The following is a 54,577-nucleotide window of genomic DNA, read 5'->3' as shown; positions in this document are numbered from 1 at the left end:
AACTGTTCGTTGATGGACACCAGCGAGTGGTCTTCGCTCTCGTCCGCGTAGACGATGTACTCGCCGTAGGCCATCGATCCTCCGTCATGTCACGTACCGGTTCGGCGTCGACCCTACAGTCGCAGGGGGCCGCGGAAGAGCAGACTGTCGGCATGTGCGGTCGCTACGTCGTTGCCCGGGCCACGTCCGATCTGCTGCCGAGCCTGCTCGACGGCCTGGGGCCCCTGCCCGACGACTTCAACGTCGCGCCGACGACCGTCGTGCCGGTCGTCCGGGAGCGGCACGGCGAGAGGCAGCTGCCCGGTGCCCGGTGGGGGTTCGTGCCGTCGTGGTACCCCGACCTGAAGAAGCGTCCGCAGCCGATCAACGCCCGCATCGAGACCGTGGCGACCAGCGGCATGTTCCGTCGGGCATTCGCGACCAGCCGGTGCATCGTGCCCGCACAGGGGTACTACGAGTGGGTCGTGACCGAGACCGGCAAGCAGCCGCACTACGTGCACCAGCCCGACGCCGGGCTCGCCATGGCCGGCCTCGTCACCGCGTGGCCCGATTCCGCGAAGGACGAGGACGACCCCGACCGTTGGGTGCTCTCGACGACGATCATCACGCGCGACGCCCACGTGGCACCGGGCGAGGTGCACGACCGGATGCCGGCCTGCCTCACCCCCGACTCGTACGACGACTGGCTGGGCGACGGCCTCGACGCCGACGAGCTGCTCTCGCTGCTCGACCGGGACTCGTTCGAGGTCGCCCACGACCTCGTGCAGCACGAGGTGAGCCGCGAGGCGAACGACGTCCGCAACAACGGCCCGCACCTCATCGAGCCCCTGCGCTGACGCCCCTCGGACGAGGAGGCGCGGCTCGCGTCCCGGCCGGAGGCGCGACTCGCGTCCCGGCCGGAGGCGCGGTCCGGCGCCTCAGCGCGCGTCGCGGTGGCTCGCCAGCCGTTCGCGCAGGTACGACACGAGTTCGCCCTGGGCCCGTCGGGACTCCCGCGTCAGCCGGTTGAGCGGTACGCGCCCGCCCGCCGCGAGGGCGGGGTCGCGCGGGACGACGACGAGCGATCGACGGCCGAACTCGTTCTGCAGCGCCTCGCTCGAGCGCGTGGTCCGGTGCTCGCCGAAGACGCCGACGACCACGAGCATCACCCGGCGCAGGCCGCCGACCCCGTGCCGCTCGCGGATGCGGGCGAGGACCCGTTGTGCGTCGGCGAAGCCGACCGGGGTCGTCGGGGCCACGACGACCCCGAAGACGCTCGTGTCGTCGAGCAGGTCGAGGAGGGCGCCGTCGGCGTGGGCGCCGAGGTCGTGCAGGGTCAGCTCGTGGTCGACCCGCGCCGCGTCGTCGCCCCCGGTCAGCCGGGTCCCGAGGTCCCCGCCCGAGTGGTCGATCAGCCGGGGCACCGACTCCCCCGAGAGCTGGGTGAAGAGCAGGGCCGTGACCGTCGTGGTCCCGACGCCCCCGGCGACGCCCGCGACGACGACCGTCCGGCCGGTCACGAGCCCGCTCCGGCGACGTCGGCTCGTCCGTCGGCCTCGAACCGGGCCACCTGGACGATGCGCGGCGCCTGGCCGCGACGGACCAGGCGGCCTCGACCGGCGGTCATCTGCTCGGCGTAGACCTGCGGCACGATCGGTCCCTCGCTGCGTTCGCCCGACATGATGAACGACGACCCGCCCGTGTCGCGCAGCGTCTGCAGCGCCGGGTCGTAGAGCGCCCGCGCCGAGCCGGCGACCGGCCTGCTGATCAACACGTGCAGCCGGAGGTCGCGGGCCGAGGGCAGGAAGGGCAACAGCGGCTTGAGCGGCTCGGTGCCCCCCGAGGCGACGATGTCGTAGTCGTCGATCACCACCACGATGCGCGGACCGGCGTCGCGGTCGCCGGCCTGGCGCTTGGCGAGCTCGTCGGCCACGGCGACGGCGAGCGCGCGGGCGTCCGTGCTGGTCGAGGCATGACCGCCGAGGTAGTCGTCGGGCACCTCGGCGACCAGGTCGCCGCGGAGGTCCATCAGGGCCACGACGAGCTCGTCCGGGGTCGCCCGGTCGACGAAGCCGCGCACCAGTCCGCGCAGCAGGGTCGACTTGCCGGCCTTCGAGTCGCCGAACACGAGCAGGTGCTGGTCGGCACCCGGATCGAGGGCGACCGGCTGCATCGTGTCCTGCCGCAGGCCGAACGGGATCGCCTCGGGCTCGTCCAGCGCGTCGGGCAGCTCGTCCGGCGAGAGCTCGGTGGGCAGGAGGCGGATCGGTGCCGCCGCGGGGCCGTTCCAGCTCGACGCCGACCGGCGGGCTAGGGCCTCGAGGGCGTCGCCGACCTCGTCGTCGTCCGTGTCGTCCAGCACCGGCAGCGCCACCTGGGCGAACAGGTTGTCGTCGGTCAGGGCCCGACCGGCCTGGTCGGCCCGGATGGTCTGGGCCAGCTTGCGACCGATCACCGAGTCCGCGGGATCGTTCAGGTGCAGCTCGACCCGGGTGCCGACCAGCGGTTGCTGCGCCATCCGCAGTTCGTTCCACCGCGTCATCCCGAGCACGACGTGCAGTCCGTAGCTGCCGCCGCGCAGCAGCAGGTCGCCGAACGCCGTCTCGAGCTCGACGAAGTCCCCGCGCAGCTGGCCGGTGCCGTCGACGACGAGCACCACGTCGGCCGAGATCAGCTCGGGCACCTCGCCCGCGGCGTGCAACCGACGCAGCATGGCCAGCGAGTCGATGCCGTGGTCGCGGAACACGCGCTCCCGGGTCGTCAGCATGGCCGCCAGTTCTTCGAGCAGGCGCAGGAGGCGGTCCTTGCTCGCCCGCGTGGCCACGCCACCGACGTGCGGGAACCCCTCGATCCGGCCGAGCCCCCCGCCCGTGAGGTCCATGCCGTAGATGCCGACCTCCTGCGGGGTGTGCGTCAGGGCCAGCGAGGCGACGAGGGTGCGGAGGAACGTGCTGCGTCCGGTCTGCGGCGCCCCGATCACGGCGACGTGCCCGCCGGCCCGGGCGAGGTCGAGCAGCCACGGGTCCTGCCGCTGCCGCGCCGGGTCGTCGAGCAGTCCCATCGGCACCCGCAGGCCGCCGGCCTGGTCCGCTCCGACCACCCGCGAGAGCGCGAGACGGTCGGGCAGGGGCGGCAACCAGACCGGGTCGACGTCGGTGCCGCCGCCCATCAGGCGGTCGACGGCCTCGTCGATGACGGCGCGACCGACGTCGGGCCGCGAGAGCTCGTCCTCGCCGCCGTCGTCGTCGCCGCCCGCGATGCCGTTGAAGGTCGGCAGCAGGAGCGCGGTCGGCCGCACGTCGTCGCCCGCCAGCGAGCGGGCGGCCTCGGTCGGCAGGGGGCCCGACACGTAACCCGCGCGGAACCTCCGGTACACCGAGGTGTCGACCTTGAGGAAGCCGAACCCCGGGACCGCGGGGAGGTGGAACGCGTCCGGCCGGTCGAGCACGATCGAGCTCTCGGCCTCGGAGAAGGTCCGCAAGCCGATCCGGTACGAGAGGTAGGTGTCGAGGCCCCGCAGCTTGCCCGCCTCGATGCGCTGGCTCGAGAGCAGCAGGTGCACGCCGATCGACCGCCCGATCCGACCGATGGTGAGCAGCAGGTCGACGAACTCGGGCTCCGCCGTGAGCAGCTCGCCGAACTCGTCGATGACGACGAACAGGTGCGGCATCGGCGGCAGCTCCGGGCGACCGACGCGCATCTCGCGGTAGTGGCTGATGGACGACGCGCCCCCGGCGTCGCGCAGTTGCTCCTGACGCCGGACGACCTCGCCCTGGATGCTGACGCGGGCACGTTCGGTGAGCTGCGCGTCGTCGGCCAGGTTGTCGATCAGCCCGGCGACGTGCGGCAACCCCGCGAACGGAGCGAATGCCGCGCCTCCTTTGTAGTCGACGAGGACCATGCTGAGGTCGTCGGGCGAGTGCGACAGGGCGAGGCCGAGCACGAGCGTGCGCAGCAGCTCGCTCTTGCCCGAACCGGTCGCGCCGATGCAGATGCCGTGCGGGCCCATGCCGAGCTGCGCGGACTCCTTGAGGTCGAGCAGGACCGGCGCCCCGAAGTCGTCGATGCCGATCGGCACGCGCAGGAAGTCCCGCGGCGAGCGCGGCGTCCACGCGGTCGCCGGCGTCAGCGTCGTCACGTCGTCGATGCCGAGCAGGTCGGTGATCTCGACGGCCTGGGCCGAGTCGACCTCGTCCTGCCTGCTGAGGCTCAGCCGCAGGGGGGTGAGCGTGCGGGCGACGGCCTCGAACAGCTGCGGGGTCGTGGCGTCGATCGTCGCCGTCTGCACGCGGACCTGGCCGTCGTCCTCGACGCGGGCGTCCGTCACGACCGCCTCGTCGCCCTCGACGGTGATGCGCAGGGTGACGTCGGACGGTTCGTGCAGGCGGTCGCTCAGCAGGTGGACGGTCGTGACGCCGAGGTCGGTCAGCGAGAGGTCGGCGTCGGGCACCGGGATGCTCGAGGCGACGTGCCCCCAGTCGTCGACGAAGACGACGAGGCGCGATCCCTCGGTGCGCGCCGTGGTGCCGATCGAGCGCTTCGTCGTGGCGGCCTCCTGCGCCCGGTCGCCCAGTTCGCCGCCGATGACCGAGAGCAACGAGGAGGCACTGGTCGCGACCCGTCGCGCCGGCACCGGTCCGTCGTAGAGCGAGTCGTCCACGGCGTGCGGGACGAGGTCGAAGCCGCGCCAGTCGTCGGCCGCGCTCTCGGGGAACGCCGCGGCCAGGTGCACGTCGTCGGGTGAGTGCAGGGCGGCGAGCTGCAGGATCATCGAGCGGGCGACCCGCAGCGCGGACTCGCGGTCGCCCAGCACGGCGACCGATCCGGCTCGGTCGAGGTCGACCGTGATGGGCATGCCCCGCACGGTCGAGAGGTGCTCGACCACGGACTCGGCCTCGCTGGCCATGATCGGGTCGAACGGCTGCACGGGGTTCGGGTCCTCGGGGACGGACATCGGGAACCAGGTCAGGTCGCCCTCGCCGATCCGCACCGAGAGGAAGTCGTCGTGCTGGCGGCGGCGTTCCCAGAGTCGCGCGGGGTCGCGCACCAGCTCGAGCAGGGCGGCGGGTTCGGGGTCGAGCACGGCCGCCGTCGCCCGGACGGCCCGGGCCTTCGTGCGCATCCGCGAGCGCAGCCGCTCGAGGAAGTCGAGGTAGCGCTCGCGCTGCAGGCGCCGCTGCCGCGCCGCGTTGCCCCGCTGGCTCAGGGTGACCGCGAGTCCGCCGACCAGGGCGACGATGAGCAGCACGGCGCCGACCAGCAGGAAGAGCGGGTTCGAACTGCCGCGGTAGACGACGATCATCACGACGCTCGAGAGGGCGCCCACGACGGGGAGCAGGGCCTGCACGGGCACGCCGCCGACCTTGCCGTCGGCCAGCTGGGGTGGTGGGGTGATGTCCTCGTGCTCGGCGGGCTGGACGGGTCGCGTGATGCGCGTGGGCCGGTGGACGAGCTTGACGGTCATCGTCGCGCCTCCTGGTCGTCGGCGATCGCCGGGCGGGCGTCCCGCCCGCGGGCCTGGCGGCGTTCCGAGGGGCGACGTTCCGACGGGCCGGGATCGGCCGCCGACGGGGCCGGGCCGGGATCCCCGACGGGCGGGGCGCCCCTCGGGACCGACGGAGCGTCGAGGGGCAGCAGGGCGGCGGCGAGGCGGGCGTAGGCGATGCGGGTGCGCGTGCCCAGTGCGGCGCTCGACACCGGCCGACCGCCGGAACGGGCCGCGTCGTAGGGCACGCGCACGACGGGCACGGTGGGGTCGTCGCCGACCGTGACGGGGGCCGCGCGACCGGCGTCGCCGACGTCGACCAGGGCGATGACCACGTCCGGCCGGTCGGGGTGGTCCTTGATCGCGGGCACGAGGGCAGCGGCCTCCTCGGCGGCGTGGCGGTCGGCGCGGGCCACGATGCAGACCGTCCGGCTGGCCGACACCACGTCGGTGAGGTCGGCACGCCAGTCGCGCACTCCCCAGTCGGTCACGACCAGGTCGAAGAAGCGGCTGATCGGGGTGACCTCGTCGAACCAGCCCGCCGCGGCGGCCACGGCACGGGACTCGCCCCGGGGGTCGAGCGAGAGGGCGTAGAGGCCCGAGGGCGTGCGGGGCAGACCGTCGACGGCGTCGACCGACCGGCGTGCCGTGCGCCTCCGCGAGCTCGGTGCCGCGCTCGAACCGACCGGCGCGCCGGCCTGCCACAGCATGCCGCGGGGGCCGCGCGACGCGTCCACGCCGAGGACGAGCCCGGGACGGCGACGGGCGAGCAGGGCGGCGACGTAACCGGCGGTCGAACTCGCCCCGGCTCCGCCCCGTGCCTGCACGAAGCCGATGCGGCGCGACACCGGCAGCGGCCGCCGGACGATCTCGTCGACCGTCGTCACCTCGTGCACCCGGGCGCTCACGCTGCCGAGCAGGGCCAGCGGCGCCGACCGGACGAACGCGTCGAACGCGCTCACGAGAAGGCCCCGAGCAGGTCGGCGTAGACGCCGAACACCCCGAGCAGGACGGGAAGCAGGGCCACGACGCCGAGGGCCTCGACGGCGTTGCCCACGCGGCGCAGCGAGGCGCGTTGGTGGGCGACCGGGTCGACGCCGCCGGCCACGACCGCGACCACGACCCCGGCCGCGAACAGGACGACCACGAGCCACCCGGGAGCGAGCGGTTGGACGAGCAGGCCCCCGAGCAGGCCGATCAGGGCGGCGGCCCAGAGCACCCAGCCCTGGGCGGCGATCGGCAGGGCCCGGGTGCGGGCCGCGACGACGAGCACCACGGCGACCCCGAGACCGACCTGCCAGAGATCGGCCGACCCGACGGACGAGACGGCCGTGACGGCCACGGGCCCCGCCACCGCGAAGGTCGACCAGGTCAGGGTGCGGTAGGCGTCGCCGACCGTCAGCAGCACCTCGTCACGGCGACCCCGACGTCCGTCGACCACCTGGTCGTCGAGACCGGTCAGGCCGGAGGCGCTCATGGCGAACCAGGGCAGCAGGCCGCAGACGACGACGGCGAGCACGGCGCCGACGCCCACGGCCCCCGCGTCCTGGACGCCGAGGGACCGCAGCACGATCGGCACGGCCCCGAGCACGACGCCGAGGACGCCGCCCCACCACGCCGACCGGGAGCCGAGACCGGCGCCCGCTCCGAGCGCCAGCGCGATCCAGGCGAGCACGATCACGGCGAGCGCCACGTCGACCGGCGGCAGTTCGAGGGCCGGGACGGCCCCGAGCACGACCGCCAAGGGGGCCGCGCACCCCAGGGCGACCGAGGTCGCGGAGACGGCGAGCCAGCGGCCGCCGAAACGACCGGAGACGAGGGCGACCACGACCGCCAAGCCATAGACGGTCGCGAGCGTGCCGACGGGCTCGACGTCGGACGCCCTGGCCAGCACCGTCGAGAGCGCCAGCGAGAGCAGTCCGATCGCGACGGCCGCCGTCGCCGTGCGCGACCGTCGCGTCCACAGGCCCGGTCGGCTGGCGAGCGACTCGGCCAGCACGTCGGTGACGTCCGCGACCTCGGGCGGCGGGGGCGCGGCGTCCTCGCGCAGCAGCCGGAGCAGCTCTCCGTCGACGATGCGCTGTTCGGCGACCGACAGGGAGGTGTCGAGCTGCTCCCCCGTCGAGCGGACGAGGGTCAGCGGGCGCGACACGGCACCGGGACGCTCGTCGAGGAGCTCCATGAGGCGCGGGATCAGACCACCGATCGGCTCGTCGGCGGGCACGACCATCTCGGCCTTGCGCGCCGTGCCGACGATGGTCAGCCGGGTGTAGTCGGTCATCGGGGCTCCGTCGTGGGGGTGGGGTCGGGGACGTCGGTCGACGCGGGAGAGGGCGACGGCGAGCCGGTGACCGGCACCGCGCCTCCTGACCCTCCGGTGGTCTGCGACTGGGTCGCACGCTGGTCGGCCAGCACCGAGAGCACGAAGGACGTGCCGGCGCAGCCCGCGCAGGCGACCGCAGCGATGACCAGGCTGACGATCAGCCGACGGACGTTGTCGTTGACGAGCCGACGCTCGTCGAGTTCGCCGAACAGGAGGGCCGAGACCAGGCGGGCGCGGTGCGTCTTGACGGTCTCGAGCAGGACGACGTCGCGGTCCCCGCTCATGCGTCCACCACCCCGGACGGCTGCACGGTGAGGGTCCGTTCGCCGAGCTCGACGACGTATCCCGGTGCGGCCGGCCCGCGCAGGCCCGCCACGAGCGGCTGCCGCGTCCCGTCGGGCGCGACGAGCGAGGACCCGTTCGTCGACCCGAGGTCGGTCACCCACAGCACGGCCCCCTCCCACGCGAAGAGGGCGTGGGTCTTGGTGAGGCTGCGGGCGAGGTCCGCCCAGGCGAAGACCGGGTGCTCCTCGCCCTCGCGGTTGACCGGGGCGCGGCCGATCAGCAGGGTCGACTCGAGGTCGAGGCGTTCGCCGCTGTCGAGCTCGAGGACGATCGACGGCGCGGTGGTCGTGGGTCGGCCCTGGCCCGTGCGCCCGAAGGTGTTCTCGTCGGGTCGTCCCGCGGCGTCGAGCGGGTCGGTCGGGTGAGGCAGCAGCGGGGCGGAGGCCGCGGCGGGCAGGGCCGGCCTCTGAACGAGCGGTGGCGACGACGTCATGGGGTCCCGGCCACGCCGCAGGTCGACCGTCACCGCCTGACGACGGATGCTGAAGCGCCCGCGGCGGTCGACCCTCAGCACGGCCGGCGGGCGACCGGTCAGGTCGTCCACCGTGCGCAGGGACAGGACCAACCGGCCCACCGAGCGCCCTCCGCGCACGTAGAGCACCACGTCGAGCAGCACGAAGACCAGGGCGACCACCACCACCGCGATCTCGACGGGCACGGGGACGAGCGCCGCGCCGGCCGTGGCGGACGAGGCGCCCGTGGCCACGCCGACGACGAGGACGCCGAACAGGACGAGGGGCACGCCCCAGTCGATGGCGACCGCACCGCGGCGCCGCGACGGGGTCGCCGTCTGCACGCCCGCGAGCAGTCCCGAGTAGGTGCCGATGGCGCTGCCGGTCGCCGCCGAGACGATCCGCACACCGCACCAGAAGCACCAGGTCGCGCCCGCACCGAGCGGTTGTCCGCAGCGTCCGCAGCTTCGCGCGCCGACCAGTGCGCCCACGGTTCCGCCTCTCGCCTGCGGGGTGCCGGACCAGGTCGTCGAGACCGACGAGGAGCGACCGCCCGCGTCCCCGGAGCGCACGATCGGCCCCAGGCTAGCCGACCCCACGTCCCCCGGTGAGACACCCGTTCCGGGGCCGTCACCCACCCGTCCCCCGCCTCGGTCCCCCGACATGTACCCCGCAGACGGGTGGCGATCGAGACGGAATCGTGATTTCCTCATGAGTCGACCCGTGACGGGTCGCCATCAGATCGAAGCAAGGGGAGAACGACATGATGAAGTTCGCCATGGGGAGCGAGACCCTCACGCAACTGAGCCAGAAGACGAGTGGGGCCGGCGACGACCTCGGCGCTCTGGTCCGCCAGCTCGCCGACGCGGCCGCGCCGCTCGAAGGCCGCTTCAACGGAGCCGGCCGCGCCGCCTTCGACCGGTTCAAGGGCGAGGTCGACGGCATCTCCGTCGAGCTCAACGCCGCCCTGTCCTCGGTGCTGACCGGCATCACGGGCCAGAACCGTGCCTTCGTCGAGGGTGAACAGCAGATCGCCGACGAGACCACCTCGGCCCAGTCCGGTGCCGGATTCGAGAGCGCCCGCTTCGGCGGATCGCGCGCATAAGGGGGAACGACCATGGCCAACGCAACCGACCGCCGCGACTTCGACCTCGGAGCCTCCGGCAACGCCCAGGACAACTTCAACGCCGTCGCCAGCCGCCTCGAGGCGCTCATCACGCAGCGCGACTCCGACGTCAAGACCGCCATGGCGGACTACCAGGCCGACGGCTCCAGCGAGGAGTACGCGGGCAAGGAGCAGCGCTGGAACCGCGTCGCCACCGAGGTGCGCACGATCATCAACACGCTCCGCCAGTCGCTCGCGTCGAACGACGAGTCGGCCCAGACCGCCATGCAGCGGGCCAAGGCCGCCGTCGACGGCATCTAGGCCCGGCCCGTGAGCGACTCACGGGCGACGACCCTGCCCCACCCGCTCGCCGACGCGAGCGGGCCGGGGTGGATCGCGACGATCAGCACCGCCCCCGTCGTCGGCCTGACCTCGGGGCGGCAGGCCCTGCTCACCGACGCGACCCGCGCCGGCGTCCGCGTCGTCGTCGTCACCCACGACGACGCCCGGCTCAGCTGGGCGCTGTACCAGGCCCTGCGCCTCGTCGCCGGGGCCTGGCTGGTGCGGGACGCCGACGGCCACCTGCGCCACGCCATCGGCGGTGCCCGGGTGGCGTCGTACGACGAGGCCCTGCTCGATCCCCTCGGCGACCCGGTCGACGGATCGGCGCGGGCGACCGCGCCCGCCGACGAGTTCGCCCTCCTGCCCCAGCCGGCGGTCGAGACCACGCGCCCGTGGCTGCAGTTCTCCGTGGCCGTGCACCACGCGGCGAGGGCCGAGGCCCTGACCGGCACGACGACGGAGGCGCTGGTCACCGCCGTCGCGGGCGTCCCGCCCACCGTGTGGGGCACCTCCGAACCCCCCGCCACCGTCTGGGACCGCGGTCGCATCACGGCCCTGGCCCGGGCCCGCATGCCGCGGGACTCCCGGGTGCACGTCGCGGGCTCCGCGCCCGACGGCACGGTCTGGACCGGCACGATCCGCATCGCGCGCAGCGAGACCGGCCTGACCGAGGAGACCCGGCTGCTGTTCGCGCTGCCCGAGGCGACCGGCGGCGACGACGCGACCCGCGCCTCCTCGGCTCTGCGCAGCCTGTCCGAGAAGCAGCAGGTGCTGCTGGCGACGGCGTGGAGCCTGCGTGGCGCGGCCGACGCGACCATCACGCCCTACCGGCCGACGACGCCGCAGCCCCTCGCCGCGGTGGTCGGCGCGCGGGCCGTGCGGCGCCTGGGGCTCGACGCGGCCTCCTTCGCCGCCGAGCACGGCGGGACCACGACCGGCAACGCCCGCACCCCCTCGCTCGTCGTGCCGTTCGGTGCCGACGCGACCCGGTGGCAGCGCTTCGCGGCGGCCCTCGACGCGATCGGCCCGGGTGTCGTCGCCGACGCCCTCCTCCCCCCGGCGGTGCGCCGTGCCCCGTGAGTTCGTGATCCTCTCCGCCGAGCCCGTGACGGCCGTCGAGGTCGTGACCGCGGCCGCGGCCGTCGACGGCGGCCTCGGTGCCGGGCGCCTCTGGCAGGGCGGCGGCATCCAGATCGCGTCGGAGGACGGCCTGGTCCTGGCCGTGCTTCGCAGCACGCAGCTCGAGGACGCCCGGGAGGCGCGGCGCGGCCTGGGACTGCCGGTCACCGACCCGGCGTCCCCCGACCGGCCCACGGACCGAACCACCGACGGCCCGGCCACCGACCGCTGGTGGACCGAGGCCTACGGCCCCTTCGACGGGCCGCTCACCCAGGCGCTGGCCCGGCGCCTGGCCGACGACGTGCAGGGCACCCTCGTGACGACAGGAGACGACCGATGAGCTCGTGGAGCATCGAACCCGACGGCGTGGTGGCCGTCCTCACCAAGGTGCAGGGCTCGGCCGAGACGTTCGCGGCGACCTTCACCGGCGTCGAGACGGCCCAGGCCGAGCTGAACGCCGGCGTGGGCGGCGACATCCTCGTGTCGTCTGCCGTGGCGGTCGTCGACCTGATCTCGTCCGAGACGAACCGCGTGCAGGGCATCAACGCGCGCATCCTCGCCTGTGCGACCGGGGCGGGCGACGCGACGCTGGCCTACGTGAACGGCGACGAGGAGATGGCCGCGCAGACGCAGTCCGCCGCCGTGCAGGCCGCCGAGTCGGGCGACCTCAGCTTCTTCGAGGGGGCCCGCTGATGGCCACGAAGGGGTCGCTGATCGAACCGGCCGAGTTCTTCGGACTCGACATCGTGCCCGAGTCGATCGCCTCGGCGGCGGCGGGCTACAAGACCACGTCGACCGCGGTCACGACGAACGCCGAGGCCGTGATGACCGACTGGTCGGGGCTGTCCGCGTCGTACACCGCACCCGAGGGGCCGCAGTTGTTCGCCTCGATGGACCCGGTGCGCACCGACGCCGAGGCCGTCGCCGGCAAGCTCTCGACGGTGGCCGACCTCCTCGAGACGCTCGCCGAGTCGGTCACGGCACCGGTCGCGCGCATCAAAGAGCTCGTGACCGAGGCGAACGCCTTCCGCGCGTCGGTGGCCGGCGGCGTGACCCTCGACTTCTACGACCCCGACAACCCGCTCTTCCAGGCCAGCCAGATGAGCGGCGGCGGGGTGCCGATCGTGCCCGAGGGCCAGGGCGAGACGACCATCCCGTGGAACGAGCACACACCGTCGGTCGAGCGCAACAACGAGCTGCAGTCGCAGTACAACGCCGAGATCGCGAAGATCGACGCGGCCCGGGTCGAGTTCGAGAACGGCGTCAACGCCCTGCGTGACGACCTCTGCGTGGCTCCGCAGACCGCCGTGACGGGTGAGCAGCTCGACCTCGCCGAGGACAACCCGTGGGGTGCCCAGGGCAAGGGCGAGCGGTCGTGCCAGGAGTCGGTCGGCGACGGACTCGTCGAGTTCGGCACCAGCTTCGTCGAGGGCACCGTGTCGCTCGTCGGCTTCGACGCCGCGAACGGCTGGAAGCACGACTGGTCGTTCGCCGGCGAGGCGTGGACCGGCATGCTGACCGGTCTCGGCGCCCTCGCCATCACGGTGGCCTTCCCGGTGGCGCCCGCCCTCGCGAACCTGCCCGACTCGGCCGTACCGGAATCGCTGCGCGGCCTCCGCGACAACTACAAGCAGACGATGGACGGCATGGTCGGCGGAATCGTCGGCACGCCCGAGCAGTGGGAAGAGGACCCGGTCGCCGCCGGCACCTTCGCGGTGGCGAACGTCGCCTCGTTCTTCATCCCGGGTGCGGGCCAGGTCGGAGCGGGCCTCAAGGTCGGGTCGGGCGCGGCCCGGGCGGCGACCCTCACCGGCCGGCTGGCCGAGGTGGCGGAGGACGCGTCGCACCTGCCGAAGGGCCTGTCACGGGTCGAGGACCTCGTCGCGGAGTTCGGCGAGCACGCCGGCGGCCTGTCGAAACTCGACGACCTCGACGGTCTGACCGACACGATGGCCGCCCTCGAGCGCATGACCGACGTCGAGTTCTCCGGTCTCACCGGCGCCCTGAAGGCGGGCGAGACCGTCGACTTCGGCTCGCTGTCGAAGCTCGAGGACTTCGCCGACTACGGCGACCTCGGTCGAACAGCCGAGGAGGCGCGAGCCGCGTCCGCCACGCACGCCGACGCGTCCGCTCACGCGGGTGGTGGCACCGGCTCCGACCCGGCCGCCGGTGCCGCCCGCGCCGCCGACCCCGGATCAGGCGGCACGACGCTGCTCGAACGTGGCGACGGCGGCGGGGCGTCCGATGCCGGTCGGGCCGACGGTGCCGGATCGAGCGATGCAGGTCGGGCCGACGGCCCTGGGACGAGCGACGCAGGTCGCGCGGACGGCCCTGGGACGGACGAGCCCGGTCGGGCCGACGGTCCCGTCGACGGCGCGGGTGCAACCCCTGACCGGTCAGCCGGTGGCGGCCATGACACGGACATCGGGGAGCTCGACCTGTCGGGCCCTGACCGGACGCCCACCCCGACCGAACCGACGCCGCACGCCACACCGGCCGTCGAGCACCACGTGACGGTCTCGGGCTCCGACCTGCCGACGAAGGAGAAGCCGTTCGCCCACGGTCAGGTCCTCGCCCCGGACACGGCGTACACGGTGCCTGGCCGGGGTGTGTTCTCGACCGACGCGACAGGTCGCATCGTCCACGTCGAGACCGAGTACGGCGGCAAGGGCAACCTGAACTACGACCTCATGCAGCCCGCCGCGGACACGACCTACGTCGTCGGTGGCAAGCACGTCTACGTCACGGACCACGCCAGCCGCACGGTGCTCGCCGAGTTCGACGACCTCCAACTCGGCGATGCCGACCGGTCCGAGTCGGTGCAGAAGCGCATCGGCAAGGAGGGCGGTGTCGGGTACGAGGGAGGCCACCTCCTGGCCAACATGTTCGGCGGCGGCGGCGAGAAGATCAACATCGTGCCGATGCTCCGAGAGGTCAATCGCGGCCGGGGCCACTCCTTCGGTAACCTCGAACGCGAACTCCGGCAAGCCCTGACCGCGTCCGACGGAGGCGCCGCCGACCTCAAAGTGCTTCCGGAGTACGAGGGCACGAACACAGTCCCGACCGGTGTCCAAGTCAAGATCCAGGCTCACGGTCAACCGCTACGACAGGAGTTCTACGACAATGTCCGGTGACGACAAGGTGAAGTCGGGTCTCGAAGCAGAACGTGATGCACTGAGAGAACTGGGTTCGCAGCTCCTTGCACTGATTCCTTCGGGTTCCGACCGCATCCGCATGCAGACAAGCATGGCTCGGGGTGTGATGGCCGGCGAGACGTTGCTCTTCGCAGCCGACGGCTCCCAGGAGTCGGCTGCTCCCGCGCGACGCACGTTCGAAGCGGCTCGTCGACTGAGGCGCCTGATGTACAAGCCAGGGGCAGGCACGTGGTTCACCGCCGTCTTCACCGTGACGGCCGCCGGAAAACTCAGCGCACAGTACGACTACGACAACGAACCCGAACTAGGTCACTTCGGTGCCGAGGAATATCGTGCCGACTTCGAGGATTTTCCCCGGACTGCCGAGAACACGCCCGAGTGGCTCGCCGCGATCCTCGCGGGTGCGCCCACCCGGCACGACCTCGTCGGCCGTGACGAGGGTCCCGTCTGAGAGTCGAGACATGGACTCGCGCAACAGGGCTGGAGTCACGTGACGCAGCCGTTGATGCCAGGGCCTCCACTGTCCTCCGCCAGCCTCGACGCCGCTGTCGAGCGTCTTCCCGACGACGTCGTGGCCCTGTGGCGTGACCACGGGCTGGGCGCGACGGCTGACGGGTACCTGCGCATCGTCGACCCCACCGCGTGGCAGGACGTCCTCGCCGAGGTCGCACCTCGATTCGCGGCGGCCACGCCCCTGATGTCGTCCGCCCTCGGAGACCTGGTCGTCTGGCTCGACGGCCGAGCGCACCTCCTCGAATTTCGACGGGGCACGAGCCGGATCATCGCCAACAGGCTCTCGACGCTCCTCGTCATCCTCGGCTACGAGTCGTTCCTGGCCGACCCCGACTACTTCGACTGGAGCCCCTTCCCGGAGGCGCGGGAGCGTCTCGGGGTGCCCCGCTCCGACGAATGCTTCGGTTTCAGCCCGCTGCTCGCCCTCGGAGGCCGACGATCTGCTGCGTCCCTCGAGGTCGTCGACATGCGCGAGCACGTCCTCCTGATCTCCTCCGTCGCGGGCCCACTGCCGTGACTCACGCCAGCGGCACAGACGCCGCATGCTCGCATCCACTTGCACGTGAGGTGGGGCTGTCGGTCGCGACCGCGCAGTCGACGACGGGCGGGACCCTGATCCTCGTCGGAGGCGGCACATCGCCCGATGCCTACCTCGAGGCATGCCTCACGACCTCGAGAGAACTGGCGGACTCAGGAGTACTCGGGCCCGTGCCGTCCGCTCACGACTCGGAGCCCCACGGCATGCCTGCCGAGAGGGACGCACTCCGCATCCTCGGCAAAGCGCTCCATGCCGTCATCCCGCGCGACCACGATCGAGTGATCGCCCGGATCAGCGTGGTCGGCGGAGTGACAGCCGGCACGATCGAGCTGCATGCCGCAAACGGCAGCTCGACCTCTCTCTCGTCCGGTCGTGGCGTCTTCCGGGCGGCCCGCGATCTCCGGAGGGTCATGAGCAAACCCGAAGCCGGGACGTGGTTCACGGGCGTGTTCACCGTCACCGCCGGGGGGAAGCTCAGTGCGAGGTACGACTACGACCACGAGCCCGAGCTCGGGTCTTTCGCCGCCGAGGCGTACCGCGCCGACTTCGACGAGTTCCCCCGCACGCCGAAGAACACCCCCGACTGGCTGGCCGCCATCCTCGCCGGTGCCCCGACCCGCCACGACCTCGTCGGCAGGGGTGGCACACATGAGCCGAAGGGAGAACCCGAGTCATGACACGACATGATAACCCACCCGGACTCGAGCAAGGGCGCTCTGCGCTGAGAGGGGTCGGTCTGGCTCTTCATGGCGAGATCGCAGCGGGCTTCGATCGCATCGAGGCCGAGATCAGCATCGTCGGTGGTGTCTCCTCCGGAAAGAAGCGCCTCTACCGCCCGGACGGGACGGACGACTCCATCATGGGCACGAGGGACTCCACCCTCCGTGCTCGTGAACTCAGAGAGGCCATGTACAGGCCGGGGGCCGGAACATGGTTCACCGCCTGGTTCACGGTAACGGCGGAAGGGAAGCTCCGCACGCGATTCGACTACGACAACGAACCCGAACTGGGCCACTTCGCCGCCGAGGCCTACCGAGCCGACTTCGATGAGTTCCCCCGCACCCCCGAGAACACCCCCGACTGGCTCGCCGCCATCCTCGCCGGTGCCCCGACCCGCCACGACCTCGTTCGCCTCGGACACGATGACCGGCGCTGAGGAGAGCCGCTCTGCTTCACGTGACGGGCAGCCGGCGGGACTCGAAGCCGAACGCGTCCAACTGCGCGCCATCGGTCGTCTGCTGTATCCGACTCTGAACTCAGAACACGATCGTGTCGAGATGCAGGTCAGCGTGGCGGGCGGCGTCCTCGCCGGCCGGACCCGTGTCCATCGACTCGACGGTTCGCTCGAATCGATCATCGGGCCTGTCGATGCGTTCGAGGCGGCCGAAGTCCTCCGCGGCGCCATGCACCGTCGAGATGCGGGGACCTGGTTCACCGCGGTGTTCACGGTCACGGCGGCCGGCAAGATGAGCGCGTCGTACGACTACGACCACGAGCCCGAGTTGGGCCACTTCTCCGCGGATGCCTACAGGGCCGATCTGGCTCGATTTCCCCGCACCCCCGAGAACACCCCGCATTGGCTGGCTGCCATCCTCGCCGGCGCCCCGACCCGCCACGACCGCAAGTGATCGATGACCGAAGGGATACACGCATGTCCGACGGCCCACCGACGACCGGCATCGAGGCCGAGCGCACGATCCTCCGAGACATCGGCCGGCAGCTGTACGGCCTGCTCCCGACCGGCTTCGACCGGATCGTCATGAAGACCAGCATCGCTGGGGGCGTCATGGCCGGTGAGACGGTCCTGCCCCGCATCGACGGGAGCGAGGACCACGCGCTGCCCGACGAGACGACCTTCCGGGCGGCACGCGACCTCCGGAAGGCGATGTACCGACCCGGTTCGGGTACCTGGTTCACCGCGGTGTTCACGGTCACGGCGACCGGCAAGATGAGCGCGTCGTACGACTACGACAACGAACCCGAGCTGGGCCACTTCGCCGCCGAGGCCTACCGAGCCGACTTCGACGAGTTCCCCCGCACCCCCGAGAACACCCCCGACTGGCTCGCCGCCATCCTCGCCGGCGCCCCGACCCGCCACGACCTGGCCGGCCGAGCCGGCGGTGGCGGCGGGGCCGAGCGATGAGCGAACACGACGACGGCGGTGGCCGCGTGCCGACCGAACGTGATGCCCTCCGTCGGGTGGGTCTCGCCGTCCACCGCATGATGCCTCGAGGCTCCGTCCGGGCGGAGTTCGACTTCTCCGAGGTCGGAGGCGTCCGGGTGGCATCCGTGGGTTTCTTCGACGAAGCCGGCCACGAGTCGTCCACTCCCGACACGGACGAGGCGGGCGCCGCCGCCTCCGACCTCCGACGGCTCATGTACCGAGCCGACGTCGGATCGTGGTTCAGCGCCCGCTTCCGGGTCACCGCCGCTGGCAAGCTCGGCACCTCGTTCGACTTCGACCACCGCGCTCCTCACACCTGGATCGACGACCAGGCCTACCTCGACGATCTCGAGTCGTACCCACGGCCCGCCGAGGCGATCCCTGGCTGGCTCGCCGCCGTCGTCGCCTCGCGATCGGCCGGAGGCTCTCCGTGACCGGCCTCACGGGCTGATCGGGTCGAGACGCCTCAGAGCGGCAGCACGGCCTCGAGGGCGAGCGGGTCGCCGTCGATCGCGATGTCGTTGAGCTGCCGGCCGACGAACTCCGCGGCCTCGACCGTGTCCGTCTCGATCCGGTGCCCCGTGCCCTCGACGACGAGCGCCCAGGTGACCGGCCCCCCGGAGGCGCGGGTCACCTCGAGACGGCAGCGCGTCAGTTCGCGGTCCTGTCCGAATCGCATGTCCGACAGGTCGGCGATGACCATGCACTCGAGGTCGTCGAGGAACCCGTGGAGGGTGGCGTCCCTCGCGATCTCGAGCCGCGCCTCCTCGTCGAGGTCGTCGGCGGACGAGGTGAACCGCGTGCCCTCGACGGTCCGGACGATCCACGCGACCTGGTCACCGACGGTGACGAAGGACTGCATGCTGCTGATCCTCGGCCCGATGTCGGCGTGTGCGTACACCGGGGGCAGGTCGGTGACGCTGACCACGACGCCGTCGCGGCGACCCACCACGCGGCGGTCGGAGTCGACGACGATGCGCTGGTTGCGGGGCACCCACGGGGCCTTCGGGAACTCGTCGAAGAGCACCTCGTCGAACTCGAACACGACCGCGCCCTGCTGGCTCATCGCACCAGACAACCACTGCACGGGCCGACGGCGACGGGTGGGACCAGAGCCGGGAAAGAGAGAAGGCCCACCCGGAGGTGAGCCTTCACGTTCGTGCGCGAGGGGGGACTTGAACCCCCACGCCCTTTCGAGCACTGGCACCTGAAGCCAGCGCGTCTGCCAATTCCGCCACTCGCGCGAACTCGTAGACTTTAGCACGCGTCAGAGGCCCGGAAGAGCAGCGGTGAGTACCTTTCACTCGTTCGGGCTAAGATCGGGCGACCAGAGACCCCGAACCTGGAGACCCATGGGACTGCTCGACAATTTCGAACGCGGGTTGGAGCGTGCCGTCAACGGTGCCTTCGCCAAGACGTTCCGTTCGGGCGTGCAACCACTCGAGATCACGAACGCGCTGCGCCGCGAGCTCGACACCAAGGCCGCGGTGGTCTCGCGTGACCGCATCCTCGTGCCCAACGAGCTCCAGGTGCGCCTCGCCCCCATCGACTACGAGAAGATGTCCGGCATCGGTCCGGCCCTGATCGACGAGCTCACGCAGCTCACGCAGCGTCATGCCACCGCCCAGGGGTACCAGTTCGCCGGGCCCCTCGGCATCCGCCTCCGCCAGGACGACTCGCTGAGCGTCGGCATCATGTCGGTCGACTCTCGCAACCTGCGCGGCGAGGTGCAGTGGAAGCCGTTCGTCGAGATCGACGGCAAGCGCCGTGAGCTCAGCGGTGCCCGCACGATCATCGGCCGCGGCAGCGACGCCGACATCACCGTTCAAGACACCGGTACCTCCCGTCAGCACGTCGAGATCCTGTGGGACGGGTCACGCGCCCAGGTCCGCGACCTCGGCTCGACGAACGGCTCGAAGCTCAACGGCAACCCCCTCACCAAGGCGCCGCTGCAGCCCGATTCGGTGATCCAGATCGGTCGTACGCGTATCGTGTTCCGCGTGCTCCCCCAGTCATCGACGCCCGACCCCTTCGACGGGCCCGACTCCACGGGTGGCCGACGATGACCTCAGCCCTCACCCTGCTGGTGCTCCACTTCGGCTTCCTGGCCGTCCTGTGGCTGTTCGTCTTCGTGATCGTGTTCGCGCTGCGGAGCGACCTCTTCGGGCAGCGGGCGCGCAAGATGCCCGCCGACGCCACACCCGGCAAGGCGAGCTCGACCGCCACCGCGCCTCCTGCCCCCGCCCCGCGTCCCGCGCCCGCCGCGCCGGCACCGACGCCGCAGGGTGACGGGCGCGCCACGCGCCTGGTCATCACCAAGGGCGCCAAGGCCGGCCTCGAGATGCCCCTCGGCGACGGGCCGCTCACCATCGGGCGGTCCCAAGAGAGCAACCTCGTGATCCGCGACGACTACACCTCGACCCACCACGCGCGCCTCATGCTCTGGAACGGCCGCTGGGTCGTGCAAGACCTCGACTCCACCAACGGCACGTTCCTCGCCGGTGAGCGCGTGTCGGTCCCCACCCCCGTGCCCACGGGCGCGACCGTGACGATCGGGCAGACGAGCTTCGAGCTCCGGCGGTAGGCCCTCATGACGACGCACGCCAAGAGTGCCGCTCTGTCCAACGTGGGCAAGATCCGGTCCAACAACCAAGACAGCGGCTACGCCGGCACGCAACTCTTCGTCGTCGCCGACGGCATGGGCGGGCACGCGGGCGGCGACGTGGCCTCGGCCATCGCGATCCGACGGATCCGCGAGACCGACCGCGTCTACACCTCGCCGGGTGACGCCGAGTTCGCGCTGCAGTCGTCGTTGATCGCCGCGAACCAGTTGCTGGCCGAGACCGTCTTCGAACACCAAGAGCTCACCGGCATGGGCACCACCGTCAGCGCCATGCTGCGCGTCGGTGACAGCATGGCGATCGCCCACATCGGCGACTCGCGCATCTACCTGTTCCGCGAGGGCGAGCTCAGCCAGATCACCGCCGACCACACCTTCGTGCAGCGCCTGGTCGACAGCGGTCGCATCACGCCCGAAGAAGCGGCGGTCCACCCCCGACGCAGCGTGCTGATGCGCGTGCTCGGCGACGTCGACGCGGCACCCGAGATCGACACGGCGACCCTCGGCACGCAGCCCGGCGACCGCTGGCTAATCTGCTCGGACGGCCTCAGCAGCTACCTCGCCGAGGAGCGCATCAAGAAGGCCATGGCCATGGGTCTCGACGCCGAGCAGACGGCCCGGCGTCTCGTGAAGGAGACCCTCGACCACGGCGCCCCCGACAACGTGACCGTCGTCATCGTCGACGTCGACGAGTCGGGCGACTCGGCACTCGACGAACCCGTCACGGTCGGGTCGGCCGCCTCACCCCTCAGCTTCGACAGCGATGCCGGGCGCAAGCAGCTCCGTCTGCCGACGATCCTGCTGCACCCGCTCAAGGTCGCCACGACGCCGGAAGACAGCCACTTCGAGCCCGAGAGCGACGAGTACCTCGCCGAGCTCATCGCCGAAGACAAACGTCGCCGTCGCCGTCGCCGCATCACCTGGCTGACCGCCCTCGTCGTCGCGATCGCCGCGCTCGTCGCCGGGCTCGTGCTGACCTACCAGTGGACGCAAGACCACTACTACGTGGGCGAAGAGCGGGGCACGGTCGTCATCTACAAGGGCGTGCAACAGAGCCTCGGGCCCATCGGCCTCTCGAGCGTCTACGAGACCACCGACGTCCAGGTCGACGACCTGCCGAACTACACGCAGACCACCGTCGAAGACACCATCAACGCCGGTTCCCTCGCGGACGCCAGGGCCATCGTCGAGAGGTTGGCCGATGCCAGCAACCCCTGACGCACCCGGTGGTGACGCGACCGAGGTCATCGGTCGCGTAGGAGGCGCGCGCAAGCCGTCCGCGAAGGCCTCGCGTCCCACGAACATGACGCAGGCGATCTCGCTGCGCCTGCGCGAACCCGCGCGCCTGCGCAACCTCGAACTGCTCATGCTGCTGATCGCCTGCGGCGTCGCCGCCGGAGCGATGGTGCTGGTCCAGCTCGGTGCGACCGGCGAGGTCGACCCGACCGTGCTGATCGCCGGCTCGATGGTGCTGGGCCTGGCCCTGATCTTCCACGTCGTCCTGCGGGTCGTCGCCCGCGAGGCCGACCCGTTCGTCATGCCGATCGCCGTCACTCTGAACGGCATCGGCATCGCGATGATCTACCGCCTCGACCTGGCCGAGGGGCGTGAGGGCTGGGGCGCGCTGGGCATCAAGCAGATGGTCTGGACCGTCCTCGCGATGGTGATCGCCCTCGCCGTGCTGCTCGTGATCCGCAACTACCGGGTGCTGTCGCGGTACCGCTACATCGCGATGTTCGTGTCGATCGTGCTGCTGCTGCTGCCCCTCCTGCCGGGCATCGGCCGCGAGGGGCTGAACGCCCGCGTGTGGATCGACATCGGACCGTTCTCGTTCCAGCCGGGCGAGATCGCCAAGATCACGCTGGCCATCTTCTTCGCCGGCTACCTCGTCACCGCCCGCGACAACCTCTCGCTCATGGGGCCGAAGATCCTGGGCATGCGGTTCCCGCGACCACGCGACCTCGGGCCGATCCTCATCGTCTGGCTCGTCGCCATGGGCGTCCTGATCTTCCAGCGCGACCTCGGCACCTCGTTGCTCTACTTCGGGCTGTTCCTCGTCATGATCTACGTGGGCACGGGGCGCGCGAGCTGGATCGTGCTCGGCGTCGGCCTGTTCCTCGGAGGGGCCCTGATCGCCAGCACCTTCCTGGGGTACGTGCAGGGCCGTTTCGCCGCCTGGCTCAACCCCTTCGCCCAGTCCGAGTACGACGCCGTCGGCGGGTCCTTCCAGCTCGTGCAGGGTCTGTTCGGCTTGGCGAACGGCGGACTGATCGGCACGGGGCTCGGTCAGGGCCGTCCGCAGACCACCCCGCTCGCCGAGAGCGACTACATCTTCGCGTCGCTCGGCGAAGAACTCGGCCTCACCGGGCTCTTCGCCATCCTGGCGCTCTACCTCCTGCTCGTCTCTCGCGGGTTCCGCATCGGCTTCGTGGGTCAGGACGACTTCGGTCGCATGCTCGGGGTCGGCGTCGCCTTCGTCGTGGCCCTGCAGGTCTTCGTGGTCATGGGTGGCGTGACGAGGGTGATCCCGCTCACGGGCCTCACCGCTCCCTTCCTCGCCGCGGGCGGCTCGTCGCTCGTGGCCAACTGGATCATCGTGGCCCTGCTGCTGCGACTGTCCGACTCCGTGCGCAACCAACCGAGGCTGGTGATCGGCTGATGAACAAAGAACTCCGACGCGTGAGCTACGTGGTGCTCGCCATGTTCGTCGCGCTCTTCCTCTCGACGACCTACATCACGGCGTTCCAGGCCGACGCGCTGAACGCCGACGCCCGCAACTCGCGGGCCCTGCTCGCCAGCTACTCGGCGCAACGCGGTCCCATCCTGGTCGGCGGTCAGGCGATCGCGCAGTCGACCCCCGTCGACGACCAGTACGAGTTCCAGCGCACCTACTCGCAGCCCGACCTCTACGCACCCGTCGCCGGCTACTACACGCTGGGTCAGGGATCCCGAGGCATCGAGGACGCCATGAACCGGTACCTCACGGGCAACGCGAACTCGCAGTTCTTCGACCAGGTCAACTCGCTGCTCACGGGTCAGGACCCCGAGGGGGCCACGGTCAACCTCACCCTCGACCCCACCGTCCAGCAGGCGGCCTACGACGCCCTCGGCTCGAACTCGGGCTCGGTCGTCGCGATGGACCCGAAGACCGGCAAGATCCTCGCGATGGTCTCGAAGCCCAGCTACGACCCCAACCCGCTCGCCAGCCACGACCGTCAGACCGTCACCGACGCCTACGACTCGCTGATCGCCGACCCCTCGGCTCCGCTGCAGAACCGGGCGATCCAGGGCGACCTGTACGCACCGGGCTCGACCTTCAAGCTGATCACGACGGCGGCTGCGCTCGAGAGCGGCGACTACACGCCCGACAGCGCCTTCCCCAACCCGTCGACCCTGACGCTGCCCGGCACCAGCACGAACATCAACAACGCCGAGGGCGGGAGCTGCGGCGGCGGCGAGACGGCCACCATCGCCACCGCCCTCCGCCTGTCGTGCAACATCCCCATGGCGCAGCTCGGCCAGGCCCTCGGTGCGAAGGCCCTCCAGGATCAGGCCGAGAAGTTCGGCTTCGGCGACGACTCCATCGGCGTCCCCCAGGCCGTCACGCCGAGCCAGTTCCCCATCGAGGACTCCAAGGGCCAGGCCATCAACGATGCCACCCTCATGCTGCAGTCCTTCGGGCAGGGCTCCGACCGCGTGACGCCCCTGCAGATGGCCATGGTCTCGTCCGCCATCGCCAACGGCGGCACCGAGATGAACCCGACCCTGATCGAGAGCGTCCTGAACCCCGACCTGAGCCCCGTCGAGGATTTCTCGCCCTCCGAGTACGGCAAGCCCATCAGCTCCCAGACTGCGGCCACGATGACCGACATGATGGTGCAGGACGTCGCGAACGGTGCGGCGAGCAATGCAAGAATTGACGGCGTCGACGTCGCGGGCAAGACAGGAACGGCCGAGAACGGCCCCGGCGAGCCGTACACCCTCTGGTTCACCGGGTTCGCGCCTGCTGCTGACCCCGAGGTCGCGGTCGCGGTCGTCGTCGAGAACGGCGGCGGACAGGGCCAGTCCGCATTCGGCAACAGTGTCGCGTCACCGATCGCGAAGAAAGTACTAGAGGCGGTGCTGAACAAATGAGACCATCCGGCGGAGTCACCTTCGGTGGGCGTTACCAGCTGTCGACCCGAGTCGCCATCGGCGGCATGGGCGAGGTCTGGGAAGCCACCGACCTCGTCATCGGCCGCACGGTCGCCATCAAGATCCTCAAGGACGAGTACCTGGGCGATCCCGGATTCCTCGAGCGCTTCCGCGCCGAGGCCCGTCACGCGGCCCTGGTCAACCACGAGGGCATCGCGAACGTCTTCGACTACGGCGAAGAAGAGGGCAGCGCCTACCTGGTGATGGAGCTCGTCCCCGGCGAGGCCATGTCGACGGTCCTCGAGCGCGACCGCGTCCTGCCGACCGACAAGGTCCTCGACATCGTCGCGCAGACCGCCTCGGCCCTCCAGGCCGCCCACGCCGCAGGTCTCGTGCACCGCGACATCAAGCCCGGCAACCTGCTCGTCACCCCGGACGGCCGGGTGAAGATCACCGACTTCGGCATCGCACGCATCGCCGACCAGGTTCCGCTGACGGCCACGGGCCAGGTCATGGGCACCGTGCAGTACCTCTCGCCCGAGCAGGCGAGCGGCCACCCGGCGTCCCCCAGCACCGACATCTACTCGCTCGGCATCGTGGCCTACGAGGCCCTGGCCGGTCGTCGACCCTTCACGGGCGAGTCCCAGGTCGCCATCGCGATGGCACAGATCAACGAGCAGCCGCCCGACCTCCCGTCGACGGTCTCCGAACCCGTGCGTCGTCTCGTCCTGTCCTGCATCGCCAAGAAGCCGGGCGAACGGCCGGCGACGGCCTCGGCCCTCGCCCAGGCCGCTCGGGCCCTCCGCCGCGGCGACGTGGCCGCGGCGACCGTCGCCGTCCCGGCGATCGGCGCCGTCGCCGCCACGCCCGCCGACACGGCGACCCAGGCCTTCAACGCCCAGGACGCCACGACGCAACTGTTCGATCCGATGGCCACCCGTGCCCAGAGCGCCGCCGGCGGTGCTGCCGCGGGCTACGTGGCCGGTTCGGCCGATCCCGACGCCCTGCGCGACGGCGACGACGAACCCGACGAGAAGAAGCGCAGTCCGTGGTTCTGGCCGCTGATGGTCCTCGCCGTCCTGGCCGTCATCGCCCTCGTCGTCGGCATCGTCTTCGCGGTCGGCAACACCGACGATCCCGCGCCCGCGCCGACGACCTCGAGCAGCACGCCGACGCCGACCCGGACGACTCCGACGCCCACCCCGACCCCGACGTCCGTGACGGTGTCCTCGGGCGACTACGTGGGGCTGACCGAGGCCGCTGCCCGCGCCTCCCTCGAAGAACTCGGCCTGCAGGTCGACTCGGCCGACGCCGGGTCGAGCGCGCCGAGCCCCGACCAGGTCGGCACCGTCGCCAGCATCGACCCGACGGGTGCCCTCGAGAAGGGCTCGTCGGTGACGATCTACATCTACCGCGCGGCCCCGACCCCTGCCCAGCCCTCGACGCCCACCGCCACCCCGGGCCAGGTCGAGGCCGGCGACACCGCCACCATCAACTGGCCCGCCTACACGGGGTGCCCGACCGGTTACTCGCTGACGGGCTACTCGTACACGATCACCGGCGGGACCGACACCTCGGGTCAGTCGGCCGGGGGCCTCGGTGCCAACGCGACGTCCCTCACGGTGACCGCCTCGGCTGCCGGCAACCTCACGGTCAGCTACGTGGCCAACTGCGGTCAGATCGCGTCCGAGCCGTCGCCGGGAGTCACCATCACGGTGACGGCCCCGGCCACGTCACCGGCCCCGAGCCCCTCGGAGGGCACCGACCCTCAGTAGGTCCGATCGTGACCCCGGTCGTGCAGACGACCGGGGTCACGAAGCCCTGACAATCATCCCTTCGGCCTAGGTCCGTACCCAGTCCGGGGGCTACCGCCCCGGTACACTGGCTCCGACCGTGTCGCCAGACAGGGGTGGGTCGTTGGGAGAACAGGCGTGGCTGAAGGTGTGAGAGAGAGCATCCATCTCCTCGCCAACCGGTACCAGATCGGTGACCTGATCGGCCGCGGTGGCATGGCCGACGTCCACGTCGGCACCGACGCCCGACTCGGCCGCAAGATCGCCGTCAAGCTGATGAAGCCCAGCCTCGCGACCGATCCGGCCTTCCGGTCGAGGTTCCGCCAAGAGGCCCAGGCCGCCGCCCGCATGGCCCACCCGACCATCGTCCGGGTCTTCGACGCCGGCGAAGAGGTCGTCCGCGACCGCCGCGGGCTCGACGTGGTCGTCCCCTTCATCGTCATGGAGTACGTCGAGGGGCGTCTGCTCAAGGACATCGTCGCCGAAGGCCCACTCGACCCCGACGAGGCCGTGCGGGTCACCTCGGGCGTGCTGACGGCCCTCGAGTACTCGCACCGGGCGGGCGTGGTCCACCGCGACATCAAGCCCGGCAACGTCATGTTGACCAACTCGGGCCAGGTCAAGGTGATGGACTTCGGCATCGCCCGCGCCATCAGCGACTCGGCGGCCACCGTCGCGCAGACGACGGCCATCCTCGGCACCGCGCAGTACTTCAGCCCCGAGCAGGCGCGCGGCGAGACCGTCGACGCCCGCACCGACCTCTACTCGACCGGCGTCATGCTCTTCGAGTTGCTCACGGGCAAGCCGCCCTTCACCGGCGACAGCGCCGTCGCGGTCGCCTACCGTCACGTCAGCGAGCCTCCCGTCCCCCCGAGCACGCTCGAGCGACAGGTCAGTCCGGCGCTCGACGCCGTCGTCCTGCACGCGCTCACCAAAGACCGCTTCGACCGCTTCCAGAGCGCCGCCGAGTTCCGCGACGACCTCGAAGCCGCGGGCGCCGGTCGTGCTCCGGCCCGCCGGCCGCACGCGGTCGACGCCGGCTCCACGCTCTTCGGCGTCAACCCGCACGCGAATGCGGGCAGCGAGGCCGCGCTGAAAGAGCTGCAATCGGACGACACCGGACGGCCCCAACGAACGCAGACCCGGCCGCCCGTCGCCTGGATCTGGGCGGGCATCGTGCTCGTGGCCGTCGTCATCGTCGCCGTCGTCTTCTGGGTGGTCAACCTGACGCCTCCCACCGTCGACAACGCTCAGTCGTCCCGCATCCCCGACCTCGTCGGGGTCAGCTTCGAGACCGGATCCGCCCGCCTCGACGACCTGGGCCTGACGGTCGTCCGTGCCGACGCCACCAGCCCGACGATCGACGCCGGCGACATCGTGTCGACCGATCCGGAGCCCGGCACGTCCGTCCCGAAAGAATTCGCCGTCACGGTGACCGTCTCGTCGGGGCCCCAACTCGTCGCCATGCCGTCGGTCACCGGTCAGACCGTCGACGCCGCTTGGCAGGCCATCACCGATGCTGGTCTCGAACGGGGCCAGCAGAGCTCCGACTACTCGCCCACCGTTCCCGAGGGGTCCGTCCTCTCGTCCGATCCGGCAGCGGCTGCGCAGGTCGCTCTCGGCTCGGGTGTCGACATCGTGGTGTCCAACGGTCTCGTGCAGCTTCCCGACGTCACCCGCCAGCCCTCAGAAGAAGCCATCACGACCCTGCGCGACCAGCTCGGTCTGGCGGTCACCCCGCAGGCCGACCCCGGCTGCACCGGTGAGACGGTGTCGGGCATGAGCGTCCCGCCCGGCGACGTGGCTCAGGGCTCGGCGGTCACCCTGCGCATCTGCACCGGCTGAGCCCTCGCAGAAGCCACGGAGCGACGCCGAGGTCCGACGAAGCCAGTTCGACGCTCGGAGCGAGACGCCGAGAGCACGACTCTCGGACTTCGACGTCCGGACGACGGGCTCGGACGTTCAGCCCAGGTCGACGAGCGGGTCGAGCCCCCGGGCCGTCACGGCTGCCCCCGGCAAGCCGGCGACCGACAACCAGTTGCCGATCATCTGGTAACCGCCCTGGGTCAGCACCGACTCGGGGTGGAACTGCACGCCGTAGACCGGCGCGGAACGGTGCTGCAGGCCCATGATGACGCCGCCCGTGGTGCGCGAGGTCACCTCGAGCGTCTCGGGCACCGTCTCGTCCACCACGGCGAGCGAGTGGTACCGCGTCGCGGTGAACGGCTGCGGGACCCCGTCGTAGAACGCGCTGTCGTCGTGTTCGACCTTCGACGTCTTGCCGTGCATCAGTTCGTCGGCGTGCGTCACGGTGGCCCCCAGCGCCTCGGCGATGGCCTGGTGCCCGAGGCAGACGCCCAGCAGCGGCTTGTCGGCCGCCAGGGCGGCGTGCACGACGTCGATGGAGACGCCGGCGGCAGCGGGGGTCCCCGGGCCGGGCGACAGCAGCACGGCGTCGTACTCGGCGATGCGGTCGGCGGTGTCGGCCGCGTCGAACGCGTCGTTGCGGACGACGTCCGTCTCGGCGCCCAACTGTTGGAGGTACCCGTTCAGCGTGTAGACGAAGCTGTCGTAGTTGTCGAGGACGAGGATGCGCGTCATGGTTGCTCCACGGTGACGTCGGGGGTGGGCAGGAGTTCGTTGACGTAGGGGAAGACCCACTCGACGAGGGCGAACAGCACGGCGGCGACCAGGACGAGCACGAGCACGAGCCTGACCCACCAGGGTCCGGGCAGGATGCGCCAGAGGGCGGCGTACACGGTCAGCCTCCGATTCCGGCAGCGGCGAGCTCGGCGGGTGCGCCGGCCGACAGCGGCTGCCACGAGTCGAACACACCGTAGGCGACGATGCGTTCTTGGGCGGTGAACATCGGATTGCAGCTCGTCAGGGTGATCAGGCGGTCGCCCGAGGTCGCCGACACGTCGGGAGCGTCGGGCACCTGCTGCAGCACCGAGACCTGCGTGGCCTGGACGTACTGCAGGTTGCGGAACGAGTACGTGAACCAACCGTCCTGGGTCTGGACGTACATCTTGTCGCCCTCTTGCAGGTCGGCGATCTCGTTGAACGGCGCCCCGTAGGTGGTCCGGTGGGCGGCGATGCCGAAGTTGCCGACCTGGCCGGGCATCTGCGTCTCGTCGTAGTGGCCGATGCCGATCTTGTTGAGTGTTCGCACGGTGCTCGTCCCCCCGGCGATCGGGACCGCGTAGTCGGCGCCGAACCGTGGGACGTAGAAGTTGGCGAACTCCTCGGCCTCGCCGGGCGCCGCCCCCACGGGCGGCTCACCGTACGAGCCGTCGGACGACGGCTCGGGGGCCGCAGTCGCCGCCTGGTCGAACTGCTCGCTCAGCCGTGCCGCCTCGCCCTTGTGGGCGTCGGCGACGACGAGGTCGTTGAACCACTGCTGCCACCCGATGAAGAGCAGCACCAGGACGCCGGCCGTGATGAGCAGTTCTCCGAGGACGCTGACGAAGGAGGCGCGGGATCGACGGCGACGCTTCGTGCGTCTCGAGAACTGGGCCTCGCCCCCGTGGTCCGTCATGACTCGATTCTAGGCGGGCTCCGCTCCCGCGGAGACTGTGGGGACCACCGGTGGACAACGTGTGGAGAGCATGTGGAGAACGCGGGCGTACCCGGGGACGGACGTGGCGACCCTCCCAGGACCGAAAAGGGCCTCACGGTACACTGTGCGCCATGGCCAAAGACACGAACCGCAGCACGAAGCCCGCCCGCACCGCAGAGGACGCGCCGAACCCCGTGTGGTTCAAGCCGGTCATGTTCGGCTTCATGCTCGTCGGTCTCGCCTGGATCGTGGTGTTCTACGTCAGCCAGAGCACCCTCCCGGTGGCTTCGCTCGGCTCGTGGAACATCTTGGTCGGCTTCGGGATCATGTTCATCGGGTTCTTGATGACCACCCGGTGGCGCTAGAACGCACCTTCGAACTTACACGCCTGTAACTATCCCCATTGTGGGAAACCCTGTGGATAACTTTCCTGTGGATAACTCGGGCGGATGAGATCGCGTCGGCCGACGAGAAGAGGCGGCTCCCCGATGGGGAGCCGCCTCTCGTCGTTCACCGTCCGCGTGGTCTAGAACAGCCCGACCAGCTGGGCCGATCTGGCCAGGAGCACCGCGACGACGATCACTCCGATCGCGACGAGAACCGCGATCTGCACGGCGTGCTTCGACCGGTGACGGGTCTTCGAGAACAGGAACGCTATCGCCCCGCCCACGACGATGCCCCCGAGGTGGGCCTGCCACGCGATGCCGGGCACGATGAACCCGATCGCGAGGTTGATGCCGACCAGCACCAGGAGCTGGATGCTGCGACCACCGAGGCTGCGGGCGATGACGAAGAACGCCGCCATGAGGCCGAAGATGGCCCCGGAGGCACCGACCACGAAGCTTCCCGGTGCCAGGAGGGCGACAGCGGCCGAGCCGCCGATCCCCGAGAGGAAGTAGAGGGCGGCGAACCGACCTCGCCCCAACTGACGTTCGAGTTCTGCCCCGAAGATGTACAGCGAGTACATGTTGAAGAGGATGTGCAGGATGCTCCCGTGAACGAACATCGTCGTGACGGCGCGCCAGGGCTGCACGATCTCGAGCGGCGGGTAGAACGCCAGGGCCCGGGTGACCACGCCGTTGCCCGTACCGGTCACGAGCTGCAAGAGGAACACCGCGACGGTCACGCCGATGATGCCGTAGGTGACGACGGGGGCGCCTCGCCGAGACGCACTACGGACCCGACCGACCACCTGCGGTTGGAGGCGCGGTGCGTTGCCCCGCGCCTCCTTCACGCACTCCGGGCAGTGGACCCCCACCGCGGCGGGCGTCTGGCACTCGCCACAGATGGTGCGACCGCACCTCTGGCAGAGGACGAAGCTCTGCCGGTCGGGGTGCCGGTAGCAGAAGTTCGAGCGGTCGTGCGGATCGGTCACCTAGACCTCGTCGATGGTGACGCTCTCGAGCACCACGTCCTCGAGGGGCTTGTCACGGGCGTCGGTCTTGACGGCCTCGATCGCGTCGACGACCTTCTTGGACTCGTCGTCGGCGACCTCGCCGAAGATGGTGTGCTTGCCCTGCAGCCACGGGGTCGGAACCGTCGTGATGAAGAACTGCGAACCGTTGGTGCCCTTGCCGCCGCGCGAGCCGGCGTTGGCCATCGCGAAGATGTAGGGGGCGTTGAAGTTCAGCTCGGGGTGGATCTCGTCGTCGAACTGGTAGCCGGGCCCGCCGACGCCCTGGCCGAGCGGGTCGCCGCCCTGCAGCATGAAGTCCTTGATGATGCGGTGGAAGACGACGCCGTCGTAGAGCTTGTCGGTGCTGACCTTGCCGGTGGCCGGGTGGGTCCACTCTTTGGTGCCGGTGGCGAGACCGACGAAGTTGGCGACGGTCTTCGGGGCGTGGTCGCCGAAGAGGTTCACCTTGATGGTGCCGTGGTTGGTGGTGAGGGTGGCGACAGCGGTGTGCGTTGACATGTCGTCATTCTTCCACAGCCACCTCTGCGCACCAGCGACTCCCCAGTCACCGTTCCGTGACCTGTCAGGAACCTCCGTGCCACACTGGGACGGGCCAGCAACTCTGGCTCCACTGCCTACTCGTTGGAGGAACGTTCATGGCCCTGTCACGCAAGCAGAAGAAAGAACTCAAGAAGTTCAAGAAGCACGCTGTGGCGGTGTGGGGTGAGCAGCGCGGCGTGATCGACCACGCCGGCAAGGTCATCGGCGGCTACCGCGACGACGCCGTCAAGATCGCGAACAAGAAGGTCGTCCCCCAGATCAAGCACGCGGTGGACTCGAACGTCCGCCCCGTGGTCTCGCAGGGCCTCTCGACCGGGTCGCACTACGCGTCGGTCGCTCAGGACCGCCTGAAGCACGACGTCTACCCGGCGTTCTCGTCGGCTCTCGGCAACCTCGACCTCGCGAACGACCCGAAGGTCGCGAAGGCCGTGAAGAACGCCAAGAAGCAGGGCAAGAAGGCCGCGGCCAAGTACGTGCCGCGCCAGCAGAAGTCCGGCCCCGCCGTCGGCGGCATCCTGCTGATCGGCGTGGGCGTCATCGCTCTCGGTGCCCTCGTGTTCGCGGCCGTGCAGACGCTCCGCGCCGACGACGAGCTCTGGGTCGCCGACGACGACGCCGACACCAAGGCGTAGTCCCCCACACCCCCACGAAGGGCCCGCCTCCCCGGAGGCGGGCCCTTCGTCGTCCCTGCCCCCGACGACTGCAGCATTCGACGCTGATCCGGCCCTAGCCCCAGCACCAGCACCAGCACCAGCACAGACACTGCCTAAGGCCCAACGTTGCACGCACGTCGGCGAAGCCGACACGGGCCCGGAGGGCCCCCAGACCAGCACAAGAGAATTGCCCCTGTCCGCTGACGGAGTCAGCGGACAGGGGCAAGGCAATCCAGTGGAGCCTGGGAGAATCGAACTCCCGACATCCTGCTTGCAAAGCAGGCGCTCTACCAACTGAGCTAAGGCCCCGACCCCCCGGTCACCGGGGGAACGAGCACGATCTCACCACCCTGCGCGTCAGGAGACGAGCGTGATGTGAGACCGGTACTGCGTGGGGCTAATAGGACTTGAACCTATGACCTCTTCGTTATCAGCGAAGCGCTCTAACCGCCTGAGCTATAGCCCCCGGACCGTCGTAAAGCCTACAGCACCACGACGGCGAACTCGAATCGGCGGGTTCAACCGACTCGAATGGTGGATCAGTTGTTGGTGAATCCGACGAGGAGACCGCCGGTGATGCGCACGCTCAGGTTGTAGAGGACGGCGACGATGGCCCCGAGGACCGTGCCGACGACCACGTTGAGGATGGCCACCACGATCGAGAAGAGCATGATCTGGCCGACGTTGAAGGTGTCCTGGATCGAGAAGCTCGAGTCGCCGAGGATGTCCCGCAGCAGGGCGTCGAGGTCGTCGAAGATGCCGGTCTGGTTCAGGATCGCCCAGATGAGGAAGGTGGCGACGACCGTGATGATGCCGATCGCGACCGAGATCAGGAAGGCCAGCTTCACGACCGACCAGAAGTCGATGTAGACCAGCTTGAGGCGGACCTGCTTGGTGCCGGACGGTCGTTTCGCCTTCTTCTGCAGTCTCTCGGCGACACTACTCATTGTTCGTTTCCTCTCCGGCGGTTCCGGGGGCCTCGTCGTCGGTCGACTCGGCATCGACCGACGTGACGTCGGTCGTGGGGATCTCGGTGTCGGCGTCGACGGACTCGACGGACTCGACAGACACTACGGCCTCGGCCACGGCGTCCGCACTCTCGTCGACCTCGGCCGCGAGATTGCGCTCACTGTTGCGGGCCACGGCGATGATGCGATCGTCGCTCGCGAAGCGGGCGAAGACGACGCCCATCGTGTCACGGCCCTTGGCCGGCACCTCGGAGACGGCGGAGCGGACCACCTTGCCGCCGGACAGCACCACGAGCACCTCGTCGTCCTCGCCGACGATCAGGGCACCGGCGAGGTCTCCCCGCGCCTCCGCGAGCTTCGCCACCTTGATGCCGAGACCGCCACGGTTCTGGACGCGGTACTGGTCGGCGGCCGTGCGCTTGGCGTAGCCGCCCTCGGTGACGACGAAGACGTAGCCCTCTTCACCGACGACGGAGGCGCTGAGCAGCGTGTCGTCGTCACGGAAGGTCATGCCCTTCACGCCCGAGGTCGACCTGCCCATGGGGCGCAGCGACTCGTTGGTGGCCGTGAAACGCAGCGACATGCCGTGACGCGAGACGAGCAACAGGTCGTCGTGCTCGTCCACCAGCAGAGCCGAGACGAGTTCGTCGTCGTCGCGCAGGTTGATCGCGATGATGCCGCCGGTGCGGTTCGTGTCGTACTCGGTCAGCGAGGTCTTCTTGATCAAGCCGTCGCGGGTGGCGAGCACGAGGTAGTCCGCGACCTCGTAGTCGCGGATGTCGAGCACCTGCGAGATCTGTTCGTCGGGCTGCATGGCGAGCAGGTTGGCCACGTGCTGGCCCTTGGCGTCGCGGCCGGCCTCCTGCAGCTCGTAGGTCTTGGCGCGGTAGACCCGACCCTTGTTCGTGAGGAACAGCAGCCAGTGGTGGGTGGTCGTGACGAAGAAGTGGTCCACGACGTCGTCGGCTCGCAGCTGTGCTCCGCGGACGCCCTTGCCGCCCCGGTGCTGGCTGCGGTAGTTGTCGCTGCGGGTGCGCTTGACGTAGCCACCCCGGGTGATGGTGACGACCATCTCTTCTTCGGGGATGAGGTCTTCGACGCTCATGTCGCCGTCGAAGCCGAACATGATCTCGGTGCGACGGTCGTCGCCGTACTTGTCGGTGATCTCGGCGAGCTCGTCGCTGACGATGGTGCGCTGACGCTCCGGCTTGGCCAGGATGTCCTGGTAGTCGGCGATCTCGCGCTCGAGCTTGTCGGCGTCGTCCTGGATCTTCTGACGCTCGAGGGCGGCCAGGCGACGCAGCTGCAGGTTGAGGATGGCCGAGGCCTGGACCTCGTCGACGTCGAGGAGGTCCATGAGACCCGCGCGCGCCTCCTCGACGGTCGGCGACCGGCGGATGAGCGCGATGACCTCGTCGAGGGCGTCGAGCGCCTTGAGGTAGCCGCGCAGGATGTGCGCGTCGGCTTCGGCCTTCTTCAGACGGAAACGCGTGCGGCGCTGGATGACGTCGATCTGGTGGTCGACCCACGCCGAGATGAAGCCGTCGAGCGCGAGCGTGCGGGGAACGCCGTCGACGATCGCGAGCATGTTCGCGCCGAAGTTCTCTTGCAGGCTCGTGTGCTTGTAGAGGTTGTTCAGCACGACCTTGGCGACGGCGTCGCGCTTGAGCACGATGACCAGGCGCTGACCCGTGCGACCGGAGGTCTCGTCGCGGATGTCGGCGATCCCGCCGATGCGGCCGTCCTTGACCAGCTCGGCGATCTTGATCGCGAGGTTGTCGGGGTTGACCTGGTAGGGCAGCTCGGTGACGACGAGGCAGGTACGACCCTGGATCTCCTCGACGTTGACGACGGCACGCATCGTGATCGAACCGCGGCCCGTGCGGTAGGCGTCCTGGATGCCCCGGACCCCGAGGATCTGTGCCCCCGTCGGGAAGTCGGGGCCCTTGACACGCTGCATGAGCGCCTCGAGCAGCTCTTCACGCGTCGCGGTGGGGTTCTCGAGGTACCACTGTGCGCCCGAGGCGACCTCACGGAGGTTGTGCGGCGGGATGTTGGTCGCCATGCCGACGGCGATGCCGACCGAGCCGTTGACCAGCAGGTTGGGGAACCGGCTGGGCAGGATGGCCGGCTCGCGGGTGCGACCGTCGTAGTTGTCCTGGAAGTCGACGGTGTCCTCGTCGATGTCGCGCACCATCTCGAGCGCGAGCGGGGCCATCTTGGTCTCGGTGTACCGCGGGGCGGCGGCGCCGTCGTTGCCGGGCGAGCCGAAGTTGCCCTGGCCGAGCGCCAGCGGGTAGCGCAGGCTCCACGGCTGGACGAGACGCACCAGCGCGTCGTAGATCGCCGTGTCACCGTGGGGGTGGAACTGGCCCATGACGTCGCCGACCACGCGCGAGCACTTCGAGAACGCGCGATCGGGGCGGTAGCCACCGTCGTACATCGCGTAGATGACGCGGCGGTGCACGGGCTTGAGGCCGTCACGCACCTCGGGCAGGGCCCGGCCGACGATGACGCTCATCGCGTAGTCGAGGTACGAACGCTGCATCTCGAGCTGCAGGTCGACCTGCTCGATGCTGTCGCGCTTCGGTGCCTCGGCGAAGGTCTGGGCACCCTCGGCGTCGGTGCCCTCGGGGGTGTCTGTCGGCTCGTCGGCCATGATTCTCCGTTTGTCGTGGTCTGCCCCGTGGTGCTCGTCGGGGCGCGGGCGTGCTCCGGATCAGCCGGAGGCGCGCATCAGATGTCGAGGAAGCGGACGTCTTTCGCGTTCTGCTGGATGAAGTTGCGGCGCGACTCGACGTTCTCGCCCATCAGGGTGTCGAAGATGGTGTCCGCGGCCACGGCGTCCTCGAGCGTCACCTGCAGCAGCGTGCGGGTGTCGGGGTCCATCGTGGTCTCCCACAGCTCTTTGTAATCCATCTCGCCGAGGCCCTTGTAACGCTGGATCGCGTTCTCCTTCGGGATGCGCTTGCCGGCCGCGCGACCCGACACGAGCACCGCGTCGCGCTCGGCGTCGCTGTACACGTACTCGTGGCTGGCGTTGCTCCACTTGAGCTTGTAGAGCGGCGGCTGCGCCAGGTAGACGTAGCCGAGGTCGATCAGCGGCCGCATGTAGCGGAAGAGCAGGGTGAGCAACAGCGTCGTGATGTGCTGGCCGTCGACGTCGGCGTCGGCCATCAGGACGATCTTGTGGTACCTCGCCTTCTCGGGATCGAAGTCTTCTCCGATGTCGGCGCCGAAGGCCTTGATCATGGCCTGCACCTCGTTGTTGCCGAGGGCACGGTCGAGCCGGGCCTTCTCGACGTTGAGGATCTTGCCCCGCAGGGGGAGGATCGCCTGGGTCTCGGGGTTGCGGCCCTGGACGGCCGAGCCACCGGCCGAGTCGCCCTCGACGATGAAGATCTCGCTGCGCGAGGGGTCCTTGCTCTGGCAGTCCTTGAGCTTGCCGGGCATGCCGTTCGACTCGAGCACGCCCTTGCGGCGGGTCTGCTCACGGGCCTTGCGCGCGGCCAGACGGGCCTGCGACGCGAGGATGCCCTTGCGGACGATCTCGGCGGCCTGCTTGGGGTTGCGGTCGAACCAGTCGTTCAGCTGCGACCCGGCGACCTTCTGCACGAACGACTTGGCCTCGGTGTTGCCGAGCTTGGTCTTCGTCTGGCCCTCGAACTGCGGCTCGCCGAGCTTGATCGAGATGACGGCCGTCAGGCCCTCGCGGACGTCGTCGCCCGAGAGGTTGTCGTCCTTCTCCTTGAGGAAGTTCTTCTCGCGCGCGTAACGGTTGATCAGCGTGGTCAGCGCTGCACGGAAGCCCTCTTCGTGCGTGCCGCCCTCGTGGGTGTTGATCGTGTTCGCGTAGGTGTGGACGCTCTCTTGGTACGAGGTGTTCCACTGCATCGCGACCTCGAGCGAGATCTTCTTCTCGGTGTCTTCCTGCTCGAAGGCGATGATGTCGTCGTGGACGGTCTCGACCTTCTTGGTCGTGTTCAGGTACTCGACGTAGTCGACGAGGCCCTTCTCGTAGTGGAAGACGTCGTGGCGGGGCTCGGCGTCGTCCTCTTGAACGCGCTCGTCGCTGAGCTCGATGCGGAGGCCCTTGTTGAGGAACGCCATCTGCTGGAACCGGGTGCGCAGCGTCTCGTAGTCGAACTCGACGGTCTCGAAGATCTCGGAGTTGGGCCAGAACGTGATCGTCGTGCCGGTGGTGTCGTCCTCTTCGCCCTTGGCCAGCGGCGCGACGGGCACGCCGTCGGTGAAGCTCTGGCGGTAGACGTTGCCCTGTCGGCGGACCTCGACGTCGAGTTCGCTGGACAGGGCGTTGACGACCGAGCTGCCGACGCCGTGCAGGCCGCCCGACACGGCGTAACCGCCACCGCCGAACTTGCCGCCGGCGTGCAGCACGGTGAGGACGACCTCGACGGTCGACCGACCCTCGACGGGGTGGACGTCCACCGGGATGCCGCGACCGTTGTCGACGACGCGGACGCCGCCGTCCTCGCGCATGGTGATCTCGATGTGGTCGCAGTGGCCGGCGAGGGCCTCGTCGACGGAGTTGTCGACGATCTCGTAGACCAGGTGGTGCAGACCACGGGGCCCCGTCGAGCCGATGTACATGCCGGGACGCTTGCGCACGGCCTCGAGACCCTCGAGGACCTGGATCGCACTGGCGCCGTAGGTGTCGTCGGGCTGGGCGTCGGTGGGATCAGCTGACATGTGCGTGGGGGCTCCTGCCGGACGGGACGAAGATGTGCCGACCGGTCGCGACCGCTGTCTGGGCGGCCCTCGGACGACCTTCCGAGTCTACCGCAGGCCTGTCCACCGCGGGGCGAAATCCGCCCTCAGACGGATTTTCCCACCGCACTTGGACGATTCACCCTCGTCAACCATAAGTATCGCGAGGGCCCCGCCCTGGAACCGATCTGGGGCCGCGTTTCCAGGTCGGGGCGTTGGGTGCCAGGAAACGCACCGACTGGATGCCCGCGTCCGGGTACCTCTTCACGATGGTCGTCGTGACCTGCGTGCGCATCAGCCGCAGTTGCGTCGCCCACGCCGTCGAGTCGCACTGGACGGTCAACGTGCCGTCGTCGATCGAGACCGGATCCGAGTGCGCGGCCAGCTCCGCCCCCACCATGTCGGGCCAGGCGGTCATCAGCTCGGACTGGGCCAAGGGGCTGTTCCAGCCGAGTTCGTTGGTGACGGCCGAGAGGACGTCGGCGATGCCCCGGGGCTCGCGTCCCGTGCCGAACGGCTGGCTCGGGGAGCCCAACTTGATCGACTTGCGCTTCCGGGCGTCGCGCGACCGCGAGTTGGGGTCGCCGAACACCCGGCGGAACCGCAGATAGACCCGTTGGGCCTCGCTGTCGGGCTGCGCCTCGGGCTCAGGAGGCGCGGGTGGCGTGGACGCCGGAGGCTGCGGTGCGTCGTCGACGCTCACCGCGCCTCCTCGGCGCCGGCGTCGCCGGGCCCCTCGTCGCCGGCCCCCTCGTCGCCGGGCCCCTGATCGCCGGCCACCCTGGTGACGACCGCCTCGTCGCCCGGACCGTCGACGGCGGGGGCGTCGTCGAGGATCGTCCCCTTGGCGATGCGGACCGTGTGGGCCTTGAGTCGTGAGGGGACGTCGCCCTCGACCGCCGCTGTGATGAGGACCTGCTCGTAGTCGGCGACGGCATCCGCCAGACGTTCACGACGGGATACGTCGAGTTCGGCGAAGACGTCGTCGAGAACGATCACCGGGTCGCCCGTCGGCGAGTCGACCCGCACCACGGCGGCCGAGGCCAGCTTCAGCGCGAGGGCGAACGACCAGGACTCGCCGTGGCTGGCGTAGCCGCGCGCGGGGAGCCCGTTGAGCGAGAGGAAGAGGTCGTCGCGGTGCGGCCCGACGAGCGTCAGTCCCCGCTCGAGCTCGGTCGGTCGGACACGGGCCAGCGCCTGACGGAAGACGTCGGGCACCTGGTCGGCGGGGATGGACTCGGTCGGCCCCTCGGCCGCGGTCGTCTCGTCGTCGGGTGTCGCGCCCCGGATGCTCAGCACCGTCGAGAGGTGTGCGGCGTGGTCCGCGCCCGCCACCGCCGCGTAGGCACGGGCCACCTCGGGGGCCAGGTCGGCCGCGAGCCGGTCACGCGCGACGACGAGTTCGCTGCCGAGGGCCACGAGACGTTCGTCCCAGATGTCGAGCGTGCCGAGCTGGCCAGCCTTCACCCCGGAGGCGCGGGCCGACTTCAGGAGCGTGTTGCGTTGTCTGAGCACCCGGTCGTAGTCGGTCTGCACGCCGGCGAACCGGGGCGACCGAGCCACCAGGAGTTCGTCGAGGAAACGACGACGACCGGACGGCTCGCCCCGGACGAGCGCGAGGTCCTCGGGAGCGAAGAGGACGCTCGTGAAGTAGCGCGGAAGCTCGCGAGGCTTGATGGCCCCCCGGTTGACCTGCGCCCGGTTCGGCGACGACCGGTTGATCTGCACCTCGGCCAGCAGTTCGCGCTCGTCGGCGAGTAGTCGCGCCCGCACGACGGCCGAATCGCGTCCCTGGCGGATGAGAGCCGAATCCGACGACACCCGGTGGGATCCGAGACTCGACAGGTAGCCGAGGGACTCGACCAGGTTGGTCTTCCCCTGGCCGTTGCTGCCGACGAAGAGGTTCGGCCCGCGCGCGAGGCTGACTTCGGCAGACGTGTAGTTGCGGAAGTCCGTCAGGCTGAGATGCAGTACTCGCACGCGGGCCGGTGGAGGCGCTAGGCCTTCTTGACGGCGTGGCCGCCGAACTGGTTGCGCAGTGCGGCGACGGCCTTCATGGTCGGCGAACCCTCGCCCTGACGCGAGACGAAGCGCGCGAAGATCGACGCGCTGATCGTCGGCATCGGCACGGCGTGGTTGATGGCTTCTTCGAGGGTCCAGCGGCCCTCGCCGCTGTCCTCGACGTAACCCGAGATCTCGGCGAGCTTGGGGTCGGCTTCGAGGGCGAGGACCATGAGCTCGAGCAGCCAGGAACGTACGACGGTGCCGCGCTGCCAGGCCTTGAAGGTGCCGGTGACGTCCTTGATGAGGTCACTTCGGGCCTCGAGCAGCTCGTAGCCTTCGCCGTAGGCCTGCATGATCGCGTACTCGATGCCGTTGTGGACCATCTTCGCGTAGTGACCCGCGCCGGTGTCGCCCGCGTGGACGAAGCCCTCTTCGCGAGGACCCTCGGGACGCAGGGCGTCGAAGATCGGCTGCGCCAGGGCGACGTTCTCGGCGGAACCACCCACCATGAGGCCGTAGCCGTTGTCCTTGCCCCAGACGCCGCCCGAGACACCGGCGTCGACGTACTTGATGCCCTTGCCGCCGAGGAGCTTCTCGTTGGCGAAGTCGCTGGTGAACTTCGAGTTGCCGCCGTCGATGACCAGGTCGCCTTCGGAGAGTTCGTTCGAGAGCTCTTCGATGACGCCGGCGGTGATGTCGCCCGCGGGAACCATGACCCAGACGATGCGGGGGGCGGGGAGCGTGGTGGCGAGCTCGGCGAGGCTGGCGACGTCGGAGACGGCGGGGTTAGCGTCGTAACCGGTCACCTCGATGCCGCTGTCGCGCAGGCGAGCGCGCATGTTGTTGCCCATTTTGCCGAGACCGACGAGGCCGATGTGCATGAGGTTCCTTTGTTCGTGGCGGTGGGGCCCGGAGGCGGCACCGTTGCTGGCAGAGCGCTCTTAGCGCAGGAGGAGGTTGGGCTGCAGCAGGTACTTGTAGCTGTCAGCACCGGCCTGGTCTTTCGAGGACTGACTGGTGATCAGCACGGGACCGGGCTTGTTCGGGTTCTCCGTCTTGGTGAAGGAGATGCGGACGAACTCGGAATGAACTGCTCCGAGACCGTCGAGGAGGAACTGCGGTTTCAACGAGACCACCGTGTCCTCTCCCGTCAACAACGCATCGATCGACTCTGACGCCTGCGCTTGTTCGCTTCCGATGGCCTCGAGGGTGAGGCCGTCGATCGTGAACGTGAACCTGAGGGCCGCCTCGCGCTCGAGGACGAGCGAGACGCGGCGGACCGACTCGACGAGCTCGGCCGTGTTGATCACGGCGTAGTTCTCGACGGTGTCGGGGAAGAGACGCTTCACCGGAGGGAAGTTCCCCTTGATGAGCAACGAGGTGACGGTCTTGTTGTCCGCCTGGAACGCGATGAGCTCGCGCTCGTCGGATCCGGTGATCGAGACCGAGACGGTGCCGGCGTTGCCGAAGGTCTTGCCGACCTCTTGCAGCGTGCGTGCCGGGACGAGTGCCGTCGTCGTGGTCGTGCTCGCCACGGTGCCGGGATCGAATTCGATGCCTCGGACGGCGACGCGGTAACGATCGGTGGCGACGAGCGAGAGGGCGTTCTCGGTGACCTCGAGCTGGACGCCGGTGATGACCGGGGTGACGTCGTCGCGGGATGCCGCCACCGCGACCTGGGAGACGGCGAGGGCGAAGGAGTCGCCGGGCACGACGCCCGAACGGTCGCCGACTGTCGGCAGGGTCGGGTACTCCTCGACCGGCATGCTCAGCAGGGAGAAGTTCGCGGATCCGCAGCTGACCGAGATGCGGTTCTCCTCGGTGGAGAAGGTGACCGGCGCGTTCGGCAGACGGCTGGCGATGTCGGCGAGCAGTCGGCCGGAGACCAGGATCGTGCCCGGTTCGTCGATCTCGGCGGGGATGCTCGTCTGGGCCGAGACCTCGTAGTCGAAGGACGACAGGGTGAGCCCGTCGGCGTCGGCCTCGATCAGGACACCGCTGAGGATCGGCAAGGTGGTGCGCTGGGGCAGCAGCTTGACGGCGAAGGAGACCGCATCGCTGAAGACGTCACGGTTGACCTGGAACTTCACGCGGGGACCCCTATCGACTTCGCTCTCGTGGATGGCCGGTTAATAGTGGCACAGCATCGGGGTCCGCCCTTCCGGGAGGCGAAAGCCGGAGCTCCGGGCCCGGATCGATCCACAAGGTTGTCTCTCCATCAATTTCTTGTAACCAGGATTAACAGTCTTAACCGTTGTGCACAGTGTGGATAACCTGTTTAAAACCCCGGGGCTCGGCGGAACTACACGCGTGTGACTTGTGGACGGCGTGTGGAACCGAATGACAAGAATGCTCGGGGTCTGCCGGTCGCTCCGAGTGGGATCCCACAGGTCCCCCGGATCCGTGAACAAGGTCGACACGGTTATCCACGAGTTTCCACAAGTTATCCACACTGTGTGGAACGTGACGCCCCAGGGCCCCCTCAGACCCGTCGAGCGCCCCCTGGAACGACGAACGGGCGCCGACACGTGGTCGGCGCCCGGACGGGACGGTCGTGGAGGACGGGCCGACCTGGCCCGCCGTCCCGTCACTTGTAACGGGTGTCCTGCTTGATGCGACTGGTGAGTTCGGTCACCTGGTTGTAGATCGACCGACGTTCCTTCATCAGTTCGCTGATCTTCTTGTTGGCGTACATGACCGTCGTGTGGTCGCGGTTGCCGAACAGCTGTCCGATCTTCGGCAGTGACAGGCTCGTGAGTTCGCGGCACAGGTACATGGCGATCTGGCGGGCCGTGGCGATGGCCTGTGAGCGGGACGATCCGTAGAGGTCGTCGACCGTCAGCTTGAAGTAGTCCGCGGTGTGGTTGATGATGTCGACCGGCGCGATGATGTTGTCCTCGTCGAGCGTGATCAGGTCCTTGAGGACGGTCTGGACGAGGGCCAGGTCGACGGCGGTGCGGTTCAGGCTGGCGAAGGCCGTGACCCTGATGAGGGTGCCCTCGAGCTCACGGATGTTGCTCGACACCTTGGTCGCGATGAACTCGAGGACCTCGTCGCGGATCTGCAGCTTCTCGCTCTGGGCCTTCTTGCGCAGGATGGCGATGCGGGTCTCGAGGTCGGGAGCCTGGACGTCGGTGATCAGGCCCCACTCGAAGCGCGAACGCATGCGGTCCTCGAAGCCGGTGAGGTGCTTCGGCGGCAGGTCGCTGGTGATCACCAGCTGCTTGTCGTGATCGTGCAGGGTGTTGAAGGTGTGGAAGAACGCCTCTTGGGTGCTGTCCTTGCCCTGCAGGAACTGGATGTCGTCGATCAGCAGGATGTCGATCTCTCGGTACCTCTGCTGGAAGAGGCTCGACCGGTTGTTGGCGATCGAGTTGATGAAGTCGTTCGTGAACTCCTCGCTGCTGACGTACCTGACCCGGATCCCCGGGTACATGGTCTCGGCGTAGTGGCCGATGGCGTGCAGCAGGTGGGTCTTGCCCAGCCCCGACTCCCCGTAGACGAAGAGCGGGTTGTATGCCTTGGCCGGAGCCTCGGCGACGGCGACGGCCGCGGCGTGGGCGAATCGGTTCGACGCACCGATGACGAAGTTGTCGAAGCTGTACTTCGGGTTCAGGCGGGAGTCGTTGCGTTTCCCGCTCGCGCTAGTCTCGACGGGCGCCGGCACGAAGGGCGCCTCGATGTAGTGGACCGGCTCCGACTGCTCGACCTGCTGCGTGAGGGTGTCCGGGGTGATGTCGGGGTTGACGGTGATGGCGAAGCTCGAGACGGAGGTGTCGCCCAACCCGGCGATGGACTCGAGCAGGGGCTCACGGATCCGTTGTTCGAGCATGCCGCGGGTCAGGTCGTTGGGCACCTCGAGGTAGAGGGTGCCGCCCAGCACGCCCTTGGGCTCCACGAGGCTGATGAAGCCGTGCAGCTGCGGCGTGATGCGGTCGTCGGTCGTCAGCGTCGCGAGGACGGAACGCCACAGGTCCTGGACCGGGTCGACGGTGTGCGCCACTGGAGTCTCTTTCTCGCGGTTCGGCAGCGGACGGATCCGGCCGCCTCCGCGTGCGGGTCGCGTTCACCCGACGGTGTTCGAAGGGTACGAGTGCGGGACGAGTTATGCACAGCTTTCTCCACCGATCGGTTGGCGCCGTTCGGGCCGGGATCGCTGCGTGTTCCCCGTCGTCACGCGGAAGTACCGCGAGAAGTACCCACCTTAGTTCGACGGGGTGTGGAGTCCGCAATCAGAGTTTTCAACACTGTGGACAAACCTCCTGGGAAGCGGCCGTTTGACCAGGGCTCCGATCACGCGTACTTTTAATCAGTTGATTTCAGCCGCGTTGGCTGTACAAGACTTCTCGGATCGTGGCAACAGGCCTGGTCCGCTTTCCTGGAGGACCACCATGAGCAAGAGAACGTTCCAGCCGAACAACCGTCGTCGGGCCAAGAAGCACGGTTTCCGTGCTCGCATGCGTACGCGTGCCGGCCGCGCGATCCTCGCCGCCCGTCGTGGCAAGGGCCGCACCGAGCTCTCGGCGTAGCCACTTCCGTGTTGGCCCGGGCCAACCGGATCGTCCGCGCAGACGACTACCGAACCACCGTGCGCCGTGGCCGCAAGTCGGGCACGGCGCATTCGGTCGTCTACGTGCGGCGTCGTGACGACGAGCTGGTCCGGTTCGGTTTCATCGTGGCGAAGACCGTGGGCAACGCGGTCGTCCGCAACGAGGTCCGGCGCCGGCTCAAGGGGGTGTGCCACGAACTCCTGCCGACGATCCCCGGCGGGCTCGACGTCGTGATCAGAGCCTTGCCAGGCAGCCCCGACGTTGCGTGGTCTACCCTGCTGTCGGACATCTCCGAGGTGGTCGACAGGGGCGTGAGAGCGTGACAAGAGCGGTGCAGTTCGTCGCGTTGCTTCCCCGCAACGCGTGCGTCCTCATCCTCCGCGTCTACCGCGCCGTCGTCTCCCCGCTCTACGGCGACGTCTGTCGCTACTACCCGTCGTGTTCCCGGTACGCCCTCGAGGCCATCCAGCTGCACGGCGTCGTGCGGGGCGTGGCCATGGGCAGCTGGCGCATCGCCCGGTGTCACCCCTGGGCAGCCGGAGGCGTCGACGACGTCCCCGAGCCCCGTACACAGAAGTACCGCGTCACGAAGTCCGGCTTCGTGACACCGCGATCCGGCACCACCGCCCCCGACCTCCTCGGGACGGGCCGCATCGCCGCACAGAGCCACGGAAAGGGCTGACCCGAACACCATGGACTTCATCGGCACCATCCTCTGGCCCCTGAGATGGGTCGTCGAGGCGATCCTCGTCGGCTTCCACAACGTCCTCACGGCGTTCGGCATGGACACCGCGGCCGGCAGCACGTGGGTGCTCTCGATCGTCGGCCTGGTCCTCGTGGTGCGGGCGTGCCTCATCCCGATCTTCGTCCGCCAGATCAAGAGCCAGCGACGCATGATGGAGATCGCGCCCCGGCTCAAGAAGATCCAGGACAAGTACAAGGGCAAGCGCGACCAGTTCAGCCGCGAGGCGATGTCGCGCGAGACCATGGCGCTCTACAAGGACACGGGGACGAACCCGCTCAGCTCGTGCCTGCCCCTGCTGATCCAGATGCCGATCTTCTTCAGCCTCTACACCGTGCTGCACAACGCGCAGCAAGAGAAGGTGGGCATCGGCCTGCTGAACGCGGCGCTCTCGAACTCGTTCGGTGAGTCGGCTCTCTTCGGCGCCCCCCTGAAAGAGACCTTCCTGGGTGCCACCACATGGGAGGTCCGCCTGATGGCCGGAGCGATGGTGGTCATCATGACCGCCTCGCAGTTCATCACGCAGCTGCAGATCGTCTCGAAGAACATGTCGCCCGAGACCAAGGCGAGCCCCATGTTCAAGCAGCAGCGCATGCTCTTGTACTTCCTCCCCCTCGTGTTCGTCTTCTCGGGCCTGTCGTTCCCCCTCGGCGTCATGTTCTACTGGCTCACCTCGAACGTCTGGACCATGGCCCAGCAGTTCCTGGTCATCCGCAACATGCCCACCCCTGGCAGCGAGGCTGCCCTGGCGCGTGAAGAGCGCCTCGCGCGCAAGCAGCAGCGCAAGGGACTCCCGAGCATCACCGTGACCGAGATCGAGTCGGCGCCTGCCGTGCCGAAGACGACCCAGCGGACCCAACCCGTCGGCAAGAACCGCTCCAAGAAGCAGAACGGCCCCAAGAAATGACCTCTGACGACTCCACGACCGACATCGTCGAGCCCGCCGCCGAGAACGACGACGCCGTCGTCTCGAACGACACCGAGGAGGCGCAGGTCGCCTCGGACGACGCCGCCGACGTCCTCGACGAGGGCGACATCGCAGCCGACTACATCGAAGAGCTGCTCGACATCTGCGACTTCGACGGCGACATCGACATCGAGGTCCGCGGTGGTCGTTCGTACATCTCGGTCGACTCGAGTGGTGAGCAGAAGCTGCGCGTCCTGTCGAAGCCCGACACCGTCAACGCCCTCCAAGAGCTGACCCGCATCGCGGTGCAGACCAAGACGGGTGAGTTCTCCCGCCTCATCCTCGACATCGGGGGATCCCGCGCCACTCGCGAGACGGAACTCGGCCGCCTGGTCGACCACGCGGTCTCGAAGCTCGAGGACGGTGCCACCTCGGCGGCCCTGCCCCCCATGTCCTCCTACGAGCGCAAACTCGTGCACGACATCGTCGCGGCGCGGGGATTCACCTCGGAGTCCGAGGGCGAAGGTCGCGACCGTCACACCGTCATCACGCGTCCCTGAGCCGGACGACATGACCGACACGTCGACCCTCGAGGTCGAGCCCGCCGTCGCGGCGACGATCTTCGGCGACCGACTCGACGTCGTTCGCCGCTATGTGGCCGACCTAGCCCAGCACGGCGAAGAACTCGGCCTGATCGGACCGCTCGAGCTGCCGCGTCTCTGGACGCGCCACGTCGTCAACTGTGGCTTGTTGGCACCTCTGCTGGTCGCGGGTCGCGTCGGCGACATCGGGTCGGGAGCCGGCCTGCCGGGACTCGTGCTCGCTGCTGCTCGTCCGGACGCCACGCTCGTCCTGATCGAGCCGATGGAACGGCGCGTCGACTGGCTGACGGCTGAAGCCGATCGAATGGGGCTCGACAACGTCGAGGTCGTCCGTGCCCGTGCCGAGGACGTGCAGCTGGACGGGTGGCTCGACCAGGCGACCGCTCGGGCCGTGTCGGCCCTCTCCAAGTTGATACCGCTGACTGCGCCGCTGGTGAAGACCGGGGGGCAGCTGCTGTTGATGAAAGGCGCTCGGGTCGACGACGAGATCGCCGCCGCACGCAAGGTGATCGCGCGCCATCACCTCATCGACGTCGAGGCTCGTGAACTGGGCGTGGGGCTCGTCGACGAGACCACCCGTGTGTTCATCGCCACCTTGGACTGACTGGTCCGAGTTAGCGACGGTAATGTGGCTATGACCAGGTCATGTTCGACTATTCGGGGTGTGCGCTCCGTGTCGACCGAAGTGGCTCGGCAGGCTCGCGGACCTGGGGTCCCCGTCTTTGTCGGGGCCTGCCGATAGACTCGGTCTCCGATCCCCGATGATCACCGTGCCGCCTCGCAGCGGCGTGATCACACCTCCGGGTAGGTCGTTTCACGTGAAACATGGCGATACGGAGACCCTCAGTGAGTTCCTCGGCTGACGACGACAGAAGCACTCCCCTGGCTCGCGAGCTTGCCGACCTGAACCGTCGCAAGAAGGCCCTGTCTCGCGAACCGCTCCCGTCGCCCGCCTCGACCCGAGTGATCACCGTCTCGAACCAGAAGGGCGGTGTCGGCAAGACCACGACCACCGTCAATCTCTCCGCAGCCCTTGCGCGGAGTGGGGCCAAGGTTCTGGTCATCGATCTCGATCCCCAGGGCAACGCCTCCACGGCCCTCGGTGTGGAACACCGGGCAGAGACCCCGAGTGTCTACGACGTCGTGGTGAACGACGGCGATGTAGCGGACGTCGTCCAGAAGAGCCCGGAGTTCGACACGCTCTTCTGCATCCCCGCGACCATCCATCTCGCCGGCGCCGAGATCGAACTCGTCTCACTCGTCGCTCGCGAGCAACGACTGAGCAGGGCGTTGTCCGAGTACCTCAGCAAGACCGAGGACGCCGGCGATCGGTACGACTACGTCTTCATCGATTGCCCTCCGTCGCTCGGGTTGCTCACGATCAACGCGTTCGTCGCAGCCAGTGAAGTGCTCATCCCCATCCAGTGCGAGTACTACGCACTCGAGGGGTTGAGCCAGCTGCTGCGCAACATCCAGTTGATCGAGAAGCACCTGAACCCCAAGCTCAAGGTGTCGAGCATCCTGCTGACGATGTACGACGGCCGGACGAACCTCGCTCAGCAGGTCGTCGCCGACGTTCGTGAGCATTTCCCCGATGAGGCACTGAACACTCTCATACCCCGGTCCGTCAGGATCAGCGAGGCCCCCGGTTACGGGCAGACCGTCATCAGCTACGACACCAACTCCCCCGGGTCGATCTCGTACCTCGAGGCGGCCGCCGAACTAGCACGTCGAGGAGCACCCCAGTAATGGCAACCAAGCGAACCGGTCTCGGGCGCGGCATCGGCGCCCTCATCCCCGTCTCCGACGAGAGCCAGGACCGCCCGGTCGACGTCTTCTTCCCGACGGCACAGCAGACGGCCGACGAACTCATCGCCGTGCCGGGCGCTCGTCTCGCCAACCTGAATCCGCTGGACATCACTCCGAACGCGCAGCAGCCTCGGGCCGAGTTCCGCGCTGAAGAGCTCGCCGAGTTGGTGACCTCGATCCGAGAGGTGGGCGTACTGCAGCCCATCGTCGTCCGCCCGATCAAGAACGGCGGCAAGGGAGCAGCACAGTACGAGCTGGTCATGGGTGAGCGGCGCCTGCGAGCGACCAAAGAGCTGGGGCTCGCGACGATCCCCGCCATCGTCAAAGACACCGCCGACGACGCGATGCTGCGGGATGCCCTGCTGGAGAACCTGCATCGCGCCGAGCTCAACCCCCTCGAAGAAGCCTCTGCTTATCAGCAACTTCTTGCCGACTTTGGCATCACCCAGGATGAATTGGCGACCCGCATCGGTCGGAGCCGCCCCCAGATCACGAACACCCTGAGGCTGCTGAGGTTGCCGGCAGCCGTCCAACGGCGAGTCGCCTCCGGCGTCCTCACTGCAGGCCACGCTCGGGCGATCCTGAGCACGGGTGACCCGGTCCTCATGGCTCGTCTTGCGGATCGCATCGTCAACGAGGACCTCAGTGTGCGAGCTGCTGAGGCCATCGCTGCAGGTGGCAGCGCGAAGCCGAAGTCGACGCGCACGGCCACTCCCGGCAAGCATCAGGCTCATCTGGACGAGGTGGCAGAGACCCTTGGTGACCGGTTCGAGACGCGGGTCAAGGTGTCCTTAGGCGCTCGGAAGGGGTCGATCACCATCGATTTCGCGTCGATGCAGGACCTGAATCGCATCCTCGGCCAGTTGGGACACGACCAGGAGTCGTGACTGATTGCCCTCAGCGTTGACCGGCATCGGTTTCACGTGAAACATCGACCGCCCCTGCCTTTGCCGGTAGGGGCGGTTCTTGTTGGGTGGACAGGAACGTCATGTGAGGGTGGTGTGGTGGGACGTTTCACGTGAAACGGTGCTACTCGTCTTCCTGCAGCACTCCCCCGACGCGGGAATCTGACAGTGGTCTCGCCCAGATGGTGTTGGTGAGCTTCCTTGTGGCGGTAACAGCAGGCAGGTTCTTGCTGGAGTGGCACGGTGCTGATTTCGGCCGTGATCGGGTGTCTTCTAAGTGGCGCCAGAAGCTTGCGGTGTTGGGCATGTGCAGGTGCAGGTACATGACGGTTACGTGTGGCCCCGGGCGGAGGCCGCAGGCACAGGGCCAGGCGGACGGCGCAGGCACAAGTGCAGGTGCAGGCGTTTCACGCGCGCAGGTGCAGGGTGGAGGGTGCAGTCGCCTGCGCAAACTGCAGGCGCACGAGCACGGCAGGTGCAGTGCCGAGGGCGCCATCGCCGGCGCAAACGGCAGGCGCACGCGCACGGCAGGTGCAGTGCGATGGCAGGGGTACGCCGGGGTGTAGACGCAGGTGGTCGCATAACTGACAGGGGGGGCGAGGGTACTGACGCGGGGGCGGAGGTTTTTGCGCATGAACAGATGCAGGTGCAGGCACAGGTGTCGATAGAGATGCCGTGCAGACGCAGGCACGGACCCAGCACGGGATCAGTGGAGGGGATCAGACGCGTTCCCAGCGGCAGCTGCGCGTTCTGGTCACGTAGCGAAGCAAAGGGGCTCATGAAGATGGGTCAGGGTGGGCGAAGACGCTACATGACCCCTGAACGGTCTGACATGGAGACCCCGATGCATGGCTGTGTGCTTGGCAGGCGGTACTCGCGGCGGCCGCATTTCGTCGGCAGCGTCGATCTAACTCGGGCATGATGACCATCGAGGGGTTCATCGGACTCGACGTCAGATGGTTCGTCGTAGCTTCTAGGGAGACGTCGAGGTGCCGTAAACATCGATCTCACGGGCGATTTCTGTGTCAAGCCCACGGGTGGACGACAGCGAAGGTGCAGGGATCGTCGACGATTCTGGATGCGTCCATTCAGTGCATACGTGCGCCCAGAAGGTCGACCATGGGCTCGCAGTACCCTGCCGGCCATCCGACGTTTCACGTGAAACGTCGACTTCGCGTCGTCAGCGGAGGTCGTCGGTGACGGCCTTCTCAGCCAGAGCGGCGTAGAACATGCCCAATTCGTAGCCGGCGGACTCCAGGGCCATCGGGACGAGCGACGTCTCGGTCAGTCCGGGCAAGACGTTGACCTCCAGGAACCACGGGGTCCCCGCGGCATCCACGATCAGGTCCACCCTCGACAAGTGGCGCAGCCCGAGGGCCTCGTGGACGGCCACGGCAGCCCGCGCCGCCGACTCCGACGCGACGGTGTCCAGCCGTGCGGGCGTGAAGAACGTCGTCTCCCCCGCGTTGTAGCGCGCCTCGAAGCCGTAGAATCCCTGGCGAGGAACGATCTCCACGGCAGGCAAGGCCAGGGGCCCGTCACCGGTGTCGATGACCCCGACGGCGATCTCGGTGCCCGTGATCTTCTGTTCGACGATGACGTCGTCGCAGTACGTGTACGCGTCGACCATGGCCCTGGGCAACGCCCCGACGTCGTCGACGACCGTGACGCCCTGGGCCGAGCCACCCCGTGCGGGCTTCACGACGACGGGCACCGGGTGTTCGTCGGCGATCGCTGCCAACACACCGACGGCGCCGAGCTCGCGGAAGGCGTCGTGGGACAGCGTGATGCCGCGCGGTGTGGAGACACCGGCGCGACGTGCGAGCTCCTTCGCGGTCGGCTTGTCCCACGCCAGTCGCGCGGCCGCCGCCGTGCTGCCGACGAACGGCACGTCGAGCGCCTCGAGCAGTCCGCGGAGGGCGCCGTCCTCACCACTCGCTCCGTGCAGGGCCGGCCACACGACGTCGGGACGTGACTCGGTGAGGTGTCCGAGCAACGAGGCGTCCGGATCGCGGAGTTCGACCTCGATGCCGTGGGTGACGAGGCTGTCGACCACGCGCCTCCCCGATCGGAGGGAGACGTCGCGTTCGTGCGAGATGCCGCCGGCGAGGACGGTGACGGTACGCAGTTCGCTCGATGCCATGGTGGAACCTCTTCTTCGTGTCACGACGCAGGACCGTCTCGTGGTCCGGACGGCTACGAGACGATGAAAATGCTGGTCAAATGGTGTTCGGCGGCGGCACCACGACGCTCTGCGGGCGCGCGGCCCGGTTCGACAGGCTGGCTGTCGAGAACGTGCGCAGCAGGTCGAGCTCTCCGTTGACGACGTTCGCCAGGCGCGCGACACCGGTGCGGATGGACTCGGGCGTCGGGTAGCAGAACGACAGGCGGATGTTCTGACGCCCGTCGCCGTCGGCGAAGAACGCCGTACCGGGGGTGTAGGCCACGAGTTCCTTCACCGCCCGGGGCAGCATGGCCTTCGAGTCGAGTTCGGCCGGGAGTCCGACCCAGACGAAGAAGCCGCCGTCGGGGACGTTCCACGTGAGCGACGGCAGGTACTCCCCCAGCGCGGAGATCATCGCGTCACGCCGTTCGCGGTACAGGCCACGGAAGGTCTCGATCTGCCCACGCCAGTCGGCCTGGTCGAGGTACTCGGTGATGACGAACTGCCCGAAGGAGTTCGGCGAGAGCGTGGCGGACTCGTTGGCGAGGATGAGCTTCTCGCGGATGGCGTGCGGGGCGAGTGCCCAACCCACCCGGAAGCCGGGTGCCAGCGTCTTCGAGAACGACCCGAGGTAGATGACGCCTTCGTCGTCGATCGAGCGCATCGCCTGCGGGGCCGGCTGGTCGAAGTAGAGCAGCCCGTAGGGGTTGTCCTCGAGGACGAGGATGCCGGCCGAGCGGCAGATCTCGAGGATCTCGACGCGTCGGGCCCACGTGAGGGTGACACCGGCCGGGTTGTGGAAGTTCGGGATCGTGTAGAGGAACTTGATGCGACCCCCACGAGCGGTGACGGCCGCGATGGCCTCTCGCAGGGCCTCGGGCACGAGTCCGTGCTCGTCCATCGGGACGTGCACGACGTCGGCCTGGTACGCCTTGAAGACCCCCAGGGCGCCCACGTAGCTCGGCGACTCGGCGAGCACGACGTCGCCCGGGTTCACGAAGAGGCGGGTGACGAGGTCGAGGGCCTGCTGCGAGCCCGTGGTGACGACGACGTCGTCGGCGCTGCCGCGGATGCCCTCCATCGCCATGATCTGCATGATGTGCTCGCGGATGGCCGGGGTGCCCTGGCCGCTGCCGTACTGCATCGCCATCGCTCCCCCGTCGGCCATGACGCGGTCGATGGCCCCCGTGACGAGTTCTCGGGGCAGGGCGGAGACGTAGGGCATGCCGCCGGCCAGCGAGACGACCTCGGGGCGCGAGGCGACGGCGAACAGGGCTCGGACCTCGGAGGCGCTGAGGCCGGCCGTACGGTCGGCGTACGAGTCGTACCACGGGTCGAGGTTGGTGCCCTTGTCGCTCATCGGTGTCCCTGTTCTGTCAGAGGGTGAATCGGTCAAGACTATGCCCGTCCCGACCGGGGACGACGAGAGCCCGCCCAGCGTGTGCTGGGCGGGCTCTCGTCGTGGTGTCGGTGTCGACTACGCGATGAACTCCGCCAGGTCGGCCTCGAGGGCCGGCTTGGGCTTGGCGCCGATGACGGTCTTGACGACCTCGCCACCGCGGTAGACCTTCATGGCCGGGATCGAGGTGATCTGGTACTTCATGGCGGTCTGGGGGTTGTCGTCGACGTTGAGCTTGACGATCTCGATCTTGTCGCCGTGCTCGGCGGCGATCTGGTCGAGGATCGGCGAGACGGCGCGGCACGGGCCGCACCATTCGGCCCAGAAGTCGACGAGGATCGTCTTGTCGGAGTTGAGGACGTCGGCCTCGAAGGACGCGTCGGTCACTGCTTTGGCGCTGCTCATGGTGTTCCTTTCGTCAGGGTGATCTGGGTTGGCTTCAGGAGGCGCGGGTCAGGCGACCACGGACTCGGACGTCTCGACGCCCTCGGCCGACCCGACGGTCTGCTCGGCCAGGAAGGTCTGGTCGAGCGAGGCCAGGTAGTGCTCGACGTCGAGCGCGGCGACGGTGCCCGAGGCCGCGGCGGTGGCCGCCTGCCGGTAGGTGGCGTCGATGACGTCGCCCGCGGCGAAGACGCCGGTCAAGTTGGTCTTCGAGCTGCGCCCCTGGACGGCGATCGTGCCGTCCGAGGTCAGGTCGACCTGACCGTGGACGAGGTGCACGCGCGGGTCGTTGCCGATGGCGATGAAGAGACCGTCGAGGTCGAGGTCGGTCGTGCTGCCGTCGACCGTGTCGGTCAGGGTGACGCCGGTGGCCTTCTCGCCACCGAGGATTGCCGTGACCTGCTTGTCGAAGAGGAACTCGATCTTGTCGTTGGCGTGAGCCCGGTCTTGCATGATCTTCGACGCGCGCAGGCTGCTCGAGCGGTGGATGACGTAGACCTTCGAGGCGAAGCGGGTCAGGAACGTCGCTTCCTCCATCGCGGAGTCGCCGCCGCCGACGACGGCGATCGCCTTCTCCTTGAAGAAGAAGCCGTCGCAGGTGGCGCACCAGCTGACGCCGCGTCCGCTCAGGCGCTCTTCGTCGGCGAGGCCGAGCTTCCGGTACGCGCTGCCCGTGGCGAAGATCACCGTGAGGCTCTCCTCGACGGTGCCGTTGCCGAGCGTGACCTTCTTGACGTCACCGGTCAGGTCGACGGCGGTCACGTCGTCGAGCAGCACCTCGGCGCCGAACTTCTCGGCCTGCTCCTGCATCTTGAACATGAGCTCGGGGCCCTGGATGCCGTCGGGGAATCCGGGGAAGTTCTCGACCTCGGTTGTCTTCATGAGTTCGCCGCCGGCCTCGACCGAGCTCGCGACGATGAGGGGGCGCAGACCGGCCCGGGCGGCGTAGATGCCGGCCGTGTAGCCGGCGGGGCCGGAACCGATGATGATGACCTGGCGCATGGGCACCTTCCTGGGGGGGAGAACTTCACGAGCGGGAAGACAACCCGCGAGCGATGGCTCGTGCGGTCGGATCCCTCGATCGTCTGGTGGAACGCATCCTACCGACGGGGCATTCCC

General features: G+C 69.1%; 56 protein-coding genes and 3 tRNA genes (1 of these 59 only partly in view). 31 read left to right on the top strand and 28 right to left on the bottom strand.

Annotation, left to right across the window (positions count from 1 at the left end; all coding sequences use genetic code 11):
- Positions 1-74, bottom strand: the 5' end (the start) of a protein-coding gene (locus ACVJ1F_RS07250; protein WP_456885468.1) for a DUF3800 domain-containing protein. Its footprint begins 664 nt before the window's first position; only the first 74 of its 738 coding nucleotides appear in the window; its start codon is at positions 72-74; the stop codon falls past the left edge of the window.
- 78 nt (positions 75-152) lie between these two features.
- Between ACVJ1F_RS07250 and ACVJ1F_RS07245 the strand changes: the two genes are divergently transcribed.
- On the top strand, positions 153-836 hold the full coding sequence (locus tag ACVJ1F_RS07245; RefSeq protein ID WP_456885467.1) for an SOS response-associated peptidase: 684 nt from the start codon (positions 153-155) through the stop codon (positions 834-836).
- 81 nt (positions 837-917) lie between these two features.
- Here the strand turns inward: ACVJ1F_RS07245 and ACVJ1F_RS07240 are convergent, their stop codons facing one another.
- From ACVJ1F_RS07240 to ACVJ1F_RS07215, 6 genes are read right to left on the bottom strand one after another with little or no spacing between them, the layout of a single operon-like run.
- Entirely contained in the window at positions 918-1,499 is a 582-nt protein-coding gene (locus ACVJ1F_RS07240; RefSeq protein WP_456885466.1) for a hypothetical protein, read from the bottom strand.
- On the bottom strand, positions 1,496-5,443 hold the full coding sequence (eccCa, locus tag ACVJ1F_RS07235; RefSeq protein ID WP_056044173.1) for a type VII secretion protein EccCa: 3,948 nt from the start codon (positions 5,441-5,443) through the stop codon (positions 1,496-1,498). Before eccCa ends, ACVJ1F_RS07240 begins: the two co-directional genes overlap by 4 nt.
- A complete protein-coding gene (locus tag ACVJ1F_RS07230) occupies positions 5,440-6,426 on the bottom strand; it encodes a P-loop NTPase family protein (protein ID WP_285062068.1) in 987 nt (328 codons plus the stop codon). The genes eccCa and ACVJ1F_RS07230 overlap by 4 nt, the downstream gene beginning before the upstream one ends.
- Positions 6,423-7,745 carry an EsaB/YukD family protein gene (locus ACVJ1F_RS07225; protein ID WP_456885465.1) on the bottom strand — a complete coding sequence of 441 codons (1,323 nt, stop codon included), beginning with the start codon at positions 7,743-7,745 and terminating at the stop codon, positions 6,423-6,425. The genes ACVJ1F_RS07230 and ACVJ1F_RS07225 overlap by 4 nt, the downstream gene beginning before the upstream one ends.
- Positions 7,742-8,071, bottom strand: a complete 330-nt coding sequence (locus ACVJ1F_RS07220; RefSeq protein WP_055975719.1) for a hypothetical protein — start codon at positions 8,069-8,071, stop codon at positions 7,742-7,744. The genes ACVJ1F_RS07225 and ACVJ1F_RS07220 overlap by 4 nt, the downstream gene beginning before the upstream one ends.
- On the bottom strand, positions 8,068-8,991 hold the full coding sequence (locus ACVJ1F_RS07215) for an FHA domain-containing protein (protein WP_456885464.1): 924 nt from the start codon (positions 8,989-8,991) through the stop codon (positions 8,068-8,070). The genes ACVJ1F_RS07220 and ACVJ1F_RS07215 overlap by 4 nt, the downstream gene beginning before the upstream one ends.
- Before the next feature lie 356 nt (positions 8,992-9,347).
- Here ACVJ1F_RS07215 and ACVJ1F_RS07210 point away from each other — a divergent pair, with 356 nt between their 5' ends.
- From ACVJ1F_RS07210 to ACVJ1F_RS07150, 13 genes are all read left to right on the top strand, one after another.
- Positions 9,348-9,689, top strand: a complete 342-nt coding sequence (locus ACVJ1F_RS07210; RefSeq protein ID WP_307785006.1) for a WXG100 family type VII secretion target — start codon at positions 9,348-9,350, stop codon at positions 9,687-9,689.
- 12 nt (positions 9,690-9,701) lie between these two features.
- Positions 9,702-10,010 carry a pore-forming ESAT-6 family protein gene (locus tag ACVJ1F_RS07205; RefSeq protein ID WP_043595262.1) on the top strand — a complete coding sequence of 103 codons (309 nt, stop codon included), beginning with the start codon at positions 9,702-9,704 and terminating at the stop codon, positions 10,008-10,010.
- A 9-nt stretch (positions 10,011-10,019) separates the two neighbouring features.
- The gene (locus tag ACVJ1F_RS07200; protein ID WP_456885463.1) at positions 10,020-11,111 is read left to right on the top strand and encodes a DUF6177 family protein; all 1,092 of its coding nucleotides are present in this window, start codon (positions 10,020-10,022) and stop codon (positions 11,109-11,111) included.
- A 4-nt stretch (positions 11,112-11,115) separates the two neighbouring features.
- Positions 11,116-11,490 carry a hypothetical protein gene (locus ACVJ1F_RS07195; RefSeq protein ID WP_157485206.1) on the top strand — a complete coding sequence of 125 codons (375 nt, stop codon included), beginning with the start codon at positions 11,116-11,118 and terminating at the stop codon, positions 11,488-11,490.
- On the top strand, positions 11,487-11,843 hold the full coding sequence (locus tag ACVJ1F_RS07190; protein ID WP_456885462.1) for a DUF6507 family protein: 357 nt from the start codon (positions 11,487-11,489) through the stop codon (positions 11,841-11,843). Before ACVJ1F_RS07195 ends, ACVJ1F_RS07190 begins: the two co-directional genes overlap by 4 nt.
- Positions 11,843-14,284, top strand: coding sequence for a DNA/RNA non-specific endonuclease (locus tag ACVJ1F_RS07185; RefSeq protein ID WP_456885461.1), 2,442 nt, complete (start codon positions 11,843-11,845; stop codon positions 14,282-14,284). The genes ACVJ1F_RS07190 and ACVJ1F_RS07185 overlap by 1 nt, the downstream gene beginning before the upstream one ends.
- Positions 14,274-14,756, top strand: a complete 483-nt coding sequence (locus ACVJ1F_RS07180) for a hypothetical protein (RefSeq protein ID WP_137846903.1) — start codon at positions 14,274-14,276, stop codon at positions 14,754-14,756. The genes ACVJ1F_RS07185 and ACVJ1F_RS07180 overlap by 11 nt, the downstream gene beginning before the upstream one ends.
- A gap of 54 nt (positions 14,757-14,810) precedes the next feature.
- A complete protein-coding gene (locus ACVJ1F_RS07175) occupies positions 14,811-15,335 on the top strand; it encodes a T6SS immunity protein Tdi1 domain-containing protein (protein ID WP_148053679.1) in 525 nt (174 codons plus the stop codon).
- A 431-nt stretch (positions 15,336-15,766) separates the two neighbouring features.
- Positions 15,767-16,033, top strand: coding sequence for a hypothetical protein (locus tag ACVJ1F_RS07170; RefSeq protein WP_192118391.1), 267 nt, complete (start codon positions 15,767-15,769; stop codon positions 16,031-16,033).
- Positions 16,030-16,512, top strand: a complete 483-nt coding sequence (locus ACVJ1F_RS07165; RefSeq protein WP_456885460.1) for a hypothetical protein — start codon at positions 16,030-16,032, stop codon at positions 16,510-16,512. Before ACVJ1F_RS07170 ends, ACVJ1F_RS07165 begins: the two co-directional genes overlap by 4 nt.
- Positions 16,499-16,984, top strand: coding sequence for a hypothetical protein (locus tag ACVJ1F_RS07160; RefSeq protein ID WP_267659120.1), 486 nt, complete (start codon positions 16,499-16,501; stop codon positions 16,982-16,984). The genes ACVJ1F_RS07165 and ACVJ1F_RS07160 overlap by 14 nt, the downstream gene beginning before the upstream one ends.
- A 23-nt stretch (positions 16,985-17,007) precedes the next feature.
- Positions 17,008-17,499 carry a hypothetical protein gene (locus ACVJ1F_RS07155; RefSeq protein ID WP_456885459.1) on the top strand — a complete coding sequence of 164 codons (492 nt, stop codon included), beginning with the start codon at positions 17,008-17,010 and terminating at the stop codon, positions 17,497-17,499.
- The gene (locus tag ACVJ1F_RS07150; RefSeq protein WP_056228025.1) at positions 17,496-17,954 is read left to right on the top strand and encodes a hypothetical protein; all 459 of its coding nucleotides are present in this window, start codon (positions 17,496-17,498) and stop codon (positions 17,952-17,954) included. Before ACVJ1F_RS07155 ends, ACVJ1F_RS07150 begins: the two co-directional genes overlap by 4 nt.
- A gap of 32 nt (positions 17,955-17,986) precedes the next feature.
- Here ACVJ1F_RS07150 and ACVJ1F_RS07145 read toward each other — a convergent pair whose 3' ends face one another.
- Positions 17,987-18,586, bottom strand: coding sequence for a hypothetical protein (locus ACVJ1F_RS07145; RefSeq protein WP_456885458.1), 600 nt, complete (start codon positions 18,584-18,586; stop codon positions 17,987-17,989).
- A gap of 94 nt (positions 18,587-18,680) precedes the next feature.
- A tRNA-Leu gene (locus ACVJ1F_RS07140) sits at positions 18,681-18,764 on the bottom strand.
- 108 nt (positions 18,765-18,872) lie between these two features.
- Between ACVJ1F_RS07140 and ACVJ1F_RS07135 the strand changes: the two genes are divergently transcribed.
- The 7 genes from ACVJ1F_RS07135 (at position 18,873) to pknB (ending at position 27,912) form a co-directional block, all read left to right on the top strand.
- Positions 18,873-19,586, top strand: a complete 714-nt coding sequence (locus ACVJ1F_RS07135; RefSeq protein ID WP_123571116.1) for an FhaA domain-containing protein — start codon at positions 18,873-18,875, stop codon at positions 19,584-19,586.
- Positions 19,583-20,104 (top strand): FHA domain-containing protein FhaB/FipA, encoded by a 522-nt coding sequence (locus ACVJ1F_RS07130; RefSeq protein ID WP_043595274.1) that lies wholly within the window; start codon positions 19,583-19,585, stop codon positions 20,102-20,104. Before ACVJ1F_RS07135 ends, ACVJ1F_RS07130 begins: the two co-directional genes overlap by 4 nt.
- Before the next feature lie 6 nt (positions 20,105-20,110).
- Positions 20,111-21,358, top strand: coding sequence for a PP2C family protein-serine/threonine phosphatase (locus tag ACVJ1F_RS07125; RefSeq protein WP_456885457.1), 1,248 nt, complete (start codon positions 20,111-20,113; stop codon positions 21,356-21,358).
- A gap of 85 nt (positions 21,359-21,443) precedes the next feature.
- Positions 21,444-22,799 (top strand): FtsW/RodA/SpoVE family cell cycle protein, encoded by a 1,356-nt coding sequence (locus ACVJ1F_RS07120; protein WP_043595278.1) that lies wholly within the window; start codon positions 21,444-21,446, stop codon positions 22,797-22,799.
- Positions 22,799-24,274, top strand: coding sequence for a peptidoglycan D,D-transpeptidase FtsI family protein (locus ACVJ1F_RS07115; protein WP_173154021.1), 1,476 nt, complete (start codon positions 22,799-22,801; stop codon positions 24,272-24,274). The genes ACVJ1F_RS07120 and ACVJ1F_RS07115 overlap by 1 nt, the downstream gene beginning before the upstream one ends.
- Positions 24,271-26,049 (top strand): protein kinase domain-containing protein, encoded by a 1,779-nt coding sequence (locus ACVJ1F_RS07110; protein ID WP_456885456.1) that lies wholly within the window; start codon positions 24,271-24,273, stop codon positions 26,047-26,049. The genes ACVJ1F_RS07115 and ACVJ1F_RS07110 overlap by 4 nt, the downstream gene beginning before the upstream one ends.
- A 156-nt stretch (positions 26,050-26,205) precedes the next feature.
- Positions 26,206-27,912 (top strand): Stk1 family PASTA domain-containing Ser/Thr kinase, encoded by a 1,707-nt coding sequence (gene pknB / locus ACVJ1F_RS07105; protein WP_123571113.1) that lies wholly within the window; start codon positions 26,206-26,208, stop codon positions 27,910-27,912.
- A gap of 117 nt (positions 27,913-28,029) precedes the next feature.
- On the opposite strand, the gene ACVJ1F_RS07100 is transcribed toward pknB, so the two are convergent.
- The 3 genes from ACVJ1F_RS07100 to ACVJ1F_RS07090 are packed head-to-tail and all read right to left on the bottom strand — an operon-like array spanning position 28,030 to position 29,605.
- Positions 28,030-28,668, bottom strand: a complete 639-nt coding sequence (locus tag ACVJ1F_RS07100) for an anthranilate synthase component II (RefSeq protein WP_123571112.1) — start codon at positions 28,666-28,668, stop codon at positions 28,030-28,032.
- Positions 28,665-28,826, bottom strand: a complete 162-nt coding sequence (locus ACVJ1F_RS07095; RefSeq protein ID WP_456885455.1) for a hypothetical protein — start codon at positions 28,824-28,826, stop codon at positions 28,665-28,667. The genes ACVJ1F_RS07100 and ACVJ1F_RS07095 overlap by 4 nt, the downstream gene beginning before the upstream one ends.
- Before the next feature lie 2 nt (positions 28,827-28,828).
- Positions 28,829-29,605, bottom strand: coding sequence for a class E sortase (locus tag ACVJ1F_RS07090; RefSeq protein ID WP_456885454.1), 777 nt, complete (start codon positions 29,603-29,605; stop codon positions 28,829-28,831).
- Between the two features lie 152 nt (positions 29,606-29,757).
- Between ACVJ1F_RS07090 and ACVJ1F_RS07085 the strand changes: the two genes are divergently transcribed.
- Entirely contained in the window at positions 29,758-29,991 is a 234-nt protein-coding gene (locus ACVJ1F_RS07085) for a cell division protein CrgA (protein ID WP_043595289.1), read from the top strand.
- Positions 29,992-30,152: 161 nt separating this feature from the next.
- Here ACVJ1F_RS07085 and ACVJ1F_RS07080 read toward each other — a convergent pair whose 3' ends face one another.
- Both ACVJ1F_RS07080 and ACVJ1F_RS07075 read right to left on the bottom strand, forming a co-directional pair.
- Positions 30,153-31,001 (bottom strand): rhomboid family intramembrane serine protease, encoded by an 849-nt coding sequence (locus ACVJ1F_RS07080; protein ID WP_159828368.1) that lies wholly within the window; start codon positions 30,999-31,001, stop codon positions 30,153-30,155.
- A complete protein-coding gene (locus ACVJ1F_RS07075) occupies positions 31,002-31,541 on the bottom strand; it encodes a peptidylprolyl isomerase (protein WP_056044214.1) in 540 nt (179 codons plus the stop codon).
- 137 nt (positions 31,542-31,678) lie between these two features.
- Here ACVJ1F_RS07075 and ACVJ1F_RS07070 point away from each other — a divergent pair, with 137 nt between their 5' ends.
- Complete coding sequence (locus ACVJ1F_RS07070) at positions 31,679-32,215, top strand: hypothetical protein (RefSeq protein WP_456885453.1); 537 nt, start codon at positions 31,679-31,681, stop codon at positions 32,213-32,215.
- 257 nt (positions 32,216-32,472) lie between these two features.
- On the opposite strand, the gene ACVJ1F_RS07065 is transcribed toward ACVJ1F_RS07070, so the two are convergent.
- The 10 genes from ACVJ1F_RS07065 to dnaA all read right to left on the bottom strand — a co-directional run bounded on the left by ACVJ1F_RS07065 (position 32,473) and on the right by dnaA (position 43,939).
- Positions 32,473-32,545: transfer RNA gene (locus ACVJ1F_RS07065), tRNA-Ala, on the bottom strand.
- An 83-nt stretch (positions 32,546-32,628) separates the two neighbouring features.
- Positions 32,629-32,702, bottom strand: a tRNA-Ile gene (locus tag ACVJ1F_RS07060).
- Positions 32,703-32,775: 73 nt separating this feature from the next.
- Entirely contained in the window at positions 32,776-33,183 is a 408-nt protein-coding gene (locus ACVJ1F_RS07055; protein ID WP_043595295.1) for a DUF3566 domain-containing protein, read from the bottom strand.
- Positions 33,176-35,863, bottom strand: coding sequence for a DNA gyrase subunit A (gyrA, locus tag ACVJ1F_RS07050; protein ID WP_056044217.1), 2,688 nt, complete (start codon positions 35,861-35,863; stop codon positions 33,176-33,178). The genes ACVJ1F_RS07055 and gyrA overlap by 8 nt, the downstream gene beginning before the upstream one ends.
- Positions 35,864-35,940: 77 nt before the next feature.
- Positions 35,941-37,914: a DNA topoisomerase (ATP-hydrolyzing) subunit B gene (gene gyrB / locus ACVJ1F_RS07045; protein ID WP_456885452.1), complete on the bottom strand. Its 1,974-nt coding sequence runs from the start codon at positions 37,912-37,914 to the stop codon at positions 35,941-35,943.
- 166 nt (positions 37,915-38,080) lie between these two features.
- Complete coding sequence (locus ACVJ1F_RS07040; RefSeq protein WP_082460102.1) at positions 38,081-38,635, bottom strand: DUF721 domain-containing protein; 555 nt, start codon at positions 38,633-38,635, stop codon at positions 38,081-38,083.
- Positions 38,632-39,912: a DNA replication/repair protein RecF gene (gene recF, locus ACVJ1F_RS07035; RefSeq protein WP_456885451.1), complete on the bottom strand. Its 1,281-nt coding sequence runs from the start codon at positions 39,910-39,912 to the stop codon at positions 38,632-38,634. The genes ACVJ1F_RS07040 and recF overlap by 4 nt, the downstream gene beginning before the upstream one ends.
- Before the next feature lie 17 nt (positions 39,913-39,929).
- Positions 39,930-40,817: a phosphogluconate dehydrogenase (NAD(+)-dependent, decarboxylating) gene (gnd, locus tag ACVJ1F_RS07030; RefSeq protein ID WP_056044222.1), complete on the bottom strand. Its 888-nt coding sequence runs from the start codon at positions 40,815-40,817 to the stop codon at positions 39,930-39,932.
- 60 nt (positions 40,818-40,877) lie between these two features.
- Complete coding sequence (dnaN, locus tag ACVJ1F_RS07025) at positions 40,878-42,026, bottom strand: DNA polymerase III subunit beta (protein WP_056044224.1); 1,149 nt, start codon at positions 42,024-42,026, stop codon at positions 40,878-40,880.
- 497 nt (positions 42,027-42,523) lie between these two features.
- A complete protein-coding gene (gene dnaA / locus ACVJ1F_RS07020) occupies positions 42,524-43,939 on the bottom strand; it encodes a chromosomal replication initiator protein DnaA (protein ID WP_056044226.1) in 1,416 nt (471 codons plus the stop codon).
- Between the two features lie 388 nt (positions 43,940-44,327).
- Here dnaA and rpmH point away from each other — a divergent pair, with 388 nt between their 5' ends.
- The 8 genes from rpmH (at position 44,328) to ACVJ1F_RS06980 (ending at position 49,433) form a co-directional block, all read left to right on the top strand.
- Positions 44,328-44,465 carry a 50S ribosomal protein L34 gene (gene rpmH / locus ACVJ1F_RS07015; protein ID WP_043595303.1) on the top strand — a complete coding sequence of 46 codons (138 nt, stop codon included), beginning with the start codon at positions 44,328-44,330 and terminating at the stop codon, positions 44,463-44,465.
- An 8-nt stretch (positions 44,466-44,473) separates the two neighbouring features.
- A complete protein-coding gene (rnpA, locus tag ACVJ1F_RS07010; protein ID WP_456885450.1) occupies positions 44,474-44,809 on the top strand; it encodes a ribonuclease P protein component in 336 nt (111 codons plus the stop codon).
- The gene (gene yidD / locus ACVJ1F_RS07005; protein ID WP_082460104.1) at positions 44,806-45,168 is read left to right on the top strand and encodes a membrane protein insertion efficiency factor YidD; all 363 of its coding nucleotides are present in this window, start codon (positions 44,806-44,808) and stop codon (positions 45,166-45,168) included. The genes rnpA and yidD overlap by 4 nt, the downstream gene beginning before the upstream one ends.
- Positions 45,169-45,178: 10 nt before the next feature.
- Positions 45,179-46,135 carry a membrane protein insertase YidC gene (yidC, locus tag ACVJ1F_RS07000; protein ID WP_056044230.1) on the top strand — a complete coding sequence of 319 codons (957 nt, stop codon included), beginning with the start codon at positions 45,179-45,181 and terminating at the stop codon, positions 46,133-46,135.
- Complete coding sequence (locus ACVJ1F_RS06995; protein WP_159828380.1) at positions 46,132-46,695, top strand: Jag family protein; 564 nt, start codon at positions 46,132-46,134, stop codon at positions 46,693-46,695. The genes yidC and ACVJ1F_RS06995 overlap by 4 nt, the downstream gene beginning before the upstream one ends.
- Before the next feature lie 10 nt (positions 46,696-46,705).
- Positions 46,706-47,341 (top strand): 16S rRNA (guanine(527)-N(7))-methyltransferase RsmG, encoded by a 636-nt coding sequence (rsmG, locus tag ACVJ1F_RS06990; RefSeq protein WP_056044233.1) that lies wholly within the window; start codon positions 46,706-46,708, stop codon positions 47,339-47,341.
- Between the two features lie 221 nt (positions 47,342-47,562).
- On the top strand, positions 47,563-48,486 hold the full coding sequence (locus ACVJ1F_RS06985) for a ParA family protein (protein ID WP_456885449.1): 924 nt from the start codon (positions 47,563-47,565) through the stop codon (positions 48,484-48,486).
- Entirely contained in the window at positions 48,486-49,433 is a 948-nt protein-coding gene (locus ACVJ1F_RS06980; RefSeq protein WP_159828383.1) for a ParB/RepB/Spo0J family partition protein, read from the top strand. Before ACVJ1F_RS06985 ends, ACVJ1F_RS06980 begins: the two co-directional genes overlap by 1 nt.
- Positions 49,434-50,631: 1,198 nt before the next feature.
- Here the strand turns inward: ACVJ1F_RS06980 and ACVJ1F_RS06975 are convergent.
- The 4 genes from ACVJ1F_RS06975 to trxB all read right to left on the bottom strand — a co-directional run bounded on the left by ACVJ1F_RS06975 (position 50,632) and on the right by trxB (position 54,460).
- Complete coding sequence (locus tag ACVJ1F_RS06975) at positions 50,632-51,594, bottom strand: D-alanine--D-alanine ligase family protein (protein WP_456885448.1); 963 nt, start codon at positions 51,592-51,594, stop codon at positions 50,632-50,634.
- Between the two features lie 76 nt (positions 51,595-51,670).
- A complete protein-coding gene (locus ACVJ1F_RS06970) occupies positions 51,671-52,975 on the bottom strand; it encodes an aminotransferase-like domain-containing protein (protein ID WP_123571100.1) in 1,305 nt (434 codons plus the stop codon).
- Between the two features lie 117 nt (positions 52,976-53,092).
- Complete coding sequence (gene trxA / locus ACVJ1F_RS06965) at positions 53,093-53,419, bottom strand: thioredoxin (protein WP_043595317.1); 327 nt, start codon at positions 53,417-53,419, stop codon at positions 53,093-53,095.
- Positions 53,420-53,467: 48 nt separating this feature from the next.
- A complete protein-coding gene (gene trxB, locus ACVJ1F_RS06960; protein ID WP_123571099.1) occupies positions 53,468-54,460 on the bottom strand; it encodes a thioredoxin-disulfide reductase in 993 nt (330 codons plus the stop codon).
- Positions 54,461-54,577 lie beyond the last annotated feature (117 nt).

It is taken from the genome of Frigoribacterium sp. 2355, from assembly GCF_054060695.1.
Note: the sequence above shows the minus strand (reverse complement) of the source record. Positions and strands in the feature narration are given on the sequence as shown.

What these genes read in the sequence shown, in the direction of transcription:
- ACVJ1F_RS07245 (WP_456885467.1), top strand. Translation starts at nt 153, where the DNA reads ATGTGCGGTCGCTACGTCGTTGCCCGGGCCACGTCCGATCTGCTGCCG.
- eccCa (WP_056044173.1), bottom strand. Translation starts at nt 5,443, where the DNA reads ATGACCGTCAAGCTCGTCCACCGGCCCACGCGCATCACGCGACCCGTC.
- ACVJ1F_RS07225 (WP_456885465.1), bottom strand. Translation starts at nt 7,745, where the DNA reads ATGACCGACTACACCCGGCTGACCATCGTCGGCACGGCGCGCAAGGCC.
- ACVJ1F_RS07220 (WP_055975719.1), bottom strand. Translation starts at nt 8,071, where the DNA reads ATGAGCGGGGACCGCGACGTCGTCCTGCTCGAGACCGTCAAGACGCAC.
- ACVJ1F_RS07210 (WP_307785006.1), top strand. Translation starts at nt 9,348, where the DNA reads ATGATGAAGTTCGCCATGGGGAGCGAGACCCTCACGCAACTGAGCCAG.
- ACVJ1F_RS07205 (WP_043595262.1), top strand. Translation starts at nt 9,702, where the DNA reads ATGGCCAACGCAACCGACCGCCGCGACTTCGACCTCGGAGCCTCCGGC.
- ACVJ1F_RS07190 (WP_456885462.1), top strand. Translation starts at nt 11,487, where the DNA reads ATGAGCTCGTGGAGCATCGAACCCGACGGCGTGGTGGCCGTCCTCACC.
- ACVJ1F_RS07185 (WP_456885461.1), top strand. Translation starts at nt 11,843, where the DNA reads ATGGCCACGAAGGGGTCGCTGATCGAACCGGCCGAGTTCTTCGGACTC.
- ACVJ1F_RS07180 (WP_137846903.1), top strand. Translation starts at nt 14,274, where the DNA reads ATGTCCGGTGACGACAAGGTGAAGTCGGGTCTCGAAGCAGAACGTGAT.
- ACVJ1F_RS07175 (WP_148053679.1), top strand. Translation starts at nt 14,811, where the DNA reads ATGCCAGGGCCTCCACTGTCCTCCGCCAGCCTCGACGCCGCTGTCGAG.
- ACVJ1F_RS07170 (WP_192118391.1), top strand. Translation starts at nt 15,767, where the DNA reads ATGAGCAAACCCGAAGCCGGGACGTGGTTCACGGGCGTGTTCACCGTC.
- ACVJ1F_RS07165 (WP_456885460.1), top strand. Translation starts at nt 16,030, where the DNA reads ATGACACGACATGATAACCCACCCGGACTCGAGCAAGGGCGCTCTGCG.
- ACVJ1F_RS07160 (WP_267659120.1), top strand. Translation starts at nt 16,499, where the DNA reads ATGACCGGCGCTGAGGAGAGCCGCTCTGCTTCACGTGACGGGCAGCCG.
- ACVJ1F_RS07155 (WP_456885459.1), top strand. Translation starts at nt 17,008, where the DNA reads ATGTCCGACGGCCCACCGACGACCGGCATCGAGGCCGAGCGCACGATC.
- ACVJ1F_RS07150 (WP_056228025.1), top strand. Translation starts at nt 17,496, where the DNA reads ATGAGCGAACACGACGACGGCGGTGGCCGCGTGCCGACCGAACGTGAT.
- ACVJ1F_RS07145 (WP_456885458.1), bottom strand. Translation starts at nt 18,586, where the DNA reads ATGAGCCAGCAGGGCGCGGTCGTGTTCGAGTTCGACGAGGTGCTCTTC.
- ACVJ1F_RS07135 (WP_123571116.1), top strand. Translation starts at nt 18,873, where the DNA reads ATGGGACTGCTCGACAATTTCGAACGCGGGTTGGAGCGTGCCGTCAAC.
- ACVJ1F_RS07130 (WP_043595274.1), top strand. Translation starts at nt 19,583, where the DNA reads ATGACCTCAGCCCTCACCCTGCTGGTGCTCCACTTCGGCTTCCTGGCC.
- ACVJ1F_RS07125 (WP_456885457.1), top strand. Translation starts at nt 20,111, where the DNA reads ATGACGACGCACGCCAAGAGTGCCGCTCTGTCCAACGTGGGCAAGATC.
- ACVJ1F_RS07120 (WP_043595278.1), top strand. Translation starts at nt 21,444, where the DNA reads ATGACGCAGGCGATCTCGCTGCGCCTGCGCGAACCCGCGCGCCTGCGC.
- ACVJ1F_RS07115 (WP_173154021.1), top strand. Translation starts at nt 22,799, where the DNA reads ATGAACAAAGAACTCCGACGCGTGAGCTACGTGGTGCTCGCCATGTTC.
- ACVJ1F_RS07110 (WP_456885456.1), top strand. Translation starts at nt 24,271, where the DNA reads ATGAGACCATCCGGCGGAGTCACCTTCGGTGGGCGTTACCAGCTGTCG.
- ACVJ1F_RS07100 (WP_123571112.1), bottom strand. Translation starts at nt 28,668, where the DNA reads ATGACGCGCATCCTCGTCCTCGACAACTACGACAGCTTCGTCTACACG.
- ACVJ1F_RS07090 (WP_456885454.1), bottom strand. Translation starts at nt 29,605, where the DNA reads ATGACGGACCACGGGGGCGAGGCCCAGTTCTCGAGACGCACGAAGCGT.
- ACVJ1F_RS07085 (WP_043595289.1), top strand. Translation starts at nt 29,758, where the DNA reads ATGGCCAAAGACACGAACCGCAGCACGAAGCCCGCCCGCACCGCAGAG.
- ACVJ1F_RS07075 (WP_056044214.1), bottom strand. Translation starts at nt 31,541, where the DNA reads ATGTCAACGCACACCGCTGTCGCCACCCTCACCACCAACCACGGCACC.
- ACVJ1F_RS07070 (WP_456885453.1), top strand. Translation starts at nt 31,679, where the DNA reads ATGGCCCTGTCACGCAAGCAGAAGAAAGAACTCAAGAAGTTCAAGAAG.
- ACVJ1F_RS07055 (WP_043595295.1), bottom strand. Translation starts at nt 33,183, where the DNA reads ATGAGTAGTGTCGCCGAGAGACTGCAGAAGAAGGCGAAACGACCGTCC.
- gyrA (WP_056044217.1), bottom strand. Translation starts at nt 35,863, where the DNA reads ATGGCCGACGAGCCGACAGACACCCCCGAGGGCACCGACGCCGAGGGT.
- gyrB (WP_456885452.1), bottom strand. Translation starts at nt 37,914, where the DNA reads ATGTCAGCTGATCCCACCGACGCCCAGCCCGACGACACCTACGGCGCC.
- gnd (WP_056044222.1), bottom strand. Translation starts at nt 40,817, where the DNA reads ATGCACATCGGCCTCGTCGGTCTCGGCAAAATGGGCAACAACATGCGC.
- rpmH (WP_043595303.1), top strand. Translation starts at nt 44,328, where the DNA reads ATGAGCAAGAGAACGTTCCAGCCGAACAACCGTCGTCGGGCCAAGAAG.
- yidC (WP_056044230.1), top strand. Translation starts at nt 45,179, where the DNA reads ATGGACTTCATCGGCACCATCCTCTGGCCCCTGAGATGGGTCGTCGAG.
- ACVJ1F_RS06995 (WP_159828380.1), top strand. Translation starts at nt 46,132, where the DNA reads ATGACCTCTGACGACTCCACGACCGACATCGTCGAGCCCGCCGCCGAG.
- rsmG (WP_056044233.1), top strand. Translation starts at nt 46,706, where the DNA reads ATGACCGACACGTCGACCCTCGAGGTCGAGCCCGCCGTCGCGGCGACG.
- ACVJ1F_RS06985 (WP_456885449.1), top strand. Translation starts at nt 47,563, where the DNA reads ATGGCGATACGGAGACCCTCAGTGAGTTCCTCGGCTGACGACGACAGA.
- ACVJ1F_RS06980 (WP_159828383.1), top strand. Translation starts at nt 48,486, where the DNA reads ATGGCAACCAAGCGAACCGGTCTCGGGCGCGGCATCGGCGCCCTCATC.
- ACVJ1F_RS06975 (WP_456885448.1), bottom strand. Translation starts at nt 51,594, where the DNA reads ATGGCATCGAGCGAACTGCGTACCGTCACCGTCCTCGCCGGCGGCATC.
- ACVJ1F_RS06970 (WP_123571100.1), bottom strand. Translation starts at nt 52,975, where the DNA reads ATGAGCGACAAGGGCACCAACCTCGACCCGTGGTACGACTCGTACGCC.
- trxA (WP_043595317.1), bottom strand. Translation starts at nt 53,419, where the DNA reads ATGAGCAGCGCCAAAGCAGTGACCGACGCGTCCTTCGAGGCCGACGTC.
- trxB (WP_123571099.1), bottom strand. Translation starts at nt 54,460, where the DNA reads ATGCGCCAGGTCATCATCATCGGTTCCGGCCCCGCCGGCTACACGGCC.